Source organism: Acinetobacter sp. FDAARGOS_515 (assembly GCF_003938865.1).
Classification (GTDB): domain Bacteria; phylum Pseudomonadota; class Gammaproteobacteria; order Pseudomonadales; family Moraxellaceae; genus Acinetobacter; species Acinetobacter ursingii.
This window is the reverse complement of the sequence record NZ_RKIX01000003.1, coordinates 3,056,209-3,113,879: the sequence shown is the minus strand read 5'-3', so window position 1 is coordinate 3,113,879 and position 57,671 is coordinate 3,056,209. Positions and strand designations below refer to the sequence as shown.

Here is a 57,671-nt window from a genome sequence, read left to right as displayed (position 1 = left end):
ATAATTAAAAGTTGGCTTGATAATTGCAACTAGGAAAAACAGGCTCATCCTTTAGTATCGTTGAATAATACAAATAGATACCAAAGGAGGAGAACTTATAATCAAGGAGTTTTTATGAAACATTCAGCAACCTCATTACTTGTATCAGCACTTATGGTTTTTACAGTCGGAGGAGCAACACAGGTTCAGGCTGCCGATACTTTGGCAAAAATTCAAAAAAGTGGAAAAATTGTGATTGGACATCGTGAATCTTCCGATCCAATTTCTTATGTTGTTGGCGGTAAACCAGTCGGTTATGCAGTAGATATTTGTAATAACTTTGCCAATGAAATCAAGAAAGATCTTAAGATGCCAAATCTTAAAGTAGAGTATAAGGCGGTTACTTCATCTACCCGTATTCCTGAACTTTTATCAGGCAATATTGATATGGAATGTGGAACGACGACTAACTCGAAACAACGTCAAGAGCAGGTTGGTTTTTCGACTAACTATTATGCAACAGAAGTGCGAATGGCGGTTAAAGCTAATTCAGGCATTAAGAGTCTTGCTGATTTAAACGGTAAAGCAGTGGTAACGACTCAGGGTACAACCTCTGATAAATACATCAAAATGAATGAGCGTGGTCAAAAAATTAATGTGCAAAACATTTATGGTAAAGATCATGCGGACTCCTTTGCAATGATGGCTTCTGGCCGTGCAGCAGCATTTGTCATGGATGATAATATTCTTGCAGGACTTATTGCCAAGTCTTCGAATCCAAAAGAGTTTGCCATTGTAGGGCCAGTTCTATCTTCTGAACCTTATGGCATCATGATTGCAAAAGATGATCCAAAATTTAAGGCGGTGGCCGATCGTACCGTAAAAGGAATGTGGAAATCTGGTCAGATGGATGCTTTGTATAAAAAATGGTTCCAATCTGCGATTCCTCCTAAAAATACCAATCTGAACATGCCACAAAGTCAGTCGTTCAAAAAATTAAAAGCGAATCCTACAGATGCAGGTATTTAGCACTGACTTTTAACTCTAAATAAGGGTAGGTTAATTGTTGGCTCATGTAGTGAATTTAGCTGCATGAGCTGTGCTTTTTTGAACTTTAATAAAAGGGGCAGCTATGTCAGTTGGCTCATTAAACTGGACTGCATTTTGTGCTGAATCGAATGAATATGGACTGGATAAAGCTGCGTGGGCTGAGTCTGTCTGTAAAGCATTAGGTAGCGCAAGTTATTCTCCTTACGCCGATGCACCTACATGGCTTCAAATGTTAGGTTCAGGCGTATTTACCATGGTTTGGACATCATTTGCTGCATTTTTGATTGCATTTTTCTTGGGCTCATTACTCGGCATTATTCGAACTTTACCTAATAAGCCTTTAGCATTTATTGGGAATTGCTATGTTGAGATTTTTCGTAATATTCCTTTAATCGTACAGCTTTTCTTCTGGGCTTTTGTATTTCCTGAGTTTTTACCAGATAGTTTGAGTTCAGGCAGTGGAGATATCGTTGCGGGAGGTTGGTGGAAAAATATTTTAAACACGCATCCTGCTGTTATTGGTGTTTTTGCGTTGGGACTTTATACGGCCGCGCGAGTTTCTGAACATGTTCGTGCAGGTATTAGCACAGTCTCACGTGGTCAAAAATATGCGGCGTCTGCGCTGGGTTTTACCACAGGACAAAGCTATCGCTATGTAGTTTTACCTGTTGCATATCGTATCGTTTGGCCAACAATTACATCTGAAGCCATGAATGTATTTAAGAACTCAGCGGTGCTGTATGCCTTAAGTGTATTGAACTTCTTTGCTTATACCAAAACCATGCGTGAAGAGACTTCTCAGGATATTGTGATTCTCATTTTATCTACACCTGTTTATCTCATCATTACCTATGGCATTAAATTTGTGATGGCATGGATTGAAAAAAGAATGGCTGTGCCTGGTTTAGGTTCAGGAGGGAAGTAATATGGACTTTAGTTTATTACAAAATCCTGATGTGATTCATGCATTAAAAGAAGGTTTTATTTTTACCCTGACGGTGACAGTCCTATCGATGATTGGCGGCATCCTGATTGGTACACCTTTGGCAATGATGCGTTTATCCAATAACTTTGTGGCACGTAATTTTGCCAAGTTTTATGTGGATGTTTTTCGTGGCATTCCACTGATTCAGGTCATTTTTATCTTCTATTTTCTGTTGCCAAAAGTGTTTGCCTTCCAATCAGATACCTACTGGGGCCCACTTTTTTCCAGTGTGGTAACGTTTGCGATTTTTGAAGCTGCATTCTTTTCAGAAATTGTGCGTTCGGGTATCCAGTCTGTCTCTAAAGGTCAGGTGAATGCAGGTTATGCATTGGGTTTTACCTACGGTCAATCCATGAAATATGTGGTGTTACCACAGGCTTTTCGCAATATGTTACCTGTACTTTTGACACAAACGATTATTTTATTTCAGGATATTTCACTGGTTTATGTCATCAGCGCACCTGACTTTTTAGGTCGTGCCGATACACTGGCGAATACCTATGGGCCTGAAACTAAAGCAACTTTTTATTTTATTGTAGCACTGGTTTATTTCTGTAGTTCGTTCTTGCTTTCGCAACTCGTGAAACGATTACAGCAGAAAATTGCCATCATTCGCTAATTGGAGATTTTAAATGCCAATGATAGACATCCAACATATCTCTAAATGGTATGGTGATTTTCAGGTTTTAACAGATTGCACTACCAGTATTGAAAAAGGTGAAGTGGTTGTGGTTTGTGGGCCTTCAGGTTCTGGAAAATCGACATTGATTAAAACAGTTAATGCATTGGAACCGATTCAGGAAGGTAATATTTTGGTAGATGGCGTGTCATTACGCGATCCTAAAACTAATCTTGCCAAATTTCGTTCCAAAGTCGGAATGGTCTTCCAGCATTTTGAACTCTTTCCCCACATGACAGTGCTTGAGAATTTAACTGTGGCTCAAGTTAAGGTGCTCAAGCGTTCATCCGTTGAAGCACGTGAAAAGGGAATCAAGTATCTGGAACGGGTCGGTTTACTGGCTCACAAAGACAAATTTCCAGGACAGTTGTCTGGTGGTCAGCAGCAACGTGTCGCGATTGCGCGTGGTCTTTCGATGGATCCGATTTGTATGTTGTTTGATGAGCCTACATCTGCGCTTGACCCTGAGATGGTCGGTGAAGTTTTAGAAGTCATGATGCAGCTTGCAAACGAAGGCATGACTATGATGTGTGTAACGCATGAAATGGGCTTTGCCAAACGTGTATCGAATCGCGTCATTTTTATGGATGAAGGTAAAATTCTGGAAGATTGTGCGACTAGCGAATTTTTCGGTAATTTACATGCACGTCATGATCGTGCCAAATTATTTTTAGACAAGATCCAGATGATGCATTAAGTCTATGTAGTTGAAAGGAGAGCCGAGATATCGGCTCTTTTTTATTGCTTAAATATAAAGATTTGTAATAAAAAACCACAGAATATATCTGTGGTTTTCTAAATCGCAAAAAACCTAGAAGTTATATTTAGCCATCAAGTTTAGACGTGAATAATCACCATCGTCTGATTTATTTGGATCAAGCTGTTCAAAAATCTTACGTTGACCATAGGTATATTCCACACCCAAATCAATCGCTTTGGTTGGACTATAGAATGAATTGACGATGATGTTATACAACGTTTTATTCAAGCCATCACGGGTTGCTGCCGTAGTTGCTGCACGTGAAGCAAAATCAGCGTAGCCATTGTCGTCTTTATACCAAATACCGCCCGCAGCAATCGTTGATCTCAGTTTTGGACTCCATGTACGTGAATATCCAATCAGGCCAGAGTTAAACTCACTTTCTGAAATATTCAAGCTACCATCAGTATTGCTTGAAGCAACATAAGCAGGGTTGCCATAAAGTAAATAACGGTTATCACCCTTAACATGATAGTAGTTAGCAAATACGGTATCTACATCGGTAATTTTATATTTTGCGCCTAAACCAATCCCCCAGCCCAGTTTCTCTTCGTCGTTACTGTCATTGCTTGAGATACGATTTTCATGCAAAAGTGCATGTGCTTGAACTAAGAATTTATTATCAGCCGTTTTAAAATCATAACGTGCAGTGAATGCAGGAAAACGGTTACCACCACTTGAGGTGACACCATTTGCATTCACTGTGGTATTGCCTGTGGTAATGTTATCCACATCACCGCCTTCTAATGCCAGTAACAGTTTTTGATTGGCATCAATTGGCTGAGTATAACGAACCTGAACGGTACGTGTTGATCCATAGCCCATTGGGCCATTGAAGTCGACTGTTTCAGGTGCGGTATCAACGTTTACAAATGGAGAAGTGGTTTGACCTGCCAACCATTTTCCAACATTAACATAGGCATGACGAACACGTAATGATCCCGTTCCGTTTGTGCCAGACGAGCCCATAAAGTCGGCTTCAATTTTACCAGTAATCTCACCAATATCACTTGGACGAGAGAAATCCAATCCAAAACGAGTCGTTGCCGCAGTCACATTCAGTGCATCTTCGGTCGCATTGGCAGAGTTTAAAGGAACTTTGTTGGTTGGGTTATTGATATTGGTGGTATCTGCATTGGTACCTTTAAAGTCATAAGTCGCATCTGCACGGACGCTACCATAAAGTTTAACCTGAGTTTGACCATCTGGTAGAGTGAACCAACCTGGTTTTGCATTAGCAGGCGCAGGTGCGGCAGGAGCTTGTGCCACGACCACCGCAGGTGCAGAAGCCACAACAACTGGACGTGCTTTTTGCTCTGCCACGATTTGTTTCTGAGTTACCGTCTGTTGTTGAATCAAAGCGCGAAGTTCTGCGACTTCTGCACGTAATTGTTGAATTTCTTGTTGTTCAGTTGCTGCTGCAAATGTTGGAAGTGAGATTGTAGAGAGCCCTAATGTACTCATACAGAGTACTAATTTATTAAGTTTGATCACGATAACTCCAAGGATAATGGTAAAAGCTGAAATCAAAAAAAGCTTCGTGTTCTTACTAACAAGAATAATGCCAATAATTAAGACAGACTAATGAGTCTTTTGTGTTTGGTTGAAAAACATCCAAAAAATTAGTGAATATGAAAAAAAAGAATTAAATAAGATAACTATATCTAATCTTTGAAAACTCTAAATTTTTTATTCAGAATAATCGGCATTAAAAAGTCCTAAAATAAATCATGCATGTTCCAATTTATTGCAATTATCTAAATATTCCTTTAGAGGTCGATCGCTCTTTCTCTCTTGGTTTTTAAAGTAAATTTTATTAATTATAGGCGGTAAGCTGACAGTTATAGTCAATTAATTATCATAATTTGGAAATAAATTACATAAAATTTATTTTTAATGAAAAATAATTTAGATTTAGCTTGGTTTTTTCTTATTTTAGGGAAATAATCTCGTACAGATATTGGTACTTTATAGATCAGGGTGTGATGGGGATTGAGAAGAGTGGTCTGCGGATTGGGAGATACGCAGATCTAGCCCAAAAGGTCTCGACTCAGCTTTGACAGGATTGACCACAAGTTAATTGCAAGATGAATTCACTTATCGGTGAAAGAGTCGTCACAAGTAAACAGATGTTTTCCCTTGACCCTGTAAAAATTCAAGCATTATAAAAGTTCCAATACACTCAAATATCACGATTAAGCTTGTGGAGTAACGATGGAACTCGATCGTTTTGACAAACAAATTCTTGAAATATTAACCCATGAAGATGTCAATCTAAATGAACTTTCTGAGCGGATCAGTCTTTCAGTCAGTTCGGTGCATCGACGTATTAAGCATTTAATAGAAACCAATATCATGAGCAGTCTAAAGCGTGATATTAATTTTGCGAAGCTTGGGTTTACTTTGCATATCTTGCTACAAGTTTCTTTAAGTAAACATGATACCGAAACCTTTGATAAATTTTTAACTGAAATTGAAGATATTCCAGAAGTCACCAATGCATTTTTGGTAACAGGGCAGAGTGCTGATTTTATTTTAGAATTGGTTGCCCGAAATATGGATGATTATAGTGATATTTTGCTGCGTAGAATTGGAAAAATTGACAATGTCGTAGCACTTCATTCAAGTTTCGTAATTAAGGAATATAATGTATTTAACTGCTATAAGCTTTTAAATAAAGTATAAAAAAACGCGCATCAAGCGCGTTCTTTTTAAGTCATATTAAGCATCAAGTTGTGCTAATACATCGTCTGAAAATTCAACATTGGTATAGACGTTTTGCACATCATCCAGATCTTCAAGCATATCAATCATTTTCAAGATTTGTTTTGCTTGCTCGATATCTGTAATTTCTGCTTTGGTCGATGGACTCATTACCACTTCGGCATTGTCAGATTTTAAATCTGCTGCTGTCAATGCATCTTGTACATCACCAAAGCTTTCAGGCGAAGTAATGACTAAAATACCGTCTTCTTCAATTTCAATATCATCTGCACCAGCTTCGAGTGCCACTTCCATGATTTTGTCTTCTAAAGACACATCTTCAAAGCTGATTTCACCACGCTTGGTAAATAGATAAGACACAGAACCATTCGTGCCTAAGTTTCCATTGGTTTTGCTAAAGCAATGGCGAACATCAGGTACAGTACGATTCAGGTTATCCGTCATGGTTTCAACTAAAACCGCAACACCGCCGACGCCATATCCTTCATAGGTGACTTCGTTGAGATCATCATTATCTTCACCGCCAGCACCGCGCTGAATCGCACGATTAATGGCATCGCGGGTCATATTTACCGACAATGCTTTTTCAACTACAGCACGTAAACGCGGGTTACTTGCTGCCTCAGCGCCACCCAATTTTGCTGCGGTGACAATTTCACGAATGTATTTGGTAAAAACTTTAGCACGGCTGGCATCTTGTTTTGCTTTACGATGCTTGGTGTTTGCCCATTTGGAATGACCTGCCATGTTGCAATATGCTCCTTAAGGATGGGGGAGAGTACCCGATCAAATTGTGCAGATTCTACCATAAGCCTATTTTTAGGAGGAAGAGGTTGGCTTTTGAAAAATCAACAAACGTTATTGTTTAGATTCTGGAATACATACATCTAACCCAACTTTTTCTTTATAAAGTCGTTGGATGGTTTGCAAATCCTGATTGAGATCGGAAGGATAAATTTTGCCTAAAATGCCACCTTGTTTGGTTTTCGCATTGGCATACATCATCACGATTGGAACATTGGCTGCTTTTGCAATATGCCAAAAACCTGTACGAATAGGTTTACGTGCTTCGCCATTTTTTGCACGGGTTCCTTCTGGAGCAATCACCAGATTGAAGCTTTCATGCGTTTCAAATAACTCAACCATTTGTGAGACGATATCTTTACTGGCTTTACGATCAACGGGAATCCCTCCTATTTTTTCTAATAGGGGTTTCAACGGCCCTTTAAAAAGCTCTTTTTTAATCAGTGTATGAATTTTAATATCCAAAATCTCAAACAGCGCCAGTGAAAGTACGGCATCCATATTAGAGGTGTGCTCAAAGCCAATAAGCACTTGTTTGTTTTCCAAAATATTGGGTTCGATGTGATATGACCAGCCAGAAAGTTTGAAAATAGACTTAGCAAGTTGCTTTTTCATGATGAACATCCTCTAAAGATCGGCATAGTTTAGGCAGCTTTAATGAAAAAACAAGAAGTAAAAAGATATTTTTATACGCTTGTATAAAATTTTAGGGAGACTTAGGCGTAAGTTTGAGTAAGGATCCGTGACATTAGGTGAGTTATTTTCTTATTGAAATGTGGAAATAGAAGCTAAACTATTCTTGTTTAAAAAAAATACAAAAAAAATTATATTTTTGATCTTACATAAGATTAAATAATCTTACATACCGAATTATTGTAAACGTAACTTATGGTCTAGCATGAACGGACATCTTAGGTTTGAGCTTAATTTTAAATGGCTAAGTTCTAAATGACTAAGGTGATTTAAAAAGGAAAAAGAGGAACATTGTTATGTCTAATCAACGTCAACAAGGTCAGTCACAAGATCAACAGTCGAATCCGTCTAAGCAACCTCAGCATAACCAACAGTCTGACAAACAACGTCAGCAAGAACAGCAAAATCCAAATCAGCAAAAAGACCAGCAAAAGCGATCTAATCAACAGCAACGTTAGAATATCCTAATTCATATTCTATGGTTACAAGGAAAAATGGCGCATATATGCGCCTTTTTTAATCGTTAAAAAAAATAAATAAGGTGTATGTAGCGCCTTAAAATATAAAGTCGAAATAATAAAATCTGAATAATTAGAACGTTGAATTCAAGACTTTAATATTTAAATTTCACCGTAAAATTAATTTGTCGTGGGTTTCCAAGCGTAACCATATTGCTATTGAGCAATCCTGCATAATAATCTTTATCAAATAAATTTTTGATAGACAGTTGTGCTCCCCAATATACCGCTTCATAACCAGTTTCTGCATCGTAAAGTATATACGATGGAGTGTGTACATCCAGACCATTATATGACTTTGAGCTTTCACCACGAATGGCACCACCCACATACCAACCAAAATCATTTTCAGTCAGATAATAGCGAGAGGACAGACTATAGGTATTCTGCGGAACGTTATTCAAGCCTAAACCAATATTACTTAGAACGGTATCTTTTGTAATTTTGGCATCAAAAAGATGGCTATAACTTGCGGATAGTTTCAAACGATCTAATAAATAAGCATTAATTTCCGCTTCTATACCACGTGTTTGCTGTTCACCATTCAAAACATAAGCGCCTGAATTATTAGGATCTATCGTGGCGACATTTTGGCGACGTAAATCGTATAGGGCAATACTGCCCTGAATACGTTGATTCAGACTTTGTAACTTTAGACCGAACTCAAGCTGCTTTCCTGTTTCTGGGGCAAGAATATTACCTGATACATCCGTTCGAGTATTGGGTAAAAATGAAGTTGCATAGCTGGCATATGGAGCAATCATGTCGTTTATGTTATAGAGCAAACCAGCATTACCCGTAAATTTTTGATCAGAATTCGGGATTTGCTCTAATTTATTGGCAATACCATTTTTAGAGACATTTTGAGTAGAAGAGAGGTGGTCCCACATGTTTGAACAACTAAAAGCTTATTTATAAGTGATACTCTGCTCTAGTTAAGCTACCTTATTTTGTTGTGGTAGCTGGTCATAGTAAAACTCATCTGGAGTCATTTTGTCCAGACTCGAATGAGGTCGTTTCAAATTATAAAATTCAAAATATGCGTTTAATTGCTTCTTCGCATCCAAAACATTGCTGTAGGCTTTGAGATACACCTCTTCATATTTAACGCTCCGCCATAATCGTTCAACCATCACATTATCAACCCATCGACCTTTACCATCCATACTGATTTGAATGCCATTTGATTTCAATACATCAATAAATGCATCACTGGTAAACTGACTGCCTTGGTCTGTATTAAATATTTCAGGTCGACCATATTTTTCAATAGCTTCATTTAATGTTTCTATGCAAAATGTAACCTCCATACTAATCGATACTCTATGCGCAAGTACCTTGCGGCTATGCCAATCAATCACAGCACATAAATAAACAAAGCCTTTTGCCATAGGGATATACGTTATATCCGTAGACCACACTTGATTACTGCGCTGAATAGCCAATCCTTTGAGCAGATATGGATATTTGCGGTGAGCTTGATTAGCCTGGCTTAAATTTGGTTTGCAATATAACGCATTAATGCCCATTTTCTTCATTAAAGTACGTGTATGACGTCGTCCTATATGATGTCCTTGACGATTCAACAAATCACGCATCATCCGGCTACCTGCAAAAGGGTATTGCATATGTAACTCATCCATACACCGCATTAGCTTCAGATCTGATGCACTCACAGGTTTTGGGCGATAGTAATAACAACCACGGGAGACTTTCAGCAGCTGAGCTTGCTTAGATACTGAAATCTGAAGTGAGTCATCGATTAACTTTTGTGGTTGAAGCGGCCCAGTTTCTTCAACACACCTTCTAAAAAATCAATTTCTAATGCCTGCTCACCGATTTTTGCATGTAGTTTTTTTAGATCGATGGGTGGTTCTGTTGGAGCTTTTGATTGATCGAAAGCTTGCGAGGAAGCTGAAATCAGTTGATTTTTCCAGTCGATAATTTGGTTTTGATGAACATCAAATTCAGCACTCAATTCAGCAAGTGTTTTTTCTGCTTTAATCGCAGCAAGTGCTACCTTAGCTTTAAAATCATTTGAATGATTTCTTCTTGGTCTACGTGCCATAAAATACTCCATATATTGATGTTTATAACATCATTTGGGGAGCAAAATATCACTTATAAGTGTTGTTCAAATTTCCTGATCCACCTCTGAAGCTTGAGCCCAGTCTTGACGACCCGCCAAAGTTAAAATGATTTTATCAGTAAGGTTGATGCGATCCCGCATATACAAGCCTGTATAACGTAAACGATTAATATCTTGAGTACTGTTGTTCTTGACATAGCTTACGGTCTGGCTATAAATAGGTTGATATATATTAAGATTACCCGTGGTATACCGATCATTGACATAATCATCTTTGGTCTGCATGGCATCTATACCAATATTCAGATCATGAACCATGTTTAATAAATTAAAACTGCGTTGAATACTATTATCAATCGAATAGGTGGTAATATCGTGAGTTTGATAACGACCATTATTGCTACGATTTAGAGTTGTATAGGCAGGCGTGTTTGCCGCCCAAAATGAGGAGCCTGTTTGAGTAAAAACAACTCGGCCAGTCGATTGTAATTTTTGGATGGCGGCATTTTGAGTAAACTTCCAGCCATTATCAAAATTGTAGTTATACGTCCATCCGGTACGATAAACATCTCCCTCATAACCTCCAAATTCGGGTTCACCAATATATAAATCACGGTCGATTGGGCCATTTGGATTATATTTTAATGTTCCAATGACAGGGATGCCTTGTTGACGCATATATTTGCGATGCTGATAGCTTGCAATAACCGATAAATCAGCTTTATCTCCTAAATCAAAATGATATGAAGGGGAGATATAGAAATTTTTAAAATAGACGTAATCCGTTGGATCATCCTGATCGGCAATACGACCTGTCAGACGAAAAGCCCCTTTTTCTGTTTGATTTGGCGCATAGTTCATATCAAAAGTTGCTTGTTTTAGATCATAACTACCATAGGTCAATGCTGTATTTGCAAAGTTTTGCGCTTGCGGACGCTTAGTGACTAAATTCATCATACCGCCGGGTTGTACCAAACCAAAATTTACAGAGGCAGGACCTTTAATAATTTGAATCTGATCCATGCCCGAAAGTTCCACAGCGACACCTTCGGATGCAGATTGACTTTGTTTTAGACCATCAATAAAAATTTGATCAGATGAGTTTTGACCTCGAATAAAGAAATCATCCCAACCGCGGCGACCAAGATAACCTGCGCTCACACCTGCGACACCATTGATTGCATCAGAAAGAGTCGTCGCCTGTTTTTGATCTAATTGCTCACGTGTGATTACACTTACAGATTGTGCAGTCTCGAAAAGTGGAGCATCTGACTTTAAGGCCGAAGTCGCATGAGTCGCTACAGTTTGAGCATCTTTTGCATTTGCTTTTAAGGAAATAATCGGGAGTACATTTGAGTGAGCATCATCTACAGGTGTATTATTTGTCGTTGCCATTAATGATGTTGATAGCCCAGAAAATAAAATGAATGAGATCGCTGAACTGAGAGCATGTTTGCGCATTTAAATGGTTCAAAAAGAGTAGTTAAGAGTGATTCTTATTATCTGTATTTATCAAGCGTATTCAAGTATGTATCTTATTGATTATTCTTGTTTTGTTGAAAAATAAAATTTAGTTCTGATGTTATATTTTATTAAATCAACAAGATAAAATTTTTGCGGTAGTTATTTTTAATATATTGATAAACTAAATTAACAATGATCAGCATATAGATTTTATAAATATTCACCAATGTATAGCATTTCTATATGAAAAACCAAAGCACGAGGTATCAAATAAAATGCTGACGTGCTTTGGTTTAGCCAATGATGAAGTCTATATTTTGGTTAAACTGAGATCATTAAATAAGCTTATCTGTCAAAGATCACTTAAAATATCAGCCATATCATCGGCATGTTCTTCTTCTTGAGCTAAAATATCTTCCAAAATACGGCGTGTAGTTGGATCTTTATCGCCAATATATTGAATAATTTCACGATAAGAGTCGATCGCGATACGTTCAGCAACTAGATCTTCAGTTACCATTTCTTTGAGGGTTCTGCCTTCTACATACTCAGCATGGGAACGCTCTTCCAAACCTCGGGGGCTAAAGTTTGGCTCTCCACCTAATTGCACAATTCGTTCTGCAAGATTATCTGCATGTGTAGCTTCCTGAGTAGCGTGCTCTAAAAACTCGGCAGCAGCTACAGATGCTTTAACTCCTTGGGCCATAAAATAATGACGTTTGTAGCGTAGAACACAAATTAATTCAGTCGCCAGTGCTTCATTGAGTAGTTTAAGAATTTCTTCGCGATCTGCTGAATAACCCTCAGTTACCGCACCTTCTTCTACATGTTGACGTGCTCTTTGACGTAAAGTGGCAACATCTGTAAATTCTACATTAGACATGGGTATGTTCCTCAACTTATTGAATCAAATATATAAATTTTAATAGCTGTGTGGTACTCAAAATGTAATTGAATCTTTTTTATTAAAGCCAACAAATCAGAAATGACATGAAACATTTCTTACTCACTATTGTTGTTAAATGCGAAGTAAATAAAAAGAAGAGATAAGAGTGACTTTTGTAAAAATTAGAAACACAAGTATATGAAAATCATTATTATTTTGTTTATTGATTGATAATGAGCAAACTGAGAGGAGGCACAGTCAATTGTAAGAATTACATTATTGTTTTAATTGAAGGTTTAATGATCAAAAATCAGGATCTTAACTTTACTCGAATGATCTATATCGGATAGAATCACTCGGGTAAAATCAAAGCGATTTAATATTGGATAAATTAATAAGCGCTTGTGTTTCATGAACAAGTTAGCTAATATTTATTTCGCTTATAATCATTGATTATTCAATGTTTTACGTTATTTGGGCCTATAGCTCAGTTGGTTAGAGCAGCGGACTCATAATCCGTTGGTCGACAGTTCAAGTCTGTCTGGGCCCACCATATAAAACAACCACTTACGTGTACTTAATCGTAAGTGGTTTTTTGTTTTAGGAATTTAGTAAGCACATGGTAAGCAAAATATATCAACTATTATGACTATTATGGGTAGCTGATATTATCCTCAAGAAAAATGTAAGTATTAGGATTTTTATAAGAATCACCATCTAAACGAAAAGTATCAAATTTTTCTGTGAGGGGTTGATATCTTTTTGGATTCAGATTTATCTCTTTTAGTATGCGTGATAGTGTCTGCTGTTGATTTAAATTGGATTCGATAGTAAAGCTACTTGATACAGAATCTTCTGGTTGAAGAAGGTGAAGTCGCATTAATTTTAATAAAAAATATCCGATTGTGCCAAATTGGTTCAAAATGTGATTGGTATTTCTAGAGAAGTAAAAATAAATTTTTTCTACCTCTTTGGGATCGATTTTAAATTTAGCTTGGTAATACCTATAAATAATACAACTATAAAATTCTAGCAAATTTTCAAATTTTGAAAAATCATTTCCGTCTGTATAAGTAAAATTGAATAAACAAGTTACTTCATTACTTTCTAAAAGTTGTCTAGAGTTTTCACTTAATTGAGAATAAAAAAATCGTAAATCAAGTTTGCCAGTAGGTAGAGCTTTTAAAAAGTTCCAAATCGGGTGGTTAAAGTATATTGAAGAGCATGGAATTTTATTGTCGACCAAGGCTAGGCTTTCACTGTTTGGACTGTTTGAGCCAATCGAATATTTGTACCAAATATTTGAGTCCTCTTGATCAAAAAAAACTTCTAAACTTTTTAGACTTGCTTTATTAGATTTTTTTTCGTTCTGTGATGGAGTGACATTTCGTTTTTGATATGTTTGGAAAACTTGAACGGCTACATATTCAAACCAGACTAATGTTTTCAAGATATCAATTACTGTCTTCTGTGGGCGCCCACTTTTTTTTAAATTCATTTAATGCTTTGTTTGTCAAGTGTCAAGAAATTAACATATATCTGTACACTAATAAAAACAATAGAAATCAACTAAAAAATACTTAATTCAATTGAACAGGATGCTTCATCATGAAGCAAGAAAGCTTATTACTAACAACAACTGAAGCGGCTAAGCTTCTTGGCATGCAACCCCAAACCCTTCGTAAATGGGCTATCTATGAAAATGGACCGATAGTTCCAAAAAGGCATGGTCGTTTGTTACGTTGGAATCGGAATGAAATTTTGAAATTCGCTGGCGAACTGAAATAGCCATTTAATCTTTTCTGTAGTTAAATCGCCTCCTTTGTAAAAACTTCTGTTTAAATTAAATACATATATATCTTAAGCAGTTAGGGAGGTTTTCTTAAAATTAAATTGATGATGCTGAAATGTTTGAAGATGAAAAAATACTAGCCATAATGGATAATGATTCTGATAAACAAATTAAAATTGGAGAATTTAGTTTAAATAGCTCTTCTGATCAAAATGGCCTTAATTCTACAGTCAAAACAACAGAGGCTTGGGGCTGTATTATTCAACCAGGATCTTTTACTGTGGCAGATAGACTAGATTATCCAATTGATGGATTTCCTCAAATTATTAAAGAAGCTATTGAAGCAATTTCGGAATATGTTCAAGCGCCCATTGCGATGGCTGCACAATGTGTGCTGGGTACAATTTCGCATATTGCACAGGGCAAGGTAAATGCACCTAATTTTTATAGTATTTATGGTGAACCATGTGCTTTATTTTTGCTTACGGAAGGGCAAAGTGGAAGTAGAAAAAGTACAAGTAAAAGACTTGCAGATTATGCTCTTAAAGAACATGAACGGCGAAAGTATGATGCATATCAGAAAAACTTTCAGGAATGGACTCATGCTTTAGCAAGTTGTGTAAAAAAAGAACAAAAGACTTTTTTAGTTGAAAATAATCAGCCCAAAGACCCATCAAGCATATTTAGTGATATTACTCTTGAGTCATTACTTGGTCTATATATTGACGGCTCAATTATTGACGCTTCGATTTCAAGTGATGAGGCAGGGCAATTTTTTGGTGGACATACGATGAAGTCTGATACACGTAACTTAGCCGTAGCAAGTTTCACAAAGTTATTTGACGACGGATCAGTTGAACGTACTAGATCTAAATCTAATTTGAATGGTAGTGGTAGGGCACATGATGTAAGACTAACTTTCAATTTGCAAGGACAAAGGGAAATCTTAATAGAGGCTCTAAAAGATCCAGTTCTTCGAGGCCAAGGTTTTTTAGCAAGATTTATTCTTACTGTTCCTGAAAATTTAGCGGGTAGACGTTTTCAGAATAAAGAAAGCCAAGATAAAGATGCCAGTTCAGATTGCAGGTTAATTGCGTATTGGGAGCGTTGTAAATTTTTATTAAATGAGTCTACTAATCAACGTTACGTTATTCTGTTAGATGACGAGGCAAAAAAAGTTGACCTCGCATTTTATAATGAAATTGAACTTTTGCAAGGACGAGGAAAATGTTATGAATATTTACAAGCTTTTGCTAGTCGTGCAAGTCAGCTTGCACGACGGTTAGCTACAGTTCTTACATACTTTGAAGGTAAAGCATTTATCAGTAAAGAAATATTATCAGTTGCGTGTGAAGTAATTCGATTTTCACTCAATGAATGGCTCAGATATACAGAAGTTGAAGTAGATAAAGAAAGTGATGCTGAAAAATTAATTAAAAATCTGACTGCAAAGTGTAACAAACAGAATACTAATCGAATCTTAAAAACTTTGGCATTAAAAGGGGCTCCTTCACATTTGAGGAAAGTGAAATATTTTGATGAAATCTTGATGGAGCTAATTCAATCCAATCATTTAAGATTAGAAACCATTAATAAATCTGTATACATAGAATTAAATCCTTTATTGTTGTTATAAGTGCGATATTGCGATTCTGTCTAAGGAAATAGGTAGTGAACAGCTTTGCAAGTCGCAAATAAATTGCGATATCTTGGGTGAATGTGATTTAGTACGAGAAATCGCACTTAATCACAAGGGTATTTTTAAAACCATGCGATATGATTGAACTTAATTATTATGTGTTACCCGATATAATCGCAGAATCTCAACTTTTTGTAGAAAATTAGATTTATTATATTTGGGTTGGTTCCTACACTAAACTCAGAGACTAAATTATCAAATGTGGAATTAACAATTGATATCTTAATCAGAGGAGCTCAATCGATTTCGTAATATTTCTTTAATCAGGTTAGATAGCATCATAAGTGGTTTGAGCAAAATTTTCTTCTTCGTTGTTTTTATTAATAATAATAAAATTTTTACAGAAAACCGGCGGCCGCAACGCCATACGCTTTTGCAAGCGTCGGCGAAGCAATTAAAGGATAGTCTCCCGAAATCAGAAGATTGTTATTCTTCTTAGCCTTGGACATGACCAGCTCCAAATAGCACACGTTGTGCACGTTCAATCATCTTGTGACGTTGATGTGTACGAAATGCCCAGAGCGACGATAAATTGTTATTTTGATTGAGCTTTGCGACTTTAAGAATTTGCTCATCATTCATTTCATGCATGCATTGACGAATAATTTGATCGGCTTGTTCAAGCTCGTTGAGTAAGGAATTTGCGGTGTCAACAGCAATATAAAGATTGGCGAGTGTTTGACGTTGAGGATTTGAAATAGTTTTGCCAAGTTCAACAATCAGTTGCGAGGCTTGTTTTTTAGGTGTGCAAGAGTTTGCACCATGAAGAATTGCGTTCATAGCAGTAGTCCTAGATAAGTTTAATTACTTACCGCCATCATTTTCCTACGATGATGGTGGCAGCTTAACAGGAGTAGGAAATACTGAATCTAGGCTCAGCCAACCTTACGGTTGTCCTGTCAAACTGCCATAACGACTGCTAAACAGTAGACAAAAAAATAGCCGCAAGTGCGACATTTATTTGCACCTAGATAATATCAGGTTTCCTACGCCTGAACACAGATTTTGCTGTGTAGAGTTAGCTTAACTGGATATCGCTTGAGCTGTCAACGCTGTGATTGGATCTTTTTACATATCTTAACATTAATTAATTGATTGATTCTGCTGGAGATGTTTTAAATTTCTGACGGCTGAAAAACTGTTTATTAAAAATATCTGCTGACGGATATGTCAGCCTAATAATTATTCTTATAAACATTTTAGCCTCATCCATCAAAGCAAAATGAGCCGATGGATCGGAGTAATTTGACCTTATGGGAAAAATCAAAGACTTAATGCGATTATATGAGGCGAATCTAATTGTATAGATTTTAGCGCTTTGTAAAATTGACTAAAGCGCAGGATAAAATTAATATGGGCTCGCTGGCCTACATTGCCAGTCGGTTTTAGCAGACCGAATTCATCTAGCACATGACGTTTATATTTTTGGATATAAATTGATTGTGGGAATCCTCTCGTCCCCCTTTTTTTCTATGGTAGGACGGAAGGGGGACACCTTCGGGTGTGCTGATTCCTAGATGATCAGTCTGCTAACCCCTTTTCGTTCTGCCACCATTATTTAGCAGTAATTGGTAGAACTTCTATAAACATCTAGGAGCTTCTCATGCTGTACCAATCTTTTTTAATTTGCGCCTCACCCCATGTTCAACCTTGTTGTGCTTTGCAACGAGGGCGATACGGCTAATTTTTATTATTCGTCTGTATTCAAACAACATTTTTACAAGAACAATCCAACGGTGGATGGCTAAGTCACGCCTATAAAAAATAAACCTTTTTATATCTGCTGGTGATTGTGCATTGCATTGAACATGCGGGAAACAACCATGACTGAATTAAGCAAACCCAAAATCATACCCATTGAACACCGTCCACAAAAATCCAAGCTCTTTATAAAATGTGTGGTCTTACCCATCGTGATCTTTCTCATCGTTGCCAAAATCTTCTCTTTTGGTGCTTTCGGTTACATCTTCTTTGGCTTTGACCTATTCTGGTTTGTGATCATTTACTACCTTTATGAATATGGAAATACCTACTTTGACGGGATGACTGAACAACTGAAGCGACAAGGAGAAAGCTTTAACTACCAAAACCGTGGTGTTTGGATTAACAGCCAAGATAAAACCATTATTCTGTTTGATCAGCCTGATCAACGCCTCGTCAAATATCCCTTTGATTACATCACTTCCGTTGGACACTACAACTTAGTTGAAGATCACTTTAGAACCACGACCACTGTGATCAGCAATCCAATGATGGGAACACATGTCAATCAACAAGTTCATCGCACACCGATGAAACGAGAGTTTCAAGTCAATATTGGCACACGAGATCCATTCAAACCGAATTACAGCCTAAAAGTCCTATTTCCTTGGCGTAGTCCACAAATGGCCAGTGAAATCCGTCAATTATTATCGGCTGATCATTATCAATAACAACAATATAAAAATTTAAGGCAGTCAATCATGATGATTTCAAAATCGTTCATGCCATCAGTTCTAATGATGGCAATCAGTACAGCAATGGTCGGGTGTGGTGGTGGTTCGGGTGGAGATTCAAGTTCATCCAATGGCGGTGGAACGGATAATCCGATATCGGGCTGATAAATTGAAGGCAATTTTGCTGCCTTTAAGATTTGTGCATAGCAATTGTAAATTTTACTTAAAGGTGGGTATGGGGTAAGGGTGACCTGATGTGAGTCAAACTTAGCTTTAGCGTATTTCTTCTGATTTGAGTGTTTAGATGCCATGTTTATGCTCCTTATTTTAGTAATGTAAATAAAGACATGGCTAAAAAATCAATTTCAAAAAAAAGATCAAGAAAATGGTTATAAATGTGGATGGTTTTTGATGAATTTCAGATTTTGAAAATAATATGCTTAGTGCAGAGCTAGATAGATTTTTTTATTTAAGTTATTGATTCTTTGTTTTTGAATGTGGCTGGTTTAACTGTGTTTTGTATTTTATCTTGCTCTGCACCATTAGATCCTATTTCTACTGGCATGTTAAAGGTTCAAATTGCTTTACCCCACTCAAAAGCAGAAATTGGCTTGAAATGGCAAGTATCAGAAATATCTGCTTTAGCAGAATTACTCAAGGCACTTGCAACATGATCCGCATTGATGAAATCTGGCTTTCTACCCAACCTCTGGATATGCGAGCAGGGATGGATACCGCCATGGCTCAGGTGCTGAGAGCCTTTGGCTACATCAAACCGCATTGCGCCTACCTGTTCTGTAATAAACGTGGCCATCGCATGAAAGTGCTGGTGCATGATGGACTGGGCATCTGGCTGTGTGCCCGACGGCTGGAACAAGGCAAATTTCACTGGGCTCAAGTTCACCAAGGTGACACAGTGGCCCTCAGCCCGGAACAGTTACAGGCGTTAATCCAGGGGTTGCCCTGGCAGAGAATCGGATTGCAGCAAGTGGTGACTCTGCTCTAAACCAAGCTCGTCCATTCTGCCATCCTCCAAACGTTCTATTTCCTCTGCATCATGACCTCAGGCATACTGCGGTCATGAATACGCTGCCTGACTTAAGCCAACTGACCCATGAACAACTGCTGGAATTCACCAGACAATTGGCGATGCAGCATCAGTCTCTGGCACAATCAAAACAACAACTGGAACAATCAAATCAGCAATTAGATGCCAAAGTTCAACATCTTGAAGTCACCAATCAACAATTAGATGGCAAAGTTCAACATCTTGAAGCATGCAACCAACATCTCTCTATTCTCACTCAAAAATACGAGCATGAACTGGCGCTGTTTAAAAAGCATAAATTCGGCAGTAAAAACGAACATCTCACCGCAAAACAAATCCATCTGTGGGATGAAGCGGTTGAAGAAGATATCGCAGCCGTTGATCTGGAACTGGAACGGCTGAATGCAGATAAAACTGATGCAGCGACACAGAAAGTCACAGCCAACAAACCTAAACGTCGACCGCTACCCGATCATCTACTCACTCTGCGTATTGAGCATGAACCTGCATCAACCCAATGCGCTTGTGGATGCCAACTGCGTCGTATCGGCGAAGATGTCAGTGAAAAACTGAATTTCAGACCGGCACAGTTCTATAAGGAACAGCATGTGCGTGGCAAATGGGTCTGTGACCAGTGTGACACCCTGACTCAGCAAGCAATGCCCGCCTATGTGATTGATAAAGGCATTGCCAGTCCTGAACTACTGAGCCATGTACTGGTATCGAAATATGCCGATCATTTACCCCTGTACCGTCAGCGCCTGATCTATCAGCGGGCGGGTATTGATCTTTCCAGATCCACGTTATCTGACTGGATTGGTCGCTGCGGTGTGGAACTGGAGCCTCTGGCTAATGCCTTAAAACAGGTGGTGCTGCAACAGCAGGTAATACATGCAGATGAAACACCAGTCACCATCATGCAGATGGGGGATGGTGAGAAAAAACCGAAGAAAGGTTATGTCTGGGCCTATGCCACCACACAGTACAATCCAGTTCAGGCGGTGATCTATGACTTTCAAGATAGTCGTTCTGGCCAGCATGCTGAAGAGTTCTTGAAAGGCTGGCAGGGCCATCTGGTCTGTGATGATTATAGTGGTTATAAAGCACGCTTTAAATCAGGCCAGGTCATTGAGGTGGGCTGCATGGCCCATGCACGTCGTAAATTCCATGAACTGCATGTGACCGGGAAAAGTCAGGTCGCTGAACAGGCATTAGAGCTGATTCAGAAACTGTATGCCATAGAAGCAGAACTCAGGAAAAAGACCGATGGTACAGCAGAACAGCGCCGCGAATACCGGCAACAGCATAGTCAACCGGTGATGCAACAACTGTATGAATGGCTCAACCAACATTATCTGACGGTGCCATCGAGTTCTCCAACCGCCAAGGCCATCAATTACAGTCTGAAGCGTTGGCCAGCCTTAAGCCGCTATCTGGATGATGGCAATCTACCCATTGACAATAACTGGGTGGAAGTGCGACACGAAGTCGCTTAATGAAGTTGTTCCCCCTGCGGGAACCACCCGTGTCACCGGGTGAATCTAGAAGGCTGAATAAAGAGCGCCTTCGACAATGTAACGAGGCACCGCAAGGTGCGGGGTATCAATCGTGAGAGGCGTACCCTTCTGGCAGCCATAGCCGGACAAGGGCTAGATAATCGGTATGGTGAACACATGTGAATCTGCGTAACGATCGTTAAGTTGAACGAGCGGAAATGGCTGATACGCTCGAACCAAAACGGTAATGGAGGTGGGAATTGCGTCTTTCGACTACGCATTCGTGACCCATACGCCTCCCGGTCGATAGCAGGCACCTAAGCCGATGTACTTCAGTAAGCGGAACGTGGAAATCCCGTATTACTCCCATTGGGAAAGCAGTTTGCAAAAACTGCCCATGGTGATGCGGGCGAAGGAACGAGGAAAAAGCGAATGCCAGTCTGTAATGGGTTGGATAGAGGTTGAAACATTACCCCACGCGAAAGCGGGCTGACGTCCTTATGGTCTCTCATCACAAGAGAGTGTGTAGAACCCTTTTAATGGAGGGAGAGCAAATGAATGCAGCAGTATCAGCGTGTGCACCTTCCAGCACATCGTGGGACAGCATCGATTGGATTGCTGTACAGCGTCATGTCAGAGGGCTGCAAGCGCGTATTGTGAAGGCGGTACAAGACGGCAGGCATAACAAGGCGAAAGCTTTGCAATGGCTGCTGACTCACTCGTTTAGTGGCAAAGCATTGGCCGTCAAACGAGTGTCTGAAAACAAAGGCAAAAACACGGCTGGGGTCGACAAGGTGACTTGGAATACACCCAAGGCCAAGACCGGTGCGATGATGTCGTTGAAGAGGCGAGGTTACACGCCCCTTCCGCTTCGGAGAGTCCTTATTCCGAAGAAAAATGGCAAGATGAGACCTCTCGGGATACCCACGATGAAATGCCGGGCCATGCAGGCGCTCCATCTGCTGGCTTTGGAACCCATCGCGGAGACCATCGCTGATCGGAACTCTTATGGGTTCAGACCGCAACGCTCAACCGCGGATGCTGCAGCACAGTGCTTTGGTGTGCTGTCAAGAAAAGTAAGTGCGGAGTGGGTGCTAGAGGGTGACATTCAAGGCTGTTTCGACAATATCAGCCATGACTGGATGATCGCCAACCTCCCAATGGACAAGGTGATTCTACGGAAATGGCTCAAAGCCGGTTACGTCTACCAAAGCAAGCTGTTTCCCAGTCGTTCCGGAACACCGCAAGGAGGTATTATCTCCCCGGTGCTGGCCAACATGACCTTGGACGGACTGGAAACGATGCTGGCGAAGAGGTTCTCTAACGCCAAATGGACAGGCAAAAAGCTGCAACTGGTACGGTATGCGGATGATTTCATCATCACGGGGTATTCTAAAGAGTGGCTCGAAAATGAAGTTCGTCCTGCCGTGGTTGAATTTCTGGCGCAGCGCGGTCTCGTGCTCTCTCAGGAAAAGACCAAAATCACGCACATAGGGAACGGGTTCGATTTTCTTGGCTGGAACGTACGTAAGTACAACGGCAAGCTACTGATCAAGCCGTCAAAGGCAAACATCAGCGCTCATCTTGACAAGCTGCGAGCATTAATCAATGCAAACAAAGCGACACGACAGGCCACTTTGATCGGTTTGCTCAACCCGATTCTAAGGGGTTGGGCCAACTATCATAGTCATGTCGTTGCCAAGAAGGTTTTCAACCAGGTAGACAACGCAGTGTGGGAAATGCTCTGGCGATGGGCTGTACGTCGCCACCCTCGCAAGACACTCCGATGGGTCAAAGATCGGTATTTCAAAGTACAAGGAGCGCGTCGATGGGTGTTCTCATGTGATGAACAGTCCGCCGATGGTCGGAAGCGACAATACACATTAGTGTCTGCCTCGGACACGCCAATTGTGCGACATATCAAGATCAAGGCTGCTGCTAACCCTCATGACCCCGCATGGGATGAGTACTTCGAATCCCGATGGGGTAAAAGAATGCTGGTCTCCGCAAAGGGGCGAGCCAAGCTGTATCGGGTGTGGCTAAAACAAGGTGGTCGCTGCTGCGCCTGTCTTAAACCAGTCACCAAAGATACACCATGGCACAGCCGTCATATTGTGAAGCTAAGTCATGGTGGAACGGATGCAGTTGCTAATCTTGAGATTTACCATCTGTATTGTCCGAGGAGTGTTCAGTTTGCCAATGTCAACGATGTATAACCGGGTGCCGAATGGCGCCTTAGCAGAGGCTTGAGCCGTGTGCTGGGAAACTCGCATGCACGGTTCTTAGGGGGTTGGACGTAGGTAACTGCGTCTGACTACCCGACAACCAGATGCGACCCTGGGCCTTAGGACGTAAGAACTGGCTATTTGCAGGTTCGCTGCGCAGTGGTCAGCGAGCGGCAAACATCATGACGTTAATCCAGTCAGCAAAGCTGAATGGGCTGGATCCGTATGCCTATTTAAGTGATGTGCTGAAAAGGCTGCCGACACATAAAGTGACCTAGATTGAAGAGTTACTGCTACACTGCTGGAAACCTAAATCGAATTAAAAATTGGTATGGGATTCAGCGGACGCTTACAAAAGGATGGTCATGTTTAAGTTTCTAGAGCATAAGAAGACTGATACGTGGGTTGATAATGTATTAGTAATAGTGATACGCCTTATAATTACAGGATTTATAGTAATGTTAGGGTTCTTCTTGGCGTTTGTTTCAACGATGGGTCCACCTATTGCACCTCATATTTGGAATGGGGGTCTAGATGCTGGTATTAGAATAAGCACTGGTGTTATCGGCTTGGGTTCATGTGCAGCTATATTACTTTGGTTTTTCTGGACTCTATGTTTTGATATCTATCGCCTTATTATTCGTACCAAATAAACTCGGAGACTATTCTAGGTTTTACATAAGTGGGGGTACAAGCTAGATAATTGTTACAGAGGATATGAGATTAACCAATCAGGTGCTTTAACTAGTTCGGTACCCTAGTGAGGACTTGAACCTTTGGCTGTGAGGTATTTATATCAGAGGTTTTAGTTATTAAAATAGCCACAGTGTACATTCCTAGGTACATATAATGATGTTTTTATGCGTAAAACTATAGGCGATCGGAATTTTTGTCTAGGTGCAGTTTATACTCTAATTGTTCGTATAAATGATATGGAACTTAACCCTTTGTTATGGATACTGAAAAATGAAATGTGTTATACCAATATTTGTCTTAATTTCTCTATTAACAACGGGATGTCAAAATAATATTCAGGAAATTGATACTGATGAGCGAACTTCGGTTAAGGATGGCTTTGTTGCACAAATAGACGAAAGATAGAGTTGTTCTAATCTTCAGATATTTATGCAACAGCCACCGTTTTAGCTGTACCAAGTTGAGTAAATTTATTCAAAATATCGACTCTTATTTGCAAGTCAACCACCTGACGATTAAAGCATCGACTAGATACACCTTGTCCAAGTCGTTTCAAGGCAAACATTTTAGCCTCTATTCGGGATCGTCGATGATAACCAATATCTCGTTTCCACTGCTTTTGACCCTTGTCCCAACAGCCTTGTACTGCATGATTCCTTGCTTTACCAATTTCATTTTCTGCCCATAAAGCAGCATTGGAACGAGGAGGGATAATTACATTTGCTTGCCGTTTCAAAATCGCATCATAACAATTCACTGTGTCATAAGCACCATCAGCCGTGACAGATGCAATGGGTTCATCAATTTGATCTAAAAGAGGTTGGAGCATTTCAGCATCACCATATTGGCAGGTCGTGACTTCAACCGCTTGTATTTCTCCACTGTTTGCATCTGTCGCAAGATGTAATTTCAGCCATTGACGATGTTGGTTTACGCCATGTTTTTTACGCACCCATTCCCCATCACCTGTAACTTTGATCCCTGTGCTATCAACTAAAATATGCAAGTCTTCCTGTGGATTTTTTGCTGATTTATGTAGAAGTGGCTGGAGCTTATCTGCTCGCCGACTCAATGTTGAGAAGTCTGGAACATTTCAGTCGAGGTGAGCCATTTGAAAAAGGCTTTGAATGAAACCTTGTGTTTGGCGTAAAGCCAGTTGGAACAGGTTTCGTATCGTCAGGGCAAATTGAATTGCTATATCAGTGTAGGTAGGTTGACGTCCTTTTTTTCCACTAGGTGTTGCAGACCATTGCATTTGGGGATCAAACCAAATGGTGAAAGCACCCCGTTGACGTAAAGCTTGATTGTACTCAGACCAGTTCGTTGTTTTGTATCGGCTTTTTTATTCTGTATTCATCTAACATGTATGGGGATGAAATTTATTTATGCAACAAAGCCGTTAAGGATTCAAAAGTAAACGAAAATAATTTATCTAGCAGAGAGTCAGATTTTCCGTTACCGAACTACGGAAAAGTCTACATGATAGATAAAAACGGTAATGCTAGAAGCGACATTGTTACAGAATATGAAGCACGTAATGAAGGTAGACTAACTATCAGAAACGGCTGTGTTACTCTGACCTACCCTAAAGACCGTTATCCTGCGTCTACAGCTGAAGATGATTTTGCAAGTATGACTATCTTCCCTGAAGGATCAAAGTTTATTGAAGATGGACAAGCGATAGAAGTCAACAACAAGACTTATCGTGATGGTGATTATGTAGAAATGAGTGGTCGTGAGACTATAAGAGATTTCGGAAAATATTTTTCAAGTAGTAGACCATATACCCCTGTACCAGATCGTTGCAAAGCTGATGAATACTGGGAAGTTGGTGGAACAGGGTTGAGATTAATGGATTGAGGATAATTTTATTGGGTATATCCATAAGGAACCAATTAGGTACCTTCACTGATTCGGTTCCCTATACAGGCATCGAACTATCTGCTGTTTAAGCCCCTAATTAGCCTTGAAAATATAGTACGCTTACCAAACTAGGCTAAACGATTGTATGGAAGTGATAATAGAATGGCATCGTATAAACCCTAGATTATTAGTGAAGCAAATATGAAGAATAACCAGTATTGTTATCTTAAAAAAGTACCCAGTAACCGTATTATGAGCGCATTGGCAATCACTAGCCTATTATTGATTGTCAGTGGCTGCGACAGCACTATAAAAGAATCTAATCCTACTGACATTGTAGCCAATAGCGCACCAAACCCATATAACACATCCCTGTCAGATAAGAATAAAAATAACTCCAATTATAAAGCCGTTAGCAAAGATGGCTTTATTGCTGCTGATGACTCTACCTCTACCCCAGACGGCATTGAAAAAGTCATCAATGCCAACAACCAGCTCGCCGTTGATATGTATCAGCAGATAAATGGTCAACCTGATCAAGTAGATAAAAACGTATTTTTCTCGCCCTATAGCCTATCTACTGCCATGGCAATGCTCTATGCCGCAGCAGAAGGGGAAACGAAAGCGCAAATTCAGAAAACTTTTTACTATCCCTCAATGGATGTTCTTAATTCTAATAGCGCCGCGCTCTATAATCAATTTAACAAACCCAATCCTGATTATAAATTTGCCACGGTCAACGATTTATGGATGGAACAAGGGTTAACACCTACTAAATCCTACGTAGATACGGTACAACGTTATTACGGGGGGCAAGTGACTAACCTTGATTTTGAAAGCAATCCTAATCCTTCGCGCCTCATCATTAATAAAAAAATTGCTCAGCATACCAATCAATTGATTCCTGAGTTGCTACCAAAGGGCAGTATCAAGCCCATTACAGTTGCCGTATTAACCAACGCCATTTATTTTAAGGGCGATTGGAAAGTACCTTTCGAGGTTCAGAGCACCACTGAGCAGCCTTTTTATAATCATATAGGTACGAGTCCTAACATCAAAATGATGCAACTACAGGAGCATTTTGGTTATAGCGAGGATAAGCAAGTGCAGGTCGTGCAATTGCCTTATAAGGGTGATGACTTATCTATGCTCGTAGTATTACCAAAATCGAAAGACAAAGCAGCCATGCAGCAGCTGGTGCAGGATTTGAGCGCTGATACGATTAAGCAATGGAGTAAAGATTTAGTCACTCAAGAAGTGAATGTTCATCTGCCAAAGTTTAAGCTTGAAGCAAGCTACCAGATGAAAAACCTACTCACGGATATGGGTATGCCAAGGGCTTTTGAAAAAGGTGCTGGGTTCAACTTATTCGATAATAGCCCGCCCATAAAAATTGACGATGTCTATCATAAAGCAGTGGTCATCGTGGATGAGAAAGGCACCGAAGCGGCAGCAGCGACGGGTATTGTTGCCGATGCAACTGCTGCTTCTGCTCCGCCACCTGTATTCAAAGCTGATCATCCGTTTCTTTTTATGATTAAAGACAATAAAACTGACGCAATACTATTTTTAGGTCAAGTGAATAAGCCTTAGTGGGAAACCACCTTAACTAGGGTATACCAATTAATTTACTTTTTCTCATACGGCTGTCCTAAATAATTTTACTTATCTAGGACAGCCCCAAGTATTTTATTGATAAGATACTTAATAGACAATTTTTAATCACTGAGCCGCACCTATGATTTTTCCTAGAACCAAGTTAACCACCACTTTTTGCGTTATTTTCTTATCACCCATACTGCTTATAGGTTGCTACAAAATCCATAACACAACGAATCAACAAAATTCTCAAGTTCAAACATTACCTGAAGAAGATAGTGAGCTTATAAAACTAAACAGATTAGCCGAACAAGGCAATGCTGAAGCACAGTATAGACTTGGCTTGATGTATGACATGGGTGAAGACGTAAATCAGGATTATAGCAAAGCGTTTGAATGGTATGAAAAATCTGCTAATCAAGGACTCGCAAGTTCACAAAGTAAACTGGGTTCAATGTATCGTTATGGCAAAGGAGTGTAAGCGTCCGCTGAATCCCATGCCTATTTTTTAATTTGAGTTGGATTTCCAGCGGTGTGGCAGTAATTCTTCTATTTGGGTCACTTTATGTGTCGGCAACCTTTTCAGAACATCACTTAAATAGGCATACGGATCCAGCCCATTCAGCTTTGCTGACTGGATTAATGTCATGATATTGGCTGCTCGCTGACCGCTGCGCAGCGAACCTGCAAATAGCCAATTCTTACGTCCCAACGCCCAAGGTCGCATCTGGTTTTCCACCCAATTATTATCTATAGGTAGATTGCCATCATCCAGATAGCGGCTTAAAGCTGGCCAACGCTTCAGAGTGTAATTGATGGCCTTGGCGGTTGGAGAACTCGATGGCACAGTCAGTTGATGTTGGTTAAGCCATTCATACAGTTGTTGCATCACCGGTTGACTATGCTGTTGTCGGTATTCGCGGCGCTGTTCTGCCGTACCATCGGTCTTTTTCCTGAGTTCTGCTTCTATCGCATACAGTTTCTGAATCAGCACCAATGCCTGTTCAGCGACCTGACTTTTCCCGGTCACATGCAGTTCATGGAATTTACGACGTGCATGGGCCATGCAGCCCACCTCAATGACCTGGCCTGATTTAAAGCGTGCTTTATAACCACTGTAATCATCACAGACCAGATAGCCCTGCCAGCCTTTCAAGAACTCTTCAGCATGCTGGCCTGAACGACTATCTTGAAAGTCATAGATCACTGCCTGAACTGGATTGTACTGTGTAGTGGCATAGGCCCAGACATAACCTTTCTTCGGTTTTTTCTCATCATCACCCATCCGCATAATGGTGACTGGTGTTTCATCTGCATGCAGCACCTGCTGTTGCAGCACCACCTCTTTTAAGGCATTGGCCAGAGGTTCCAGTTCTACACCGCAGCGACCTATCCAGTCAGATAAAGTGGATCTGGACAGATCAATGCCAGCCCGCTGATAGATCAGGCGCTGACGGTACAGCGGCAAATGATCGGCATACTTCGATACCAGCACATGGCTGAGCAATTCAGGTGAAGCAATGCCTTTATCAATCACATAGGCGGGCATCGCTTGCTGAGTCAGAGTGTCACACTGATCACAGACCCATTTACCACGCACATGCTGTTCCTTATAGAACTGTGCCGGTCTGAAATGTAGTTTTTCACTGATATCTTCGCCGATACGACGCAAGGTGCAGCCACAAGCACATTGGGTTGATGTTGGTTCATGCTCGATACGGATGGTGTGTAGATGATCGGGCAGCAGTCGACGTTTAGGTTTGTTGACTGTGGCTTTGTGTGTCGCTGCATCAGTTTTATCTGCATTCAGCCGTTCCAGTTCCAGATCAACAGCGGCAATATCTTCTTCGACCGCTTCATCCCACAGATGGATTTGTTTTGCGGTGAGATGTTCGTTTTTACTGTTGAATTTGTGCTTTTTAAACAGCGCAAGTTCATGCTCGTATTTTTGATTGAGAATGGAAAGATGCTGAACTTTGGCATCTAATTGCAGATTGGATACTTCAAGATGCTGAACTTTGGCATCTAATTGCTGGTTTGATTGTGCTAGAGACTGATGTTGCATTGCCAACTGTCTAGTAAATTCCAGCAGTTGTTCATGGGTCAGTTGGCTTAAATCAGGCAGTGTATTCATGACCGCAGTATGCCTGAGGTCATGAGAAGAATGAAATAGAACGTTTGGAGAATAGCAACTTGGACCAAGCTAGTTTAGAGCATTGTGACCACTTGCTGTCGTCCAATGCGCTGCCAAGGCAAACCCTGGATCAGTGCCTGTAACTGTTCTGGACTGAGTGCCAGGGTTTCACCCTGATGAACTTTAGCCCAGTGAAATTTTCCCTGTTCCAACCGCCGAGCACACAGCCAGATGCCCAGTCCATCATGTACCAGCACTTTCATGCGATGGCCACGTTTATTACAGAACAGGTAAGCACAATGCGGTTTAATGTAGCCAAAGGCTCTCACCACCTGAGCCATGACAGTATCCATTCCTGCTCGCATATCCATGGGCTGGGTAGACAACCAGATTTCATCGATACGGATCATGTTGTAAGTGCCTTGAGTAATTCTGCTAAAGCAGATATTTCTGATACTTGCCATTTCAAGCCAATTTTTGCTTTTGAGTGGGGTAAAGTAATTTGAACCGTTAACATGCCAGTAGAAATAGGATCTAATGGTGCAGAGCAAGATAAGGCAATAAATGCAGGTTTATTCGGTAGTGGTGAGCGATCATTCCCTAGCTTAGCATCAATTAAGCGAATCCATTTGGATACAAGATTTGTATTCAATCCATGTTGCAAAGCGACCGAAGCAATTGAAACCTCCGATGCTTTACACGCCTGAACGATCTGCTGTTTAAATTCAGCACTATATGTTCTTCGTTTTATCGTAAGAGATGCGATGGATGTCTGGTTATTTGTAGTCATAAATTTAAGTTCCCACTTGTTTTTAAGTGAGGACTAAATTAAGGCTTATAGGACGAATTCATAAGGTGTGTTCAGCGGACGCTTACAAAGGAGTAGAGGTAAATCATGCTAAAGCGACGGAATGGTACTTTAAAGCCTATGAGCAAGGGGATGAGATAGCTGGTTATCAACTTGGCACGATATATATCTCAAACAAAGACAAACTTAGCCATTAAAAAAAACTACTCTTATGGCATATAAGCCAGTTTTTAATAGGATATACCCTAAGGGAACCAACCAAAAAGCCCCTTAGACCTATTAATAGTCTACCTATAACAGACCGCTATAAGAAAACCGCTTATAACTTCAAGCGTTGGGGGTATTCATAACCGCATAGCAACAAATATTTTGCTGGTACGGTTCATCTTTTTAAATTGTTCTCGTATAGCAACAGGGAGTTTTTCCCATTCTGCTGTAAAGTCTTTGTGACGTAAAAGCTTATAAGTCATCTAATGTGACTTCCTCAAACATCTCTTTAGGGTCATTAATACGCTTACGTTACACAGACTTGATAGTCCGCATCAAATAAATATTTAGCCAAGAGTTCATGATAAATAGATGTGGCTTCCATTAAGATAATGGTCTGCGTAGAAGTTGCAGCATGCTGCTTTAGCCAGGTTTGAAGTTGCTCAAAACCTTTTGGTGTATTTGAAAAAGTTTTGGTTTTCTTTTTACTTGCAGAATTTTCTAAAATTAAACAGCAATCAATTTTAGCTTTAGCAACATCAATACCAAGATAAAACATAATCTTTACCTGCTTTATTTATCCAATTATTGTTTTAGCATAACCACCGTCTTTTCTTGTGAATACAGCATCAAAGTGCTTAGTTACCGTCCAGAGTTGTGCAAGTGGTTAGGGCAAATTGTAGGTTTTATCGGCTTTGTTGCATAAATAAATTTCATCCCCATACATGTTAGATGAATACAGAATCAAAAAGCCGATACAAAACAACGAACTGGTCTGAGTACAATCAGGCTTTACGTCAACGGGGTGCTTTCACTATTTGGTTTGATCCCCAAATGCAATGGTCTGCAACACCTACTGGAAAAAAAGGACGTCAACCTACCTACACTGATATAGCAATTCAATTTGCCCTGACGATACGAAACCTGTTCCAACTGGCTTTACGCCAAACACAAGGTTTCATTCAAAGCCTTTTGCAAATGGCTCACCTCGACTGGAATGTTCCAGACTTCTCAACATTGAGTCGGCGAGCAGATAAGCTCCAGCCACTTCTACATAAATCAGCAAAAAATCCACAGGAAGACTTGCATATTTTAGTTGATAGCACAGGGATCAAAGTTACAGGTGATGGGGAATGGGTGCGTAAAAAACATGGCGTAAACCAACATCGTCAATGGCTGAAATTACATCTTGCGACAGATGCAAACAGTGGAGAAATACAAGCGGTTGAAGTCACGACCTGCCAATATGGTGATGCTGAAATGCTCCAACCTCTTTTAGATCAAATTGATGAACCCATTGCATCTGTCACGGCTGATGGTGCTTATGACACAGTGAATTGTTATGATGCGATTTTGAAACGGCAAGCAAATGTAATTATCCCTCCTCGTTCCAATGCTGCTTTATGGGCAGAAAATGAAATTGGTAAAGCAAGGAATCATGCAGTACAAGGCTGTTGGGACAAGGGTCAAAAGCAGTGGAAACGAGATATTGGTTATCATCGACGATCCCGAATAGAGGCTAAAATGTTTGCCTTGAAACGACTTGGACAAGGTGTATCTAGTCGATGCTTTAATCGTCAGGTGGTTGACTTGCAAATAAGAGTCGATATTTTGAATAAATTTACTCAACTTGGTACAGCTAAAACGGTGGCTGTTGCATAAATATCTGAAGATTAGAACAACTCTATCTTTCGTCTATTTGTGCAACAAAGCCGGTTTTATCTCTTTCACAGACTAAAAGTCTTAGGTCTATTACAAACTCTACAATTTGCATATAGTGGAAGCTAATCACTACAAGCTCCAAGATACAAGGTCTATTATAGTAGATCGGATTGTTTCTAAAGATAATGCAAAAAAAGCCTATGAATCCTCAGTAAAAAATCAAAAAAGATGAAATAATAAAGGAGGATTATATCCAGGCTATACTAAACGGAGTTGATCAACTTCCTACGAAAATCGTCAGAACTGATTAAGATAAGATGGAGTTTCTAGGGGATTGATTTTTAAGATATTACTTAAGTTTTTATTTTATCGCTGTGATTTTAATGAGGTATTGCGGTATAGTTAGATCATTACTCAATTTTAATTTATGTCATAATTTATTAATCTTAATTTCATATAAAAATCAAGGAGACAATGAATGTCGAGAAAAGTAATAATGACTACAAATGAAAGACGTCTTCAAGTATTAAATCAAATGCGTGCTAGCTACCGTGGTGTGCAGCTTTTAAAGCAAGATAGAACTAGATTTATACAGCATAGTACTACGGTTCAATCTAGCTTATTTTCCACAAGCGATAGTAGGTATCCTGCATGTGATGAACTATCAATGGAAACGGATGAGAGTGATGTGTTGAAAGAAACTGCTGAAGCTATGTACGCATCTACAGGTGATACAATTTGGTTAAGCTTTTAAATATAAAATTCAAGCGCTTTATATCGTTTCAATGAGCAGAGTTCAAAATTGCTTGAGTACGTCGTCAATTGATATTTCCTCTTCCACATAGAAAATACCATTTTGATCTGCTTTCATTTTTTTAATAGTCATACCTTCAAGCTTGGCAATCTCGATTAAATCGTCAAGTATTTGATCTGCAATTTTATTTTTCCAATCATTTTCTGGGTCTAAAGGATTCGACATGAGTTTCTCCTAGTTCATGGTGTAGAAGCTAAATCAACAGTACTATAGGATGTATGATATTAGAGTTGGTTTAAATTGCTTCAATACGAGTATGACTACTTAAACTTCGATGATCAAATTTTCTCTAAACCCATTTTTACCTTGCTCTGGTGGATAACCCAAAGGATTGATCACTAATCTACATCCATCGACTACAGTATCCACTGATGTATGCGTATGTCCTGCAATCCATAACTTAAAGCCTTTTACATCTAGGTCATTAATAAAATAGGGATTGAGGGCTGATGCGACAGGATGCGTACCCCAATATGGATCAAGACAAGCTAAATGAGGCGGGAAGTGAGTAATGACACTCACATTATCTTGATCCTTAAATTTCATAATATTTTCATGATATTTTTTAAATAATTCTATGTAGTCATTAGCAGTTATCGTTCGATGATCATTGTCAATCATGATTTGATCAAAATCATAAATCGATTGTTCAGCATCTTTTTGAGACTGTAAAAGTACCTCAGGAGATGTAAGTGGTGAATTGGAGCGAAAGTTCGTAAACAGCGTGCCGCCAACAAATATTTTATCTTGAATTTTGATATGGTTGTCATCAAGTAGTGCATTTTTTGGGTAGTTTTCTTTCAAGAAATTCACGACTGAACTGTAGTTAGAGCTGTAGTAATCATGATTACCTAAAACAAAGATAAATTTTTTATTGAGAGATTTAAATTTTTCGGCAAACTCAATTGCACCACTTAAGCGATTAGAAAAATCGCCAGCATGAATAATGACGTCAGCTTGTTCTGATATCGAATATTTGGAATTATGAGTATCCGATAAAATTTGCAGTTTCAATCTACTTCCCTTATTAAAATACGCCGTTCAAATATATACATCTTCATTCGAATAAGTTTACATCAACTAAATATTAGAAATTATAAGATACTCATCTGTATCCTTAAGCCTATAAAAATATAGGTAATTATTTTTGAATCAATTGATCAAATATTAATCATAAAATTTGACCAATTGAATTTATGCACATAAGATAAAGATGTTACAGCAAAATCTGTGACCAGGCGTGGAAACCTGAATTTAGTACAGAAGCAGTAAACCGCTTTGGCGGTTTTTTGCGTTAACTATGTTTAGTCTATCGTAATGGTAGGCCAAGCAGGGCAGTCTATGACTGGCCGTCTTCTGTAGTACGGTATTTCCACCCCTGTTTGGCTTGCCTCCATCTCGTGGAAAAGTTGGAAGCTTGTTTGTAATTAATTACTACAGGAACTAGACATGAACACTTTCTATAATATCCCTTATTTTCTCAAAGCTATTTCTTCTGTTCTTAAAGAATAAAATTTTCGAAATAAATTTTCGTCATGTTTAATTAATTTTACTTTTATAAATTTCGTAATCTTACGAGATATAGAGAAGTATTGCCTAGAGAAAATAAAATGGCCCGTACTAAGCTTTTAACCAATATTATTCAAAGAAAAATGATGGTGCCTGACGAAATGTCGCACTCAAATCTGCACCATAACTTTGAAATATCACTTTATGACTTCGCTAACCATGAGATTCTAGAAAAACTATATAAAGCAGACAATCAACGCTCCACAGAGTGCTGGAGCCCTGCTGAAATTCAGGAGTTTATTCTAAACTGTTTGAATGATCGTAATGTCAATTTATGCGTTCGCTATTGGAAAGATGCTGCTGGTAATATTTATATCATCGATGGTGGGCACAGGATTTCAATTATCTATGCTTGGATCAAAAGATACTTTATTGATGAGCAAGTAATAGGAGCCCCAAAATTTACGGCACCACAAAAACGAGATATTCGTCAGATTCGTAATCGATTAGGTGGATTAGCTGATTTTCAAGAGTTATGTAGCGATTCTGAGTTTCAGCAAAAATTAAAATCAACCAAAATTAATTTTATTGAAGTCATTGGGACACCTGAGGAAGCTCGAAAAGCCTTTTGTTCAATCAATTCGGATACGAAACGATTAGATCCAGATGAAGAATATCATTTACAAAATAGGGGAAGTGATGCTTTTTATGTGATTTATGCGTGTTGTTATATAAACGATAATAAATCCAACTTGGCTGAACTGAATTACGAGCGGATAAATGAAGTGATCACTTTGGGTGAGCAAATTCATGATCATCTTTTTAAGATAATACTTTTAGAGCCAGATTTAACACACGGTAAAAAAATCGGCTTGGTCAATGAACTCCTGAATATCATGTTTGGTGATACTAGTCAGAATACTGTGAATATAGACCAAGGTCAGCGTGTAGAAAATTTAATGCTAAAACTTAGAGTTGTGCTGTGTCGTATCGCTACACCACCAATTAGTATTCGGATTCCAAGTTTGGGCTTACACCCAAAACTATATTTTTATAAAGATAATCGTTTTCAAGTGACATCCTTTTTGGCCTGGTTCTCTATCGTCTGTGAAATTGAAGAAGACTGTTTTGAAATACAGAATAAAAAGATAGATTTTATTGGATTTACTCGAGCACGCCGTGGTGTTGAAAGTTTAATTGAAAAAATTCCTGTGGCCATCAAAGAAACTGTCGGTAAGTTTGGTAGTGGGATCAGATCACATGAGCGATTGAAGAACGTGTATCAAGCCTTCATCTGTATTGGACTCAATATGGATTTAGATTTTGAAGATGAAGTTTGTTTGAACACCGTCATTCTTTCGATGAGTCAATCATTTGATTATATTAATTTTAATGATTTTTACCTTGACCGTTTTGGTGGTGATTATGATGAGAGCATTGTGGATGATGTTGTGAGCTTTGTGAAATCAGTAAGACTAACAAAGAAGAAAAAACCTCTAAATTTTTCACTAGCGGCCAAAAGAAACCTGTATCAACGTGAGGAAAGGAAAACTTGGAGCTATTGCGAAGTATGTGATAGTGCTTTATACCTTGAATCGACTGAAGTAGATCATCGTGAATCGAAAGCAGAAGGTGGTTACGGTGTTTTAGAAAATGGAGCAATTATTCATCCGATATGTAATCGTTTTAAGTCAGATCGTGCTTTTGAAGAAGTAAGAGCAGATTTATTTGACTAAAAAAATAAGGGAGCAAATGCTCCCTTATTTTTTTGTTTTTTAGTAGACTGGGGTTAGTATTTAGCCTAAGCAACCAATATGAAAACAATAGACTATTACAACCAATACGCAGATCAATTTTTACAAGCCACGTTGTATGTGGATATGGAAAGCCTATACCAACCATTTTTAGCTGAGTTGCCAGATTCTGCACGCATCCTGGATTTAGGCTGTGGCTCAGGGCGTGATACTTTGGCTTTTAAAAATAAAGGCTATCAAGTTGATGCGACGGACTATTCTGAAGTATTGGTCGAACGAGCGACCCAATTGACAGGAGTACCTGTTAAGCAGCAAAGTTTTTATGAGCTTGATATGCACGATGTTTATGATGGGGTATGGGCATGTGCCTCCTTACTACATTGTGCTCGTAACAGTCTCCCTGATGTTTTAAAACGTATTCATGCTGCATTACGCCGTGGCGGTGTGTGCTATATGTCTTTTAAATATGGAACAGCAGATAGAGTAAAAGGCGGTAGGGCGTTTACTGACTTAAATGAAGAGCAGGCTCAGGAATTGTTAGACCAGTTTAATGGGGTTAGGGTATTAAAACAGTGGATTACAGTAGATCAGCGACCTGATCGCGATGAGAAGTGGCTGAATGTACTTTGGGAAAAACATGCCTGATTTTATTCTTATAGCTCAAAAAAATTGAAATTCCTAAAAAATATCCAACTGGTTCTATAGTCGGAGAGTTTTAGTAGTGATAAATTTGCACTATTCATTATTCTCAAACGTTTAGCTATTGAAAAATGGCAGGACACAAGGATTACAGAACTGATTGGGTGTGGCATTCGAATCATGAAAGACCACACCAAGCTAACAAAGGAAGATCACCTTTAATGGCTGCTTAACCTCTACTTATAACTTCGGTTATTTATAGGCTACCGAGGATTTCATGGTTTTTAATCCGCGTCTGTTTATGAAGTCATTTTACTGTACAAGTTTCCAAGTTATATAGAAAATTATGGTTATCAATATGATTTAATTACCCCCATAATATCAAGATATGTGTGGCGATTTAAGAAATCTCTAAATAACTTATATTTACATTCTTAATTAAAAAAAATATGATCAAAGTTCAGACAGAGGATTTTGATATTTAATAAATATAAAAATACCTCTTAGTGCCAACTTTGTCATGGATAAAACTTAATGCAATTAAATAACAACGGTTCTAGTACTGAACTCAGTACACTCGCACCTAAAATAATTCTTTCCCCTTTATTAAAAGCTATGGTGGGGACTCTGAAAAACCATCAATCAGATCATTTCTTCAATTATTATGGGCCTTCTCATAATTTGCATTTTGATGCCACCGCTTTTGTGTCTGCAGTATTTAAGCAGATCGGGACTAAAAACGATTCAAAGCCAATTTATAACATCATCAAAGATATTCAATTATTACCTGAAGATTCAAAACTCAGAATAAGCACTTTATTTGATAAGGAATCTGAAGCTAAAACTGCCCAGACCTATCGTGATTTAGACCAAGTGATGTCTGAAATTGTTCAGCAAGTACTTCAAAATGCTCCGACAGGTATGGCACTGAATTCTCTCAACCAATTCTTAGGCGATCTCAAATATTCTGATCCAGTGATTGCCAAAAATTCTCAGTATCCTATGCAAGTCAAAGGACAATCCAAAGTAGCTTCTTTGCAATATACAAACGACTTAAAAGCAAAAGATGGCGAATTACGACTTTTCACTGTCACTGAAGAAATCAGCAAACCTCAATGGGTGAAAGAGGTTTGTGAGGCAATCAAAGCCATTGTGAAGCAGTCCTACTCAGCTAGTGAAAAGATGCCATTAGAGGTTGCTGAACGTATGCAGGAAATTCTTGATGATGAATGTTCTGCTGAAAATAATGATATCCAAAATCTACTTCATTTCGTAGAAATCAAAGCACTATCACGAGCTCGTATCCGAAATTGCTTCAAAATTATGGAGATCATTGCGGATCACATTGAGAAGACTGAGCGTAACGATTTCAAGCGTGAGTCCGCTGTTTCCTATATCCGTAAAGCAATTGCTTTCTTTGAGATTTTTGGTAATCGAATTGCTCCATGGAATGAGGAGACAACGGAAACCATTAAGGACTATGGTATTGACTTTAGTGCTATCTATGGCGCTGTAGGTAAAGTTGATTTTAATGGTTTGCTGGCCTATGTTGGAGCAACAGATGCTTTGCCAATCTGGGTAAAACCAAAAATTGAAATGAATGATATTCGTCATGATGATAAGGAAGGGCTATCTCTAAAACGTGAAGTCACTTATGCCTTTCGAGTGAATGGGGAGTTTGTTAAAGAGGAAAAAGTAAGTTCATTTAACTCTAAGTTGCAGATCAATTATAAGACAAGCAAAGGCAACCGTTCGGGTACAGATACCATGCTGACTGCTTATGAAGCTCGTCTGCATACTATCAATAAAGCATTGCTGCTGAAGGATATTGTGGATGATAAAGGTCAGCCGATTTCTGAAGAACGATTAAGCAAAGAGTGCTCAGATCGCGTTGCTCAAGTAGAGATGTTCCAGCTCATTATGATGTACTTCGTTCTATCTGGGGCAGACATGAAGATTTCAGATTTTGAAGGGGCATTCAATAAACTGGTTGATGCATTCAAGAATCCTCAAAAAATCCGACTTAACCTTACTCGTATCTTAGACGAAAAGCTCAATACCGAAAAAATGCATGAGCGAATGGAGGCGATCACGTCTACGATCACTACAGCGCTAAAAGCGAATCTGGATTCCATCATTAGTGAGATGGAAAAGGATAGTAGTCTTAAAACTGTACTCTACATCCTTCCAAGTATTGTGAATCTAGATGTATTCAAGAGTTCAATTGGTGAAGATGCTGAACAGTTCTTTAGTATATTTAAGGGTAAAGAATCGAACTTTTACAGCTACATCTCGATGGTGGATGCTAGCCGTAAAAAATTGGCGAAAATGAGCCAAGACGAAATCATTCGAAAGAATGATTATGCTCGTAAAGCCCTAAGCGAGATTGAGTTTAATTCCACACTGAAAATTCGAACGTTGGTACCGATTGAGAATCCTAATACCGACCTAGATCAATTTGATGTCGCTCGTAATCTGAATATTCCTTGTTTACCAGTATTGATGGTGCCGACCAACAAGAAGGTCAGCGACAATGGGCTGCCACATTTTTATCATCCTGAGAGCTTAAGTTATGACAACTTGTTATCTAAATACAAGGTCATGATTCATTATTCATCTAAGCTATTTCGATTGAGTGACCTAAAAGGCGGCCATGCTCAATTATGTTTGGATGAAAAAGAAAATGCTTTGATCATCAGTACGTCATGTTTTTCGATTGCGATTCATCTATTCCTTAAACATCTGGTTAAAGAAGTAAAAAATCAACTGGGTATTGAAGAGCGCTTATATGTACCTGTAATGCGAATTGACTCAGTTGATGAACATGAGAATGAAGAAAAAGCCCAATTTCAAAGGAAATCAAAAAAGATCCAAAAAGGTGGGTTTAATCCTGAGTGTAAACGAGCGTATGCCACCGCTTATACCCTTGAGAAGTTGCTGAACAATGATGATGCTATTGTGAAGGTACAGGGGCTTAAGTATCAACCAGATCCTATGCCTTATGGTAATCAAAATGGTGAGCGAGTTTGTGCCCCGGTGAATCTCGCTATGGATAAAACAGTGACTTACCGTATTCAGGCTGCAATTGAAGCACTGTCAGGATATTCAGAAATCATCATCCCATTTGAGGGCCCTAAGGACAAAATTGCCTGTATTAGCTATAACTCTCGACCTGAGAATGATGTGGAATTTAAGTACCAGCATCAGAAGGATTTGCTACTTCTTAAACCAGATTATGGCTACCTCTGCTACGTCTATACACTTGAGCGTATCAACGATAAACAGGGTCGCTTATCACTACAGAAGGTCAGTCATGCCCCAGTTGCTGAAGACAATCTGAGAACAAGTAAGGCGATGCACCGTATCATCGAAAAACTGCGGTCAGATGGTTTTGAAGATGTTGTATTGCTTTCACACCATTTTGCGCAGCGTAAGATCGGTAAGACTGAAACCAGCAACTTGATTCATGAAAGTGAAAGTGCTTTGGATCAACTTGATCAGTTGTTCCCGAATATGAATTTCTATCCATTCCAGTCTGATACGATCCCAGCACTGAGCTTAAAAACCAGTGATAACAGTCGTGCCTATGAGGTACCGCACCATCATTACCATACGGCGATCATCAATCAAAAAGAATATAAACAATCCTTGTCCGTATATAGCTTTGCGACTAAACGTACTGTGGGTGTTCGTACTCAGAATGGTATTTGTTCGTATTTCTATATGCTAACCAGTCAGGAGCATTCGATTCATAACGATAAGCGAATCAGATTGCACAGTAAAATTATTGATGTGAATGATTCCAATGAAATGAAATCAATTCGCTCTGTATTGCGTGGTCTGCATTACTTTGAGTCTGAACGTCCTACAGCTGGCAAAAACTTCACTCCGGTACTTGAGCCTTCCCATATTCGTGGCACCACTGGCATTCAAGAGCTTGGTGAAGTCATCGTGTCGAGTCGTCTAAATAAAGGCGAAGTCGTCATGAGTCTGCCAGCCTTAATCGGCAAGCTCGAAGAATACGTTATTCTGAAGAATGAAGACTTGATTGATCCAATCGAGCCGATTCCAGAGGGAGCTGAAGAAATAGCGACTGATGAACCGTACCGGGTTTGTCGGAGACTTTTTTATTTAAGTTAGGCCACCTGACCTAACGGATTAATCTTATCATAGTACATTGCTTCAAACTCAAAAGGCGATACATAACCCAGTGCACTGTGTACACGCTTTTTGTTGAACCAATCTACCCAATTTAATGTCGCAAGTTGTACATCCGCTAAACCTTGCCAATCTGCTTTTAAATATTCAATCACCTCTGTTTTGTATAAGCCATTCACCGTTTCAGCCAAAGCATTATCGTATGAATCACCTGTCGTACCGACTGATGCTCGTAAATTTGCTGCTTCTAAACGATTGGTATAGCGAATAGAAAGATATTGAACACCTCTATCGGAATGATGAATTACATTCTTTGGCATGCCTCGATCGTGCAATGCTTGCTCCAATGCATCGAGCACCATATCTGTATTCATCCGTGTAGATACTTTCCATCCAACAATTGCTCGCGAGAACACATCAATAATAAATGCAGTGTAGACCCAGCCAGAATTGGTTTGAATATACGTAAAGTCACTGACCCATAATTGGTCAGGTCGATCAGCACTAAAATTCCGTTTCACTAAATCATCTGCTCGTTTTTGATCATCTCGGCTGCGGGTAGTTTGTTTGTTCTTACCACGCCAAACACCTTGTATATCTAGCTTCTGCATCAATCGAGCAACTGTACAACGTGCAATAACATAGCCTTCACGGAGTCGACAGCAGGCTTCTGCGGATATCAAGCGCTATAATACGCTGTATAACCCCGATGCCTTGATTCATGATCCCTCAGTCAAGGGTTATGTGCCTAAAGCCAGCTTCCAGCCTGTACTGACTACAGCGCATATCAATGAATATCTCAATATGCTCTCGGGCTTGGTCAGTGAACCGTACCGGGTTTGTCGGAGGGTCAATATTCTGAGAGACTATTCCGATGAAAAAACCAAACTATACCCCCGAAATTAGAGAAAGAGCGGTTCAATTACTAATTGAATCTGAAAAAGATTATCCTTCTACTTGGGCAGCAATCACAGCTATTGCACCTAAGATTGGTTGTACTCCTGAAACATTGCGTGTTTGGTATTTAAAGCATATGGATCAACTAAATCCTGCCAAAGTACAACAGATATCTGACCAAGAAAAAATGAAGCAAATGGAACGTGAAATTAAAGAATTAAAACGTGCCAATGAAATTCTACGTAAAGCAGCCGCTTTTTTCGCCCAGGCGGAGCTCGACCGCCCACACAAATAATGGTGGATTTTATCCATAACAATAAAGATCGATATGGTGTTGAAGCGATTTGTAGAATTTTACCGATTGCAGCTTCGACCTATTATCGGGCTTTAGATCTCGTTGATAACCCAGAACATCGAGCGAAACGTGCTCAGCATGATTTACATCATGCAGAACAAATCAAACGTATTTGGAAAGAAAGTTCAGGTCGATATGGTGTACGTAAAGTCTGGCAAAAATTGAAACGTGAAGGCTATGTTATTGCACGTTGTACAGTTGCTCGATTGATGCAGAAGCTAGATATACAAGGTGTTTGGCGTGGTAAGAACAAACAAACTACCCGCAGCCGAGATGATCAAAAACGAGCAGATGATTTAGTGAAACGGAATTTTAGTGCTGATCGACCTGACCAATTATGGGTCAGTGACTTTACGTATATTCAAACCAATTCTGGCTGGGTCTACACTGCATTTATTATTGATGTGTTCTCGCGAGCAATTGTTGGATGGAAAGTATCTACACGGATGAATACAGATATGGTGCTCGATGCATTGGAGCAAGCATTGCACGATCGAGGCATGCCAAAGAATGTAATTCATCATTCCGATAGAGGTGTTCAATATCTTTCTATTCGCTATACCAATCGTTTAGAAGCAGCAAATTTACGAGCATCAGTCGGTACGACAGGTGATTCATACGATAATGCTTTGGCTGAAACGGTGAATGGCTTATACAAAACAGAGGTGATTGAATATTTAAAAGCAGATTGGCAAGGTTTAGCGGATGTACAACTTGCGACATTAAATTGGGTAGATTGGTTCAACAAAAAGCGTGTACACAGTGCACTGGGTTATGTATCGCCTTTTGAGTTTGAAGCAATGTACTATGATAAGATTAATCCGTTAGGTCAGGTGGCCTAACTTAAATAAAAAAGTCTCCGACAAACCCGGTACGGTTCACAGTGAATCACATACCCTGATTGCGACACCAGAACCGAATCTTACAGCAGTTCAATTACCTGATCGCAGTGTACGTCCTGAAGTGATTCGGGAAGTTTTGCGTGCCTGCCGAAACCAAAACACTTTAAAAATGATTTATGCCTCGATGCAGAATCCGCAGTGGCATGAACGCATCATTTCCCCACACACCCTGGTGTATACCGGTTTTCGCTGGCATGTCCGTGCCTATTGCCATCAGAGCAAGCAGTTTAAGGACTTTTTACTCTCCAGAATTGATCGCACACCTGTTGTGGTGGCGATTGAGTCAGTAGACCCTGCTCAGGATCAGCAATGGCATGAAGAAATTGTACTGACGCTGATCCCTAATCCAAAATTGAACTCATCACAACAAGCGCTGGTCGAAAAAGACTTCGGCATGCCTGATGGCAGATTACAGATTCCGGTGAAAAAAGCCCTGGCTCACTATACCTTGCAGCGATATCAGGCCGCGATCACGCTGGCTGAGGCGGATGATGCCTTGAAATATCCCTTGGTACTACAACGCTCAGATATCGAAAAGCTGTCGTCTTACCTGTTTGATCAGGCCTCATAGGAGATTGGCCATGTTAGAACAATTTCATTATGACAGTGACCTGATTGGTGGCTCCCTGATGGTGCGTGAAAGCCGGCTGATCGCGGATCTGTTATTACGAGAAGCGACTCCAGAACAATGGCATCAGGCCATTCAGATTGACAATATTCTGCAAAAAAGAACGCCTGCTTCAGCTCAACGCAATGCCACCGCTATTCGTAAGCGTCTGGAGCGCTTAGAGCCTGATTTCTGGAAAGCACTACGTGATGGCGATGATGAGCTGGCGACCCAGGTGGCTTTTTGTAGCGCACTGGAACGCAACCTGTTGCTGCTTGAGTTTATGGAAACGGTGATGAGGGATGCCTATATCTCTCAGGCGCAATACTTGGACAGTTATATCTGGTCAGATTTTTTGGATGAACGCTCACAACGCGATCCGGATATCTGTGATTGGAAAGAGTCCAGCAAGAAAAAAATGGGGCAGGTGGTGTTTCGCATGCTGGCAGAAGCCGGTTACTTAAAAAGTACCCGTAAGCTGGAGTTGCAGCGCGTGATCGTCAGAGCAGAGCTGCGTAGCCTGTTGGAAGAACATTATAAACAACGCATTAAAAGATCTATGGAAGTGTCGCTATGGACGCGTTAGTTGTAGAGGGGCAGCAATGAGTCAAACAATACATGAGCGTCTGAACCAGATTCCAGAGCGAATTCTTTCCACTGAGTTTCTCACTGGACAAGGATTGGGCAATGAAATTGGCTTCTGGATTTTTGATTATGCACCTGAAGATGAGTTGAAAGTGCGCGAATATCTGCATTTTCTAGACGGGATGCTAGAGAAAAAACACAGTCAGCTGAAGGTGGTGAATATCAACCTGCTGCAAGCCGTGGTGGATTATCTGGCTGAGCGTAACTTCATCGATAAAGCCATTCAAATGCAAAAAGCCAAAGGCGATGAAGCGCTGCTCAAAGCCTTAAAGGGCCCACTGCATATGGATAAGTTCGCGCCGTATCTGGTGAGTAAATATGCCACCAATGCGCAAGATATTGTGTTGATGACTGGGGTTGGGTCGGTTTGGCCACTGTTACGTGCCCATCACTTATTAAACAGTTTGCATTCGTTACTGGGGCATAAGCCAGTGGTGCTGTTTTACCCAGGTTATTACGACGGTCAAGCGATGAGTTTATTTGGAAAAATTCCAAGCAATAATTACTACAGAGCATTCAGATTAGTGCTTTAAACACGGCAAATAGAAATAAGAATTCGGGGGAATGGATTGAGATGAACATTAAAGAACTTTTTTACAAGCCATTAGATCGTGCGATTAACGGGGTCGTAAAAGCAGACCAGAATGACAATACTACGGTTTATCAGGAACTCGATGAGTATGTGGTCACCAATGAACTGGAAAAGCATTTTCGGGACTTTTTCCAGTCTTATGGCACAGACCTAAGCGATCCTTCGATTGCCAACCGTGTCGGCGTATGGATTTCAGGCTTCTTTGGTTCAGGTAAATCACACTTCCTGAAAACCTTGTCGTATATTCTGGCCAATAAAGTGGCATGTGACGCGGATGGTAACGAACGCAGTGCTGCAGAATTCTTTGATGAAAGCAAAATCCGTGATGCGTTTATCCGTGCGGATATTGGCAAGGCCGTTAGCCATCATGCCGATGTCATCCTATTTAACATCGACAGTAAAGCCAGCTCCAATGATGATGGCAATCCAATCCTGAATGTGTTTTTACGTGTGTTTAACGAGTATCAGGGTTTTAGTGCTGACCATCCACATATTGCCCATATGGAACGTCACCTGAGCCAGAAAGGGGTGTATGAGCGCTTTAAACAGGCGTTTGAGGAATCCAGCGGCATGTCCTGGCTAGAGGAGCGTGACGGTTATCAGTTCTATCAGGATGATGTTGAAACCGCGATTTCCCAAGCCCTCAACTTATCAGCAGAAGCTGCGCATAAATGGTTTGAGGATTCTGAGCAGACCTTTAGTGTTTCGGTTGAAAACTTCTGTCAGTGGGTGAAAGAATACTTAGATAGCAAAGGACCCCAGCAACGCATGTTGTTCTTGGTCGATGAAGTGGGGCAGTTTATTGGCAGTGATACCCGCTTAATGCTGACTTTACAGACCATTACTGAAAACTTGGGTACGATCTGTAAAGGCCGCGCTTGGATTATCGTCACCTCACAGGCAGACATCGATGCTGTTTTAGGTGAGATGTCTTCTTCCAAAGCCAATGACTTCTCCAAGATTGCTGGACGTTTTAAAACCCGTTTATCGCTGTCCAGTTCAAATACCGATGAAGTCATCCAGAAACGTTTATTACGTAAAACCCCAGAAGCTGAAGCATTGCTCAGATCGGTGTTTGAGCAAAAGGGCGATATCTTAAAAAACCAGATTACCTTTGACCGTTCAGGCCCAACCCTCAAGAACTATGAGGGTCCAGACAGCTTTATCCATAACTATCCTTTTGCGCCGTACCATTTCCAGCTGGTGCAGAAAGTTTTTGAAGAAATTCGTAAGGTCGGTGCGACCGGTGCACACTTGGCCTATGGTGAACGGTCCATGCTGGATGCGTTCCAGATGGCCGCGAATGCGATTGCCACAGATGAAGTCGGGGCACTGGTTCCTTTCCATCGCTTCTATACTTCAGTGGAAGGCTTCCTGGATACAGCAGTGAAGCGTACGATCGACCAGGCAGGGCAGAATAAGACCCTGGATGGTTTTGACGTACAGATGCTGCGCACGCTGTTTATGATCCGCTATGTCGATATCATCAAAGGGACCTTGGATAACCTGGTCACTTTGTCGATTGAGAAAATTGATGAAGATAAGCTGGCATTACGCAAGCGGATTGAAGAGAGCCTGCAGCGTCTGGAAAAAGAGAGCCTGATTACCCGCAATGGTGATGAGTTCCTGTTCCTGACCAATGAAGAACGCGATATCACCCGTAAAATTAAAGCCACTGACTTAGCAGCTTCAGAAGAAAATAAAGAGTTAGCCAATCTGATCTTTAAAGATTTACTGCGAGATCAGAACAAATACCGCCATCAAGCCAACAAGATGGACTATCAGATTGGACGTTTTCTGGATGGTCATAGCTTGGATGGTAAGTATGAGAGCGATTTGAAAGTTGAAATCATTTCTCCACTGGATACGGAATATAACCTCTACACAGAAGCTTTCTGTATCGGTAAGAGCGCCGAGGCCGAAGGGCAGGTGCTATTTAAACTGGCAGACGATAAACAGTTCTTTAATGAACTGCGCACCTGGCTGAAAACCAATAAATTTATTCGGTTAAATGATGATGGCACTCAGTCCGATATCACCCGTATTCTGGCAGACCGTGGCCGTGAGAATCAGGAGCGTAAAAAACGTCTGCGTGCCCGGGTCGAAGAAATGTTGCTGGACGCGGAAAGTTATGCCTTGGGTCAACATCTACAACTTTCATCTTCAAGTCCAACCACCAAGCTGGATGAGGCTTGTCGTTATCTGCTTGAAAACACTTATACCAAACTGAGCTATTTGCAGGTCTATCAGCAGGATGCCTGGCGTGAACTGAACGCCGTCTTGACTGTGGATGATATGGCGCAGTTAGGCCTGTCACTGAATGGCGGTCAAAGCAATCCGAAAGCCCTACAGGAAGTGGAGCAGTACATTGCACTACGCGCCACTGGTACAGAGCGTATTCTAGTCTCAGATGTGATAGATCGTTTTGCCAAACGTCCTTATGGCTGGCCAGATGCCGAGATTTTACTATTGGTGGGTCAGCTGGCTGCGATGGGGCGGATTTCATTACAGGCGGAAATTGGTTATCCAGCATCGGTTGAAGAATTGAATGGGGAAGCACCATTCAAGCTCGGTACGTTCTTTATCCGTTTGATGAGCACAGGTTTCTGTGAAAGCCTGGGTGATATACCGCTATGGGCTCAAGAACTGGTGATGTCATCTGTCAGTTCACGTGCGACGGCTAGAGCCTTTTTGTCACGCTGGAGAGACAGCTCCAAATACTACCCAACCTTCGATACACTCTCCCAGACCGTGGCCAATGCACTGCGGATCCAGGAGAGGGTCGGGGCTTTTGATCTGGGGCAGCTGCTCGATGTCATGACCTTTGAAGTGATTGAACAAAAAATCATTGCTGATTTGGCCAGTCATATCCCTGCAGTAACCAAAGCTGAACTGGAACATTTCAGAACGGTTATTTCTACCCGTCTGGATGGCTATTGGGCTTCCAAACATAAGGACGATGCAACCCGCCGTAAATACCGTACCGTCTATACAGCGTTGCAGGCAGCGATTGAGCTGTTCAGTCTGCGACTACAGTTTGATTCCGGATTCTATTTCGACTCCAGCGAAGCCTTGTATAAAGCCTACGAGCAGGAGTTGTATCGCTTTGATATGGCCTATCGCCACTACAGTGCTGCTTCTCAACGTGCTCATGTCGATATCCTGAAAAAACTTGATGAAGAAGTCGAAAATTGCTATTCCTACTGGTTTATTGACCACTTGGCACGAAACTGGGGAGAGCGGGTTGAAGCTGAGCAACGCTTGAATGTCTGGAAAGTGGCAGATATCCCAAATCAGCAGAACTTCTACGATACCCACGTCAGACCCTTACTCAATTCTGCAACGAAACGCCGTATTGTGGTAATTATCAGTGATGCTTTCCGCTATGAAGCTGCAGTAGAACTGCGTGATCGTATCAATGAAAAGCGTTATTCTGAAGCGACCTTGTCTTCACAGCTGGGAGTTGTGCCAAGTTACACCACACTTGGCATGGCCTCGTTGTTGCCGCATCAGACTTTGGAGTACAAAGAGGCCACAGGGGATGATGTTTTAGTAGATGGGCAGTCCAGCAAAGGGACTGCAGCACGATCCAAAATTCTGGCTGCCTATAATGGATTGGCAGTCACCGCTGAAACGGTAAAAGGTTGGTCGCGTGATGAAGGCCGTGAAGCACTTAAAGACCATGATTTGATTTACGTTTATCACAACGTGATTGATGCTCGGGGAGACAGTGCCTCGACAGAATCAGAAACCTTTATGGCGGTGGAACATGCCATTGAAGAGCTGACTGAACTTAGCCGCAAAATCTTGATGCATTTCAATATTTCTACCCTGTTGATCACAGCCGACCATGGCTTCTTGTTCCAGCAAAGTAAACTGGAATCTGCGGATCGTTCAAGCTTGACTGAAAAACCGACCAATGCATTGAAAAGCAAAAAACGCTATGTGATTGGACATGGTTTACCAGAGAGCAAGGAAGCATGGAAAGGCTCAACCCAAGCTACGGCAGGTACACTATCTGCGACTGATTTCTGGATTCCAAAAGGGGCGAACCGTTTCCATTTTGTAGGAGGCTCACGTTTCGTGCATGGCGGCATCATGCCTCAGGAAATTGTGGTGCCGGTACTGATGGTAAAACAGCTACGTGGTGAAAAGGCTGGACAGCGCACCAAGCGTAAAGTTGAGGTTATTTCTACCAAATCCACGCTGAAGATGGTCAATAACATCCAGAAGTTTGATTTGATGCAAACTGAAGCTGTCAGTGAGCTGGTCATGCCAGTGACTTTATCCATTGCCATTTATGATGGGGATCTTAAAGTTTCCAGTGAAGAAACTTTGACTTTTGATAGCAGTATCGACTCTGTTGCCGATCGGGTCAAGCAGGTCAGGCTGTCATTGTCTGGCACTGATTTTGACCGTAAGAAAGATTACTTCCTGGTACTGAAGGACAAAGACCTGAATATCGAGATGCAACGCTATAAGGTCACCATTGATTTGGCATTTACCGATGACTTCTTCTAATAACGAATTAACGATAGAGCGTAGCCTACATGGAATCTGCTAACGATAAAGAACTGGATCAGCTGCTGAATGAACACTTTGCTGGGCGGGTGGTACGTAAGGATCTAACTAAACTGATCAAAGAAGGGGCCAATGTCCCGGTCTATGTACTCGAATACCTGCTAGGGATGTACTGTGCCTCGGATGATCCAGAGATCATTGAGCAGGGACTACGTAACGTAAAGACCGTGCTGGCAGAGAACTATGTACGACCTGATGAAGCTGAGAAGGTGAAATCCCTGGTTCGTGAACGTGGCAGTTATAAGGTCATTGATCGGGTGACTGTAAAGCTGAATGAGCGTAAAGACAAATACGAAGCATCATTTAGTAATCTGGGTATCAAAGATGCCGAAATCTCGGCAGGCATCGTCAAAGAGTATGAAAAATTACTTGTTGGTGGTATCTGGGTCATTGCTACGCTCAGTTACTATTTTGAAGAAGGACAAACCAATTCTCCATTTGGGGTGAGTTTACTCAAGCCGATTCAAATGCCGAATATGAATATGGATGAACTTTTCAGTGGCAGAGCAGCATTAAGCACGGATCAGTGGCGCGAGAGTTTAATCCGTTCGATCGGCATGGAACCGGCTTCGCTAAAAGAGGATGTGCAATGGCACCTATTAGCGCGTATGGTTCCGTTCGTTGAAAATAACTATAACGTCTGTGAACTTGGACCACGCGGTACCGGGAAAAGCCATATTTACAAAGAGTGTTCACCGAACAGTATTTTAGTCTCGGGTGGGCAAACGACTGTCGCCAATCTGTTCTATAACATGAGTAGCCGCCGTATTGGTCTGGTGGGGTTGTGGGATGTGGTGGCCTTTGATGAAGTTGCCGGTATTTCCTTTAAGGACAAAGATGGCGTACAGATCATGAAAGATTACATGGCCTCAGGATCTTTTGCCCGTGGTCGTGAACAGATGGAAGCCTCAGCTTCGATGGTTTTTGTGGGTAATATTAACCAAAGTGTTGAATCCTTGGTGAAGACTAGCCACTTATTGGCTCCTTTTCCTGAAGCTATGATCGATTCAGCATTCTTTGATCGCTTTCATGCCTATATCCCGGGTTGGGAAATTCCGAAAATGCGCCCAGAATTCTTTACCAACCGTTATGGCTTGATCGTTGATTATCTGGCTGAGTTCTTCCGGGAAATGCGTAAGCATAGTTTTGCGGATGCCATTGAGAAGTACTTTAAGCTAGGGAATAACCTGAATCAGCGTGATGTGATCGCCGTTCGCAAGACGGTTTCTGGATTGATGAAGCTGCTCTACCCACATGATCAATTTAACAAAGAAGATGTACGGCAATGCCTGGAATATGCACTGCAGGTGCGCCGTCGGGTCAAAGAACAGCTGAAGAAAATTGGTGGCATGGAATTCTATGATGTGCATTTCAGCTATATCGATAATGATACCTTAGAAGAACATTTTGTCTCAGTCAAAGAGCAGGGTGGTGGCGGACTGATTCCCGAAGGTCCAGCCAAGCCAGGTTTCTTATATACCATCGGGCTCAGTAATAAGGGCATGCCAGGCTTATACCGCTTAGAACTTCAAGTCACCAAAGGTTCAGGAAAATTGGCGACATCAGGCTTATGGAATTCAAGCAGTGCCAAAGAACAGGTCAAAATTGCTTTTGATTACTTCAAGGCCAATGCATCCCGGATCTCGGGGGGCAGTAAGGTGCTGGAACATGACTTCCACTTACATGTGGTTGAATTACAGAATACCGGGCCGCTCAGCCATCTTGCCTTGCCAAGTTTAGTGGCTTTCGCTTCTGGCCTGTTAGGACGATCGGTACAAAGTCAGATGGTGGTACTGGGTGATATGAGCTTGGGTGGTTCTGTTACACCGGTGGAAAGTATTGCCGAATGTCTGCAAGTTGCTTTTGATGCGGGTGCCAAGAAAGTTGCCTTACCAATGAGTAGTGCGGCAGATATCCCTACGATTCCTGTGGAACTGTTTACCAAGTTCCAGACCAGTTTCTATGCAGATCCGGTGGATGCTGTGTTTAAGGGGCTGGGAGTGGATTAAGTTGATTCTTTATAAATCAATTAAAGAGAAAAGCTTTTAAAATGATTAGGAAATATGAATCACATGAAGGATTTAATAACAGCTATTTTGGTTAAACAGCCCAAACTTACTGCTAGAGAAATTGCCAAAACTCTTGGTATTGAAAAGAAAGAAGTGAATGCTTTTTTATATCAAAATCAAGATATATTTTCACAAGATGAAGCCTTTTGCTGGTCTTTAGCTATAATTCCGTCAGTTAAAAAATTAGAAAGACCAATGATGAACTCTGAACTTGAATTAAATGATATTGTTAAAAATAAACTGATTCAATTGTTGGATTATGTATCTCATCAAGCTGAGGATACTCAAAAAATTCAATATGAAATGAGTGGTAATAGATTTTATTCTCATGATCTAGAAAAACTTCGTGGCTTAAAAATTCTGAATGATGGCGATTGGTGGTTCCAAATTGAACGCTTACAGCTTCAATCGATGCCGAAACCATCTGAAATACTCTCTTCCCACATTCATGTTGATGCAGAAAAAGAACCAGCTTTTAATTTTTCTAGTTTAAATCAAATCGTATCTTTCAATAAATTTCATCAATTCCGCTTGCCGTATCATACAGTGGCACGTGATTTTATTATTAAAGTTGAAATAATTCAGAAGCTGTTCAAAGAATTTGAAAGCTATCGAAATAGCTGGGAACATTGGAAACAAGACAATGATGAGATTAAAAAATCTATTGTTGTTTATGACAAGTTATTCTCCTGGAATACAGCGATTAACTTAGGCGGGACAGGCGATGGTGAGGAGATCGTTGCAGGCTTTGGCTTAGTTGATTGGGTCCTTCCGACTACTCAAAAATCTTATTCATATCCCCTCATTACTATCCCTTTAGAAATGGAGATAGAAAAGAATGGATTAATACGTGTAGCTGCTAAAGATACACGTGCCAATGTAGAAATGGATGCCATCTTATTAGAGGATGATCTGCCTACGTCAGGACAAGTGAAATTAGCTTTAAAAGACAACTTAAATAATGGTCGTTCATTACAACTATTTGAAGGTGAAACTTACTCGGATCTAGTTGAAGCTTTCGTTGCTAATATCTTCTCAAGAGGAATAATTGCTGAAGCAGAAAACAGGGCAATACCATCTAAAAATTTAGCGGTGACATTAACATCGGTATTGTTTAGTCGTCCTAAAAGAAATTCTATTTTAAGTGATGACATTGAGTTATTGAAAACTAAACTTAATGATCCTTCAGTGGCTATACCTGAACAACCTTTATCATTAGTGACAGAATTAAATAACGATATTAATGAAAAAGAAACTTACAGTTTTAGGGGGCGTTCTGGTACTGAAGGATTCGGATCCAAAGTTGAAGAGCTTTATTTCCCGCTACCCTATAACAAAGAACAAATTACTATTGTTCAAAACCTGTTAACTAGCAGTGGTGTAGTGGTACAAGGCCCCCCGGTACAGGTAAAACACATAGTATTGCAAATATTATCTGCCACTATTTGGCGAATGGTAAAAAAGTACTGGTAACTGCACAGCAGTCACATGTCCTTAAAACGGTACATGAAAAAATTCCTGATGAATTAAAGCCTTTGGTGGTTAGTCGAATTGGTTCAAGCAAAGAAAGTAAAAATCAGCTTGAATCTTCAATCGATTTGATTGTGCAAAAAATTACTCAGATGAATGTTGCAGAAGTTCGAAAAACGATCGAAGTTCTAAAAAAACAGATAGATGATAATCATCATGAAATGGCTTTGATTGATCGAAAAATATACAACTTTGCAGAAAAGCATTATCAGAATATTGAGGTAGATGGTAATAAAAAATTACCTATGGATATCGTACAGACGGTATTAGAAAGTAGAGCATTCTACTCATGGTTTATAGATCAATTAACTTTGGAGGAGAAGGACCAATTTCCTTTTTCCCAGGTTGAGTTGATTCAATTGAGAGACTCAAGGAAGAAAATAGGTACAGACTTACCATATATAAATTATGGCCCTCTACCAGTTCCTGAAAAGCTGTTAGATTCGACCAGTCTAAAGAAATTAAGCGAATTCCTAAAAGAAAAAGAAGAGATTGAAGAATTCTTAAAGCAAGATGACCTACACAGTTTTAAGGAAACCACTTCTGAATCAGAAATTAATGCGTTGAGAGATTGGTTAAAGATTTATCTGGAAGATATTAACCTTATTCTTGATCATGCAGAACCATGGTTATTGAGCTATTTTAAAAAGATAAATTCAGAAGATAAGGGTATGGAGCTGGATATCTATACAAACCTTATTCAAGAAGTTCAACCTTTATTGGAATATAGAAAAACTCTATTAACTGAACCTATAGCGTTGAATTTCGAAATACAGCCAAACTCCAAAGAATACCAGGCTGTAGAACGTGCTGTTGAAACGGGTAAGCCATTTAATTGGTATCATTTTGGTACTGCTGAATTACAAGACCTTTTTAAGTCAATTAAAGTTTCTGGAAAATATCCTGACACTTCAGGTGAATGGCAAAGAATTAAAGAATATATTGATAAAAGACAGACTCTTAATGTTTTTATGAGTAAATGGAATAGTATTGCAGCGCAATTAGATATTCCTTTAATCGAGTTAAATAATCGTGGTATAGATGAAATATTAAAAGAATTCACTCAGCTCATCACTAAAACCCAAAAATGCTTAGATTTGAAAAATAAGTATTTGGATGTATTTAGTGTCAATTACTTAAAAGTTTTTAGTAGAGCTAAATCTTTTGATTTCTATGGATTACCTAAAAATATTGATGACTTGATTCAGTTATTAGGCCAGAAGTTAAAAATATTTAATTTAGAAGTCTATCAACAGCAATTGGCCGATCAAGTCCTTTATTTATCAGAGTTTGATAATAAAATATCGAATCAGTTGAAAAGAATTGTATCTCAGATTGATACAGATTCACTGCATGAAAATGAATTGAGGGAATATGCAGATCTATTGAAGCAACTGGCACATTTGAAAGATTTAGCTGAAGATTTTGATCGAGTTAAATCTGCGAGTATTAAACTGAGCCAAACAAATGCTTGGATTCTTAGCAAAGATATTCTAGAGGTTCCGTACGCTCAAGAAATTGAGGATCCTGTATTACGTAATAGATTAGTCGAGGCTTGGGAATGGAAACGTCTCGAGACTTATGTAATGACGATCAGCAATACCAGTCAAATTGAAAATTTGTACGAACGTCGTCGTATTCACGAGAAGAATCTGTCTCAGAATTATGCTCAATTGGCAGCAAATAAAACTTGGTTAGCATTGAAAGAAAATGCTTCAGATAAAATTTTAGTTGCATTACAACGTTATAAAATTGCTGTACAAAAGATTGGTAAAAATACTGGTAAGAATGCACCACGTTACAGAAAGGATGCTCAACAGGCATTAAAAGAGGCAACAGCAGCTATTCCTTGTTGGGTCATGTCACATATGCAAGTGTCTGAATCTATGCCGGCTGAATTAGGTCTTTTTGATTTGATTATTGTCGATGAGGCCTCACAATCATCAATTGATGTCTTGCCTGTTTTAATGCGGGCTAAAAAGTTATTAGTTGTAGGAGATAATAAACAAGTTTCTCCGAGCAATGTTGGTTTAGCAAGTGCTCAAATTGATATACTGCGGAATCGATATCTGCATGGACAGCCACATGCTGCATATCTCACACCAGATATGTCTTTATATGATATGGCTTCTTCTATTTATGAATCAAGTGTAATGCTTCTCGAGCATTTCCGTTGTCATCCCGCAATCATTAGCTATAGTAATAAAAACTTTTATGGCAACCGTATTAAACCAATGCGATTATCGAAAAAGTCTGAGCAATTGAGTCCAGCTCTAGTATCGATTTATACGCCACAGGGGTATAGAGAATCTAAAAACAATAAACATATTAATCGAATTGAAGCGAAAGCGATTATTGAAGAAATGAAGTTAATTCTCAAAGATGAGCGATATTCGAATCGATCAATTGGCGTGATCTCATTGCTAGGTCCAGCACAAGCTGAATTTATTCAATCAGAAGCTTTGAATGAATTTGGTGCAGGAGCTCTTACACAAGTTCAATTCGCCTGTGGGGATGCTTCAGCATTTCAGGGTGCAGAAAGAGATATTATTTTCTTATCTATGGTTGCGGATCCTGAAAATAGTCATGCTTTGAGCCGATTAGACCATGAACAGAGATTTAATGTGGCTGCGAGCCGTGCTCGTGAACGGATGTATCTTGTTCACTCCGTGAGTCGTGATCATATATCTCCAAAAGATCTAAGACTAAATTTACTCAATCATTTTTATGATTTGCAAGAAGATCAAAAAGCATCATTTGAAGCAAAATTAGACTTGTGTGAATCGGAGTTTGAGAAATCTGTATTTACGACACTTCATGAAATGGGTTACACAGTTACTCCACAGGTTAAAGTTGGAAGCTATCGAATCGATTTAGTCGTTGAATCGGATGGAGATCAGCGTTTGGCTGTTGAATGTGATGGTGATAGCTATCATGGGCCAGAACAATGGCATGATGACATGACTCGTCAACGTGCTTTAGAACGCGCAGGATGGACATTCTGGAGATGCTTTGCATCGAGTTGGTCCATTGAACGTGAAAATATGATTATGTCATTAAAGGAAAAACTTGATGCAATGGGTATAAAACCTACACATGGAATGAGTAGCTTAACTCAAGATGTAGAACACAAAGTGTGGGTAGATGCCGAATCTGAAATGAGTGCGGAAAGTGACATCGAGAAAGATTTGTTAATTCTTTAATTGTACTAGCTTGTATTTAAATGGATTCGCTAGCGGACACTTACGTAACTAAAGATTACAGTAGTAATCTTTAGTTGTTGAAATTTACTTGGGTAAAAAGGTTAAAAATTTTCATCAGATTAAGGATGAATTTTATTTAACTAAAAGCTGTTTATTAAATCAGTGGCTATTCAGTCCAATGTTATTTTAGTGCTAGATTGTTGTTTTTTTAGTGATAAATAAGCAGAATTGTACTTTGCTTGGAAGTTATTTGAGGGGTAAGGAGTGAAAACGATACTGCTTTCGATCATGGGGATAAGCCCTCAGGTATTAACTGAAACACTTTATGCAATTCACATGCAAGGTAAGCCTTTTCCTGATGAAGTTTACTTAATCACATCAGTAAATGCAAAAGCAAAAGCAATTGAGTGGTTATTTGAAAGAGGGCAGATTGAGGATTTAAAAGCGCATCATAACCTTCCAGACTTCAAATTTGAATTAAGTCATATTTTGCTGATGCAACATGATGATGGTGTGGAGATTTTTAATGGGCGTGAAGAAGAGGATCAACAAAGTATTGCGGACTCCATTACTCGTATTGTTGCTAAGTTCACTGCAGATGAGAACTGTCGAATTCACGCATCAATAGCAGGTGGTCGCAAGACTATGGCATTTTATATGGGCTATGCCATGTCAATCTTTGGTAGAGAACAAGATATTTTAAGTCATGTTTTTGTTAGTAAAGATTTTGAATTTTCGGAGAATTTTTTTTTCCCAACCTTAAACGATAATTATATTGCTAACAAAGATAAGGTTTTAAATACTAAAGAAGCAAAAGTTACTCTTGCAGAGATTCCATTTGTGCGAATGCGAAATATGGTTGATCCAAGCTTTATAAATCAGATGGAAAGAAAGTCTTTTAGTAAGACTATTGCATTATTAAATACTTATAAAAATACAAGCATTAAGGTCCAAATAATATTTAATAAAAAATGTATTTTAGTAAATGGTATAGAGATTAAACTTCCACCGAAAGAACTAGCATTTTATCTTTGGTTATCTCAACAACCTGAAAGAAGAATTAATATTACTCGGCAGTTTTGTGCTGATACTAAATATAGCGCTTCTTACTTGAAAATGTA

Annotated in this window: 40 protein-coding genes, 1 tRNA gene, 10 pseudogenes and 1 other annotated feature (1 of these 52 running past the window's edge); of the genes and pseudogenes, 32 read left to right on the top strand and 19 right to left on the bottom strand. The window is 39.9% G+C overall.

Annotated features, from left to right (window positions below; genetic code table 11):
- The first annotated feature begins 114 nt into the window (after window positions 1–114).
- From EGS47_RS16475 to EGS47_RS16460, 4 genes are all read left to right on the top strand, one after another.
- Entirely contained in the window at window positions 115–1,008 is an 894-nt protein-coding gene (locus EGS47_RS16475) for an amino acid ABC transporter substrate-binding protein (RefSeq protein WP_004989248.1), read from the top strand.
- 103 nt (window positions 1,009–1,111) lie between these two features.
- On the top strand, window positions 1,112–1,954 hold the full coding sequence (locus tag EGS47_RS16470; protein ID WP_004989247.1) for an amino acid ABC transporter permease: 843 nt from the start codon (window positions 1,112–1,114) through the stop codon (window positions 1,952–1,954).
- A gap of 1 nt (window position 1,955) precedes the next feature.
- Window positions 1,956–2,633: an amino acid ABC transporter permease gene (locus EGS47_RS16465; RefSeq protein ID WP_004989246.1), complete on the top strand. Its 678-nt coding sequence runs from the start codon at window positions 1,956–1,958 to the stop codon at window positions 2,631–2,633.
- A gap of 13 nt (window positions 2,634–2,646) precedes the next feature.
- Window positions 2,647–3,390 carry an amino acid ABC transporter ATP-binding protein gene (locus tag EGS47_RS16460; RefSeq protein WP_004989245.1) on the top strand — a complete coding sequence of 248 codons (744 nt, stop codon included), beginning with the start codon at window positions 2,647–2,649 and terminating at the stop codon, window positions 3,388–3,390.
- Between the two features lie 114 nt (window positions 3,391–3,504).
- On the opposite strand, the gene EGS47_RS16455 is transcribed toward EGS47_RS16460, so the two are convergent.
- Window positions 3,505–4,947 (bottom strand): DcaP family trimeric outer membrane transporter, encoded by a 1,443-nt coding sequence (locus tag EGS47_RS16455; RefSeq protein ID WP_125269828.1) that lies wholly within the window; start codon window positions 4,945–4,947, stop codon window positions 3,505–3,507.
- Between the two features lie 720 nt (window positions 4,948–5,667).
- Here EGS47_RS16455 and EGS47_RS16450 point away from each other — a divergent pair.
- Window positions 5,668–6,138, top strand: a complete 471-nt coding sequence (locus EGS47_RS16450) for an Lrp/AsnC family transcriptional regulator (RefSeq protein ID WP_004989241.1) — start codon at window positions 5,668–5,670, stop codon at window positions 6,136–6,138.
- 36 nt (window positions 6,139–6,174) lie between these two features.
- Here the strand turns inward: EGS47_RS16450 and EGS47_RS16445 are convergent, their stop codons facing one another.
- Both EGS47_RS16445 and EGS47_RS16440 read right to left on the bottom strand, forming a co-directional pair.
- The gene (locus tag EGS47_RS16445) at window positions 6,175–6,924 is read right to left on the bottom strand and encodes a YebC/PmpR family DNA-binding transcriptional regulator (RefSeq protein ID WP_005004093.1); all 750 of its coding nucleotides are present in this window, start codon (window positions 6,922–6,924) and stop codon (window positions 6,175–6,177) included.
- Window positions 6,925–7,035: 111 nt separating this feature from the next.
- Window positions 7,036–7,596: a 1-acyl-sn-glycerol-3-phosphate acyltransferase gene (locus tag EGS47_RS16440; RefSeq protein ID WP_004989238.1), complete on the bottom strand. Its 561-nt coding sequence runs from the start codon at window positions 7,594–7,596 to the stop codon at window positions 7,036–7,038.
- A 374-nt stretch (window positions 7,597–7,970) separates the two neighbouring features.
- On the opposite strand from EGS47_RS16440, the gene EGS47_RS18460 reads away from it, so the two are divergent.
- Window positions 7,971–8,132 (top strand): hypothetical protein, encoded by a 162-nt coding sequence (locus EGS47_RS18460; protein ID WP_005004094.1) that lies wholly within the window; start codon window positions 7,971–7,973, stop codon window positions 8,130–8,132.
- Window positions 8,133–8,287: 155 nt separating this feature from the next.
- Here the strand turns inward: EGS47_RS18460 and EGS47_RS16435 are convergent.
- The 4 genes and pseudogenes from EGS47_RS16435 to EGS47_RS16420 all read right to left on the bottom strand — a co-directional run.
- Window positions 8,288–9,067: pseudogene (locus tag EGS47_RS16435) on the bottom strand (TonB-dependent siderophore receptor); the annotation flags it as partial.
- Window positions 9,068–9,127: 60 nt separating this feature from the next.
- A protein-coding gene (locus tag EGS47_RS16430) for an IS3 family transposase (RefSeq protein WP_223235881.1) occupies window positions 9,128–10,260 on the bottom strand; the annotation gives its coding sequence in 2 pieces (ribosomal slippage) (window positions 9,128–10,008 and window positions 10,008–10,260; 1,134 coding nt in all).
- A 93-nt stretch (window positions 10,261–10,353) separates the two neighbouring features.
- Window positions 10,354–11,742: pseudogene (locus EGS47_RS16425) on the bottom strand (TonB-dependent siderophore receptor); the annotation flags it as partial.
- A 355-nt stretch (window positions 11,743–12,097) separates the two neighbouring features.
- The gene (locus EGS47_RS16420; protein WP_005004097.1) at window positions 12,098–12,628 is read right to left on the bottom strand and encodes a ferritin-like domain-containing protein; all 531 of its coding nucleotides are present in this window, start codon (window positions 12,626–12,628) and stop codon (window positions 12,098–12,100) included.
- Between the two features lie 479 nt (window positions 12,629–13,107).
- Here EGS47_RS16420 and EGS47_RS16415 point away from each other — a divergent pair.
- Window positions 13,108–13,184, top strand: a tRNA-Ile gene (locus EGS47_RS16415).
- Window positions 13,185–13,283: 99 nt separating this feature from the next.
- Here EGS47_RS16415 and EGS47_RS16410 read toward each other — a convergent pair.
- Complete coding sequence (locus EGS47_RS16410; RefSeq protein ID WP_125269827.1) at window positions 13,284–14,129, bottom strand: hypothetical protein; 846 nt, start codon at window positions 14,127–14,129, stop codon at window positions 13,284–13,286.
- A 110-nt stretch (window positions 14,130–14,239) separates the two neighbouring features.
- Between EGS47_RS16410 and EGS47_RS16405 the strand changes: the two genes are divergently transcribed.
- Both EGS47_RS16405 and EGS47_RS16400 read left to right on the top strand, forming a co-directional pair.
- On the top strand, window positions 14,240–14,419 hold the full coding sequence (locus tag EGS47_RS16405) for a helix-turn-helix domain-containing protein (RefSeq protein ID WP_125269826.1): 180 nt from the start codon (window positions 14,240–14,242) through the stop codon (window positions 14,417–14,419).
- A gap of 119 nt (window positions 14,420–14,538) precedes the next feature.
- Complete coding sequence (locus EGS47_RS16400; protein WP_228711824.1) at window positions 14,539–16,059, top strand: DUF3987 domain-containing protein; 1,521 nt, start codon at window positions 14,539–14,541, stop codon at window positions 16,057–16,059.
- A gap of 498 nt (window positions 16,060–16,557) precedes the next feature.
- Here EGS47_RS16400 and EGS47_RS16395 read toward each other — a convergent pair whose 3' ends face one another.
- Complete coding sequence (locus EGS47_RS16395) at window positions 16,558–16,902, bottom strand: hypothetical protein (RefSeq protein ID WP_004682302.1); 345 nt, start codon at window positions 16,900–16,902, stop codon at window positions 16,558–16,560.
- Between the two features lie 1,043 nt (window positions 16,903–17,945).
- On the opposite strand from EGS47_RS16395, the gene EGS47_RS16390 reads away from it, so the two are divergent.
- On the top strand, window positions 17,946–18,554 hold the full coding sequence (locus EGS47_RS16390; protein ID WP_125269825.1) for a hypothetical protein: 609 nt from the start codon (window positions 17,946–17,948) through the stop codon (window positions 18,552–18,554).
- Here the strand turns inward: EGS47_RS16390 and EGS47_RS16385 are convergent.
- Entirely contained in the window at window positions 18,548–18,868 is a 321-nt protein-coding gene (locus EGS47_RS16385) for a hypothetical protein (protein ID WP_125269824.1), read from the bottom strand. The genes EGS47_RS16390 and EGS47_RS16385 overlap by 7 nt on opposite strands.
- 186 nt (window positions 18,869–19,054) lie before the next feature.
- Between EGS47_RS16385 and EGS47_RS16380 the strand changes: the two genes are divergently transcribed.
- The 5 genes and pseudogenes from EGS47_RS16380 to EGS47_RS16360 all read left to right on the top strand — a co-directional run.
- Entirely contained in the window at window positions 19,055–19,231 is a 177-nt protein-coding gene (locus EGS47_RS16380; RefSeq protein ID WP_228711823.1) for a hypothetical protein, read from the top strand.
- The gene (gene tnpB, locus EGS47_RS16375) at window positions 19,228–19,563 is read left to right on the top strand and encodes an IS66 family insertion sequence element accessory protein TnpB (protein ID WP_024439350.1); all 336 of its coding nucleotides are present in this window, start codon (window positions 19,228–19,230) and stop codon (window positions 19,561–19,563) included. The genes EGS47_RS16380 and tnpB (EGS47_RS16375) overlap by 4 nt, the downstream gene beginning before the upstream one ends.
- A 74-nt stretch (window positions 19,564–19,637) precedes the next feature.
- A pseudogene (tnpC, locus tag EGS47_RS16370) lies at window positions 19,638–21,080 on the top strand (IS66 family transposase); the annotation flags it as partial.
- A gap of 575 nt (window positions 21,081–21,655) precedes the next feature.
- The gene (gene ltrA / locus EGS47_RS16365; RefSeq protein ID WP_005265392.1) at window positions 21,656–23,317 is read left to right on the top strand and encodes a group II intron reverse transcriptase/maturase; all 1,662 of its coding nucleotides are present in this window, start codon (window positions 21,656–21,658) and stop codon (window positions 23,315–23,317) included.
- 104 nt (window positions 23,318–23,421) lie between these two features.
- A pseudogene (locus EGS47_RS16360) lies at window positions 23,422–23,604 on the top strand (transposase domain-containing protein); the annotation flags it as partial.
- A gap of 845 nt (window positions 23,605–24,449) precedes the next feature.
- Here EGS47_RS16360 and EGS47_RS16355 read toward each other — a convergent pair.
- A pseudogene (locus tag EGS47_RS16355) lies at window positions 24,450–25,379 on the bottom strand (IS5-like element ISAba10 family transposase).
- Window positions 25,380–25,384: 5 nt separating this feature from the next.
- Between EGS47_RS16355 and EGS47_RS16350 the strand changes: the two are divergent.
- The 3 genes from EGS47_RS16350 (at window position 25,385) to EGS47_RS16340 (ending at window position 27,965) form a co-directional block, all read left to right on the top strand.
- A complete protein-coding gene (locus EGS47_RS16350; protein WP_125269823.1) occupies window positions 25,385–25,882 on the top strand; it encodes a hypothetical protein in 498 nt (165 codons plus the stop codon).
- Between the two features lie 255 nt (window positions 25,883–26,137).
- Window positions 26,138–27,478: a serpin family protein gene (locus tag EGS47_RS16345; RefSeq protein WP_228711822.1), complete on the top strand. Its 1,341-nt coding sequence runs from the start codon at window positions 26,138–26,140 to the stop codon at window positions 27,476–27,478.
- A gap of 145 nt (window positions 27,479–27,623) precedes the next feature.
- Entirely contained in the window at window positions 27,624–27,965 is a 342-nt protein-coding gene (locus EGS47_RS16340; RefSeq protein WP_125269819.1) for a tetratricopeptide repeat protein, read from the top strand.
- Between the two features lie 27 nt (window positions 27,966–27,992).
- Here EGS47_RS16340 and tnpC (EGS47_RS16335) read toward each other — a convergent pair whose 3' ends face one another.
- The 5 genes and pseudogenes from tnpC (EGS47_RS16335) to EGS47_RS16315 form a co-directional block, all read right to left on the bottom strand.
- The gene (gene tnpC / locus EGS47_RS16335; RefSeq protein ID WP_125269176.1) at window positions 27,993–29,618 is read right to left on the bottom strand and encodes an IS66 family transposase; all 1,626 of its coding nucleotides are present in this window, start codon (window positions 29,616–29,618) and stop codon (window positions 27,993–27,995) included.
- A 74-nt stretch (window positions 29,619–29,692) separates the two neighbouring features.
- On the bottom strand, window positions 29,693–30,028 hold the full coding sequence (gene tnpB / locus EGS47_RS16330) for an IS66 family insertion sequence element accessory protein TnpB (RefSeq protein ID WP_171455410.1): 336 nt from the start codon (window positions 30,026–30,028) through the stop codon (window positions 29,693–29,695).
- On the bottom strand, window positions 30,025–30,408 hold the full coding sequence (gene tnpA, locus EGS47_RS16325) for an IS66-like element accessory protein TnpA (protein ID WP_125269178.1): 384 nt from the start codon (window positions 30,406–30,408) through the stop codon (window positions 30,025–30,027). Before tnpA ends, tnpB (EGS47_RS16330) begins: the two co-directional genes overlap by 4 nt.
- A gap of 404 nt (window positions 30,409–30,812) precedes the next feature.
- Window positions 30,813–30,896, bottom strand: a pseudogene (locus EGS47_RS16320) (type II toxin-antitoxin system RelE/ParE family toxin); the annotation flags it as partial.
- 44 nt (window positions 30,897–30,940) lie between these two features.
- A complete protein-coding gene (locus tag EGS47_RS16315) occupies window positions 30,941–31,192 on the bottom strand; it encodes an IS110 family transposase (protein ID WP_125269817.1) in 252 nt (83 codons plus the stop codon).
- Between the two features lie 173 nt (window positions 31,193–31,365).
- On the opposite strand from EGS47_RS16315, the gene EGS47_RS16310 reads away from it, so the two are divergent.
- Window positions 31,366–32,295, top strand: coding sequence for an IS5-like element ISAba10 family transposase (locus tag EGS47_RS16310; RefSeq protein ID WP_004763228.1), 930 nt, complete (start codon window positions 31,366–31,368; stop codon window positions 32,293–32,295).
- 478 nt (window positions 32,296–32,773) lie between these two features.
- Window positions 32,774–33,049, top strand: a complete 276-nt coding sequence (locus tag EGS47_RS16305; RefSeq protein ID WP_125269816.1) for a hypothetical protein — start codon at window positions 32,774–32,776, stop codon at window positions 33,047–33,049.
- A 42-nt stretch (window positions 33,050–33,091) separates the two neighbouring features.
- Here the strand turns inward: EGS47_RS16305 and EGS47_RS16300 are convergent, their stop codons facing one another.
- Window positions 33,092–33,274: a hypothetical protein gene (locus EGS47_RS16300; protein ID WP_005236300.1), complete on the bottom strand. Its 183-nt coding sequence runs from the start codon at window positions 33,272–33,274 to the stop codon at window positions 33,092–33,094.
- Window positions 33,275–33,373: 99 nt separating this feature from the next.
- Window positions 33,374–34,123: a metallophosphoesterase family protein gene (locus tag EGS47_RS16295; protein WP_125269814.1), complete on the bottom strand. Its 750-nt coding sequence runs from the start codon at window positions 34,121–34,123 to the stop codon at window positions 33,374–33,376.
- A gap of 596 nt (window positions 34,124–34,719) precedes the next feature.
- On the opposite strand from EGS47_RS16295, the gene EGS47_RS16290 reads away from it, so the two are divergent.
- From EGS47_RS16290 to EGS47_RS16280, 3 genes are all read left to right on the top strand, one after another.
- Window positions 34,720–36,354 (top strand): HNH endonuclease, encoded by a 1,635-nt coding sequence (locus EGS47_RS16290; protein ID WP_125269813.1) that lies wholly within the window; start codon window positions 34,720–34,722, stop codon window positions 36,352–36,354.
- A 78-nt stretch (window positions 36,355–36,432) separates the two neighbouring features.
- Window positions 36,433–37,017 (top strand): class I SAM-dependent DNA methyltransferase, encoded by a 585-nt coding sequence (locus EGS47_RS16285; protein ID WP_125269811.1) that lies wholly within the window; start codon window positions 36,433–36,435, stop codon window positions 37,015–37,017.
- A 528-nt stretch (window positions 37,018–37,545) separates the two neighbouring features.
- Window positions 37,546–41,151, top strand: a complete 3,606-nt coding sequence (locus EGS47_RS16280; RefSeq protein ID WP_125269810.1) for a hypothetical protein — start codon at window positions 37,546–37,548, stop codon at window positions 41,149–41,151.
- Here EGS47_RS16280 and EGS47_RS16275 read toward each other — a convergent pair.
- Window positions 41,148–41,822: pseudogene (locus EGS47_RS16275) on the bottom strand (IS3 family transposase); the annotation flags it as partial. The gene EGS47_RS16280 and the pseudogene EGS47_RS16275 overlap by 4 nt on opposite strands.
- A 1-nt stretch (window position 41,823) precedes the next feature.
- Between EGS47_RS16275 and EGS47_RS16270 the strand changes: the two are divergent.
- The 9 genes and pseudogenes from EGS47_RS16270 to csm6 form a co-directional block, all read left to right on the top strand.
- Window positions 41,824–42,003 (top strand): annotated as a pseudogene (locus EGS47_RS16270) (WYL domain-containing protein); the annotation flags it as partial.
- Window positions 42,004–42,043: 40 nt separating this feature from the next.
- Window positions 42,044–43,263, top strand: a protein-coding gene (locus EGS47_RS16265; RefSeq protein ID WP_125269079.1) for an IS3 family transposase whose coding sequence is annotated in 2 segments (ribosomal slippage) — window positions 42,044–42,320 and window positions 42,320–43,263 — 1,221 coding nt in all. Because the reading frame shifts where the segments join, the coding sequence is not laid out codon by codon here.
- Window positions 42,319–42,435 (top strand) — a sequence feature (AL1L pseudoknot). It overlaps the preceding gene by 117 nt.
- 28 nt (window positions 43,264–43,291) lie before the next feature.
- Window positions 43,292–43,894 (top strand): annotated as a pseudogene (locus EGS47_RS16260) (helix-turn-helix transcriptional regulator); the annotation flags it as partial.
- A 10-nt stretch (window positions 43,895–43,904) separates the two neighbouring features.
- Window positions 43,905–44,516 (top strand): DUF1819 family protein, encoded by a 612-nt coding sequence (locus EGS47_RS16255; protein WP_125269806.1) that lies wholly within the window; start codon window positions 43,905–43,907, stop codon window positions 44,514–44,516.
- A 16-nt stretch (window positions 44,517–44,532) separates the two neighbouring features.
- Window positions 44,533–45,108, top strand: coding sequence for a DUF1788 domain-containing protein (locus EGS47_RS16250; protein WP_125269805.1), 576 nt, complete (start codon window positions 44,533–44,535; stop codon window positions 45,106–45,108).
- A gap of 41 nt (window positions 45,109–45,149) precedes the next feature.
- Window positions 45,150–49,688 carry a BREX system P-loop protein BrxC gene (gene brxC, locus EGS47_RS18730; RefSeq protein WP_125269804.1) on the top strand — a complete coding sequence of 1,513 codons (4,539 nt, stop codon included), beginning with the start codon at window positions 45,150–45,152 and terminating at the stop codon, window positions 49,686–49,688.
- A 29-nt stretch (window positions 49,689–49,717) separates the two neighbouring features.
- Complete coding sequence (gene brxL / locus EGS47_RS16240) at window positions 49,718–51,757, top strand: protease Lon-related BREX system protein BrxL (RefSeq protein WP_125269802.1); 2,040 nt, start codon at window positions 49,718–49,720, stop codon at window positions 51,755–51,757.
- A 63-nt stretch (window positions 51,758–51,820) separates the two neighbouring features.
- Window positions 51,821–56,550, top strand: a pseudogene (locus tag EGS47_RS16235) (AAA domain-containing protein).
- A gap of 264 nt (window positions 56,551–56,814) precedes the next feature.
- Window positions 56,815–57,671 carry the 5' portion of a CRISPR-associated ring nuclease Csm6 gene (gene csm6, locus EGS47_RS16230; RefSeq protein ID WP_070153978.1) on the top strand. 277 nt of this gene lie beyond the right edge of the window, so only the first 857 of its 1,134 coding nucleotides appear in the window; its start codon is at window positions 56,815–56,817; the stop codon falls past the right edge of the window.

What these genes read in the sequence shown, in the direction of transcription:
- EGS47_RS16475 (WP_004989248.1), top strand. Translation starts at nt 115, where the DNA reads ATGAAACATTCAGCAACCTCATTACTTGTATCAGCACTTATGGTTTTT.
- EGS47_RS16470 (WP_004989247.1), top strand. Translation starts at nt 1,112, where the DNA reads ATGTCAGTTGGCTCATTAAACTGGACTGCATTTTGTGCTGAATCGAAT.
- EGS47_RS16465 (WP_004989246.1), top strand. Translation starts at nt 1,956, where the DNA reads ATGGACTTTAGTTTATTACAAAATCCTGATGTGATTCATGCATTAAAA.
- EGS47_RS16460 (WP_004989245.1), top strand. Translation starts at nt 2,647, where the DNA reads ATGCCAATGATAGACATCCAACATATCTCTAAATGGTATGGTGATTTT.
- EGS47_RS16450 (WP_004989241.1), top strand. Translation starts at nt 5,668, where the DNA reads ATGGAACTCGATCGTTTTGACAAACAAATTCTTGAAATATTAACCCAT.
- EGS47_RS16445 (WP_005004093.1), bottom strand. Translation starts at nt 6,924, where the DNA reads ATGGCAGGTCATTCCAAATGGGCAAACACCAAGCATCGTAAAGCAAAA.
- EGS47_RS16440 (WP_004989238.1), bottom strand. Translation starts at nt 7,596, where the DNA reads ATGAAAAAGCAACTTGCTAAGTCTATTTTCAAACTTTCTGGCTGGTCA.
- EGS47_RS18460 (WP_005004094.1), top strand. Translation starts at nt 7,971, where the DNA reads ATGTCTAATCAACGTCAACAAGGTCAGTCACAAGATCAACAGTCGAAT.
- EGS47_RS16420 (WP_005004097.1), bottom strand. Translation starts at nt 12,628, where the DNA reads ATGTCTAATGTAGAATTTACAGATGTTGCCACTTTACGTCAAAGAGCA.
- EGS47_RS16410 (WP_125269827.1), bottom strand. Translation starts at nt 14,129, where the DNA reads ATGAATTTAAAAAAAAGTGGGCGCCCACAGAAGACAGTAATTGATATC.
- EGS47_RS16405 (WP_125269826.1), top strand. Translation starts at nt 14,240, where the DNA reads ATGAAGCAAGAAAGCTTATTACTAACAACAACTGAAGCGGCTAAGCTT.
- EGS47_RS16400 (WP_228711824.1), top strand. Translation starts at nt 14,539, where the DNA reads ATGTTTGAAGATGAAAAAATACTAGCCATAATGGATAATGATTCTGAT.
- EGS47_RS16395 (WP_004682302.1), bottom strand. Translation starts at nt 16,902, where the DNA reads ATGAACGCAATTCTTCATGGTGCAAACTCTTGCACACCTAAAAAACAA.
- EGS47_RS16390 (WP_125269825.1), top strand. Translation starts at nt 17,946, where the DNA reads ATGACTGAATTAAGCAAACCCAAAATCATACCCATTGAACACCGTCCA.
- EGS47_RS16385 (WP_125269824.1), bottom strand. Translation starts at nt 18,868, where the DNA reads ATGGCATCTAAACACTCAAATCAGAAGAAATACGCTAAAGCTAAGTTT.
- tnpB (WP_024439350.1), top strand. Translation starts at nt 19,228, where the DNA reads ATGATCCGCATTGATGAAATCTGGCTTTCTACCCAACCTCTGGATATG.
- ltrA (WP_005265392.1), top strand. Translation starts at nt 21,656, where the DNA reads ATGAATGCAGCAGTATCAGCGTGTGCACCTTCCAGCACATCGTGGGAC.
- EGS47_RS16350 (WP_125269823.1), top strand. Translation starts at nt 25,385, where the DNA reads ATGTATGGGGATGAAATTTATTTATGCAACAAAGCCGTTAAGGATTCA.
- EGS47_RS16345 (WP_228711822.1), top strand. Translation starts at nt 26,138, where the DNA reads ATGAGCGCATTGGCAATCACTAGCCTATTATTGATTGTCAGTGGCTGC.
- EGS47_RS16340 (WP_125269819.1), top strand. Translation starts at nt 27,624, where the DNA reads ATGATTTTTCCTAGAACCAAGTTAACCACCACTTTTTGCGTTATTTTC.
- tnpC (WP_125269176.1), bottom strand. Translation starts at nt 29,618, where the DNA reads ATGAATACACTGCCTGATTTAAGCCAACTGACCCATGAACAACTGCTG.
- tnpB (WP_171455410.1), bottom strand. Translation starts at nt 30,028, where the DNA reads ATGATCCGTATCGATGAAATCTGGTTGTCTACCCAGCCCATGGATATG.
- tnpA (WP_125269178.1), bottom strand. Translation starts at nt 30,408, where the DNA reads ATGACTACAAATAACCAGACATCCATCGCATCTCTTACGATAAAACGA.
- EGS47_RS16315 (WP_125269817.1), bottom strand. Translation starts at nt 31,192, where the DNA reads ATGTTTTATCTTGGTATTGATGTTGCTAAAGCTAAAATTGATTGCTGT.
- EGS47_RS16310 (WP_004763228.1), top strand. Translation starts at nt 31,366, where the DNA reads ATGAATACAGAATCAAAAAGCCGATACAAAACAACGAACTGGTCTGAG.
- EGS47_RS16305 (WP_125269816.1), top strand. Translation starts at nt 32,774, where the DNA reads ATGTCGAGAAAAGTAATAATGACTACAAATGAAAGACGTCTTCAAGTA.
- EGS47_RS16300 (WP_005236300.1), bottom strand. Translation starts at nt 33,274, where the DNA reads ATGTCGAATCCTTTAGACCCAGAAAATGATTGGAAAAATAAAATTGCA.
- EGS47_RS16290 (WP_125269813.1), top strand. Translation starts at nt 34,720, where the DNA reads ATGGCCCGTACTAAGCTTTTAACCAATATTATTCAAAGAAAAATGATG.
- EGS47_RS16285 (WP_125269811.1), top strand. Translation starts at nt 36,433, where the DNA reads ATGAAAACAATAGACTATTACAACCAATACGCAGATCAATTTTTACAA.
- EGS47_RS16280 (WP_125269810.1), top strand. Translation starts at nt 37,546, where the DNA reads ATGCAATTAAATAACAACGGTTCTAGTACTGAACTCAGTACACTCGCA.
- EGS47_RS16255 (WP_125269806.1), top strand. Translation starts at nt 43,905, where the DNA reads ATGTTAGAACAATTTCATTATGACAGTGACCTGATTGGTGGCTCCCTG.
- EGS47_RS16250 (WP_125269805.1), top strand. Translation starts at nt 44,533, where the DNA reads ATGAGTCAAACAATACATGAGCGTCTGAACCAGATTCCAGAGCGAATT.
- brxC (WP_125269804.1), top strand. Translation starts at nt 45,150, where the DNA reads ATGAACATTAAAGAACTTTTTTACAAGCCATTAGATCGTGCGATTAAC.
- brxL (WP_125269802.1), top strand. Translation starts at nt 49,718, where the DNA reads ATGGAATCTGCTAACGATAAAGAACTGGATCAGCTGCTGAATGAACAC.